This window comes from Novosphingobium sp. LASN5T, from assembly GCF_003856955.1.
Taxonomy (GTDB): domain Bacteria; phylum Pseudomonadota; class Alphaproteobacteria; order Sphingomonadales; family Sphingomonadaceae; genus Novosphingobium.
This window is the reverse complement of sequence record NZ_RQSI01000011.1, coordinates 57,450-114,404: the sequence shown is the minus strand read 5'-3', so window position 1 is coordinate 114,404 and position 56,955 is coordinate 57,450. Positions and strand designations below refer to the sequence as shown.

53 protein-coding genes and 1 tRNA gene (1 of these 54 cut by a window edge) are annotated in these 56,955 nt (G+C 67.7%); 17 read left to right on the top strand and 37 right to left on the bottom strand.

The genetic code is table 11. The features are described 5' to 3' along the window. Positions 1 to 225, top strand: partial view of a d(CMP) kinase gene (locus EH199_RS09675; RefSeq protein WP_124809045.1) — the 3' end only. It extends 417 nt beyond the left edge of the window; the window shows 225 of its 642 coding nt (coding positions 418-642); the start codon falls outside the window, past its left edge; it ends in the stop codon at positions 223 to 225. A gap of 54 nt (positions 226 to 279) precedes the next feature. Continuing rightward, positions 280 to 660: a PilZ domain-containing protein gene (locus tag EH199_RS09670; protein ID WP_124809044.1), complete on the top strand. Its 381-nt coding sequence runs from the start codon at positions 280 to 282 to the stop codon at positions 658 to 660. 19 nt (positions 661 to 679) lie between these two features. On the opposite strand, the gene EH199_RS09665 is transcribed toward EH199_RS09670, so the two are convergent. Beyond that, complete coding sequence (locus EH199_RS09665; RefSeq protein ID WP_124809043.1) at positions 680 to 1,639, bottom strand: DUF808 domain-containing protein; 960 nt, start codon at positions 1,637 to 1,639, stop codon at positions 680 to 682. 311 nt (positions 1,640 to 1,950) lie between these two features. Between EH199_RS09665 and EH199_RS09660 the strand changes: the two genes are divergently transcribed. From EH199_RS09660 to lpdA, 6 genes are all read left to right on the top strand, one after another. After that, on the top strand, positions 1,951 to 2,268 hold the full coding sequence (locus tag EH199_RS09660; protein ID WP_124809042.1) for a hypothetical protein: 318 nt from the start codon (positions 1,951 to 1,953) through the stop codon (positions 2,266 to 2,268). Between the two features lie 36 nt (positions 2,269 to 2,304). After that, positions 2,305 to 2,676 carry a hypothetical protein gene (locus tag EH199_RS09655; RefSeq protein ID WP_124809041.1) on the top strand — a complete coding sequence of 124 codons (372 nt, stop codon included), beginning with the start codon at positions 2,305 to 2,307 and terminating at the stop codon, positions 2,674 to 2,676. A gap of 383 nt (positions 2,677 to 3,059) precedes the next feature. Further along, entirely contained in the window at positions 3,060 to 4,022 is a 963-nt protein-coding gene (gene mdh, locus EH199_RS09650; RefSeq protein WP_124809040.1) for a malate dehydrogenase, read from the top strand. A gap of 310 nt (positions 4,023 to 4,332) precedes the next feature. Beyond that, positions 4,333 to 7,173, top strand: a complete 2,841-nt coding sequence (locus EH199_RS09645) for a 2-oxoglutarate dehydrogenase E1 component (protein ID WP_124809039.1) — start codon at positions 4,333 to 4,335, stop codon at positions 7,171 to 7,173. Positions 7,174 to 7,223: 50 nt separating this feature from the next. Next, positions 7,224 to 8,456: a 2-oxoglutarate dehydrogenase complex dihydrolipoyllysine-residue succinyltransferase gene (gene odhB, locus EH199_RS09640; protein ID WP_124809038.1), complete on the top strand. Its 1,233-nt coding sequence runs from the start codon at positions 7,224 to 7,226 to the stop codon at positions 8,454 to 8,456. Between the two features lie 100 nt (positions 8,457 to 8,556). Further along, on the top strand, positions 8,557 to 9,954 hold the full coding sequence (lpdA, locus tag EH199_RS09635) for a dihydrolipoyl dehydrogenase (RefSeq protein ID WP_124809037.1): 1,398 nt from the start codon (positions 8,557 to 8,559) through the stop codon (positions 9,952 to 9,954). Between the two features lie 207 nt (positions 9,955 to 10,161). Here the strand turns inward: lpdA and EH199_RS09630 are convergent, their stop codons facing one another. From EH199_RS09630 to proC, 7 genes are all read right to left on the bottom strand, one after another. After that, positions 10,162 to 11,082, bottom strand: a complete 921-nt coding sequence (locus EH199_RS09630) for an NAD(P)-dependent oxidoreductase (protein WP_124809036.1) — start codon at positions 11,080 to 11,082, stop codon at positions 10,162 to 10,164. 13 nt (positions 11,083 to 11,095) lie between these two features. Next, positions 11,096 to 12,229: a glutamate 5-kinase gene (gene proB / locus EH199_RS09625; RefSeq protein ID WP_124809035.1), complete on the bottom strand. Its 1,134-nt coding sequence runs from the start codon at positions 12,227 to 12,229 to the stop codon at positions 11,096 to 11,098. Between the two features lie 108 nt (positions 12,230 to 12,337). Further along, the gene (gene obgE / locus EH199_RS09620; protein ID WP_124809034.1) at positions 12,338 to 13,399 is read right to left on the bottom strand and encodes a GTPase ObgE; all 1,062 of its coding nucleotides are present in this window, start codon (positions 13,397 to 13,399) and stop codon (positions 12,338 to 12,340) included. Positions 13,400 to 13,508: 109 nt separating this feature from the next. Then, positions 13,509 to 13,584 (bottom strand) — tRNA-Ala (locus EH199_RS09615). A 92-nt stretch (positions 13,585 to 13,676) separates the two neighbouring features. Next, on the bottom strand, positions 13,677 to 14,423 hold the full coding sequence (locus EH199_RS09610; RefSeq protein WP_124809033.1) for a hypothetical protein: 747 nt from the start codon (positions 14,421 to 14,423) through the stop codon (positions 13,677 to 13,679). A 199-nt stretch (positions 14,424 to 14,622) separates the two neighbouring features. Next, the gene (locus EH199_RS09605; protein WP_124809032.1) at positions 14,623 to 15,366 is read right to left on the bottom strand and encodes a Bax inhibitor-1/YccA family protein; all 744 of its coding nucleotides are present in this window, start codon (positions 15,364 to 15,366) and stop codon (positions 14,623 to 14,625) included. Between the two features lie 296 nt (positions 15,367 to 15,662). Beyond that, positions 15,663 to 16,472 (bottom strand): pyrroline-5-carboxylate reductase, encoded by an 810-nt coding sequence (gene proC / locus EH199_RS09600; RefSeq protein WP_190287202.1) that lies wholly within the window; start codon positions 16,470 to 16,472, stop codon positions 15,663 to 15,665. A gap of 88 nt (positions 16,473 to 16,560) precedes the next feature. Here proC and EH199_RS09595 point away from each other — a divergent pair, with 88 nt between their 5' ends. Further along, positions 16,561 to 16,896 (top strand): hypothetical protein, encoded by a 336-nt coding sequence (locus EH199_RS09595; protein WP_124809031.1) that lies wholly within the window; start codon positions 16,561 to 16,563, stop codon positions 16,894 to 16,896. Positions 16,897 to 16,902: 6 nt separating this feature from the next. Here EH199_RS09595 and EH199_RS09590 read toward each other — a convergent pair whose 3' ends face one another. From EH199_RS09590 to ccmA, 23 genes are all read right to left on the bottom strand, one after another. Beyond that, the gene (locus tag EH199_RS09590) at positions 16,903 to 17,406 is read right to left on the bottom strand and encodes a YbjN domain-containing protein (protein ID WP_124809030.1); all 504 of its coding nucleotides are present in this window, start codon (positions 17,404 to 17,406) and stop codon (positions 16,903 to 16,905) included. 181 nt (positions 17,407 to 17,587) lie between these two features. Next, entirely contained in the window at positions 17,588 to 19,882 is a 2,295-nt protein-coding gene (locus tag EH199_RS25015) for an SPOR domain-containing protein (RefSeq protein WP_124809029.1), read from the bottom strand. Between the two features lie 103 nt (positions 19,883 to 19,985). After that, entirely contained in the window at positions 19,986 to 21,437 is a 1,452-nt protein-coding gene (gene ftsZ / locus EH199_RS09580) for a cell division protein FtsZ (RefSeq protein WP_124809028.1), read from the bottom strand. Between the two features lie 179 nt (positions 21,438 to 21,616). Then, positions 21,617 to 22,900: a cell division protein FtsA gene (ftsA, locus tag EH199_RS09575; RefSeq protein WP_124809027.1), complete on the bottom strand. Its 1,284-nt coding sequence runs from the start codon at positions 22,898 to 22,900 to the stop codon at positions 21,617 to 21,619. Positions 22,901 to 22,903: 3 nt separating this feature from the next. Further along, a complete protein-coding gene (locus EH199_RS09570) occupies positions 22,904 to 23,881 on the bottom strand; it encodes a cell division protein FtsQ/DivIB (protein ID WP_124809026.1) in 978 nt (325 codons plus the stop codon). A gap of 3 nt (positions 23,882 to 23,884) precedes the next feature. Beyond that, entirely contained in the window at positions 23,885 to 24,868 is a 984-nt protein-coding gene (locus tag EH199_RS09565) for a D-alanine--D-alanine ligase (RefSeq protein WP_124809025.1), read from the bottom strand. 36 nt (positions 24,869 to 24,904) lie between these two features. Further along, positions 24,905 to 25,867: a UDP-N-acetylmuramate dehydrogenase gene (murB, locus tag EH199_RS09560; RefSeq protein WP_124809024.1), complete on the bottom strand. Its 963-nt coding sequence runs from the start codon at positions 25,865 to 25,867 to the stop codon at positions 24,905 to 24,907. Continuing rightward, positions 25,864 to 27,288, bottom strand: coding sequence for a UDP-N-acetylmuramate--L-alanine ligase (murC, locus tag EH199_RS09555; RefSeq protein WP_124809023.1), 1,425 nt, complete (start codon positions 27,286 to 27,288; stop codon positions 25,864 to 25,866). Before murC ends, murB begins: the two co-directional genes overlap by 4 nt. Beyond that, positions 27,285 to 28,484 (bottom strand): undecaprenyldiphospho-muramoylpentapeptide beta-N-acetylglucosaminyltransferase, encoded by a 1,200-nt coding sequence (murG, locus tag EH199_RS09550; protein ID WP_124809022.1) that lies wholly within the window; start codon positions 28,482 to 28,484, stop codon positions 27,285 to 27,287. The genes murC and murG overlap by 4 nt, the downstream gene beginning before the upstream one ends. Next, positions 28,481 to 29,710: an FtsW/RodA/SpoVE family cell cycle protein gene (locus tag EH199_RS09545; RefSeq protein ID WP_124809021.1), complete on the bottom strand. Its 1,230-nt coding sequence runs from the start codon at positions 29,708 to 29,710 to the stop codon at positions 28,481 to 28,483. Before EH199_RS09545 ends, murG begins: the two co-directional genes overlap by 4 nt. 10 nt (positions 29,711 to 29,720) lie before the next feature. Beyond that, positions 29,721 to 31,031, bottom strand: a complete 1,311-nt coding sequence (murD, locus tag EH199_RS09540; RefSeq protein ID WP_124809020.1) for a UDP-N-acetylmuramoyl-L-alanine--D-glutamate ligase — start codon at positions 31,029 to 31,031, stop codon at positions 29,721 to 29,723. Positions 31,032 to 31,038: 7 nt separating this feature from the next. Then, positions 31,039 to 32,103 carry a phospho-N-acetylmuramoyl-pentapeptide-transferase gene (gene mraY / locus EH199_RS09535; protein ID WP_124809019.1) on the bottom strand — a complete coding sequence of 355 codons (1,065 nt, stop codon included), beginning with the start codon at positions 32,101 to 32,103 and terminating at the stop codon, positions 31,039 to 31,041. After that, positions 32,104 to 33,573, bottom strand: a complete 1,470-nt coding sequence (murF, locus tag EH199_RS09530) for a UDP-N-acetylmuramoyl-tripeptide--D-alanyl-D-alanine ligase (protein ID WP_124809018.1) — start codon at positions 33,571 to 33,573, stop codon at positions 32,104 to 32,106. A 3-nt stretch (positions 33,574 to 33,576) separates the two neighbouring features. After that, positions 33,577 to 35,070: a UDP-N-acetylmuramoyl-L-alanyl-D-glutamate--2,6-diaminopimelate ligase gene (locus EH199_RS09525; RefSeq protein WP_124809017.1), complete on the bottom strand. Its 1,494-nt coding sequence runs from the start codon at positions 35,068 to 35,070 to the stop codon at positions 33,577 to 33,579. Then, positions 35,067 to 36,809 (bottom strand): penicillin-binding protein 2, encoded by a 1,743-nt coding sequence (locus tag EH199_RS09520; protein ID WP_124809016.1) that lies wholly within the window; start codon positions 36,807 to 36,809, stop codon positions 35,067 to 35,069. Before EH199_RS09520 ends, EH199_RS09525 begins: the two co-directional genes overlap by 4 nt. After that, complete coding sequence (locus tag EH199_RS09515) at positions 36,806 to 37,486, bottom strand: hypothetical protein (protein WP_124809015.1); 681 nt, start codon at positions 37,484 to 37,486, stop codon at positions 36,806 to 36,808. Before EH199_RS09515 ends, EH199_RS09520 begins: the two co-directional genes overlap by 4 nt. Continuing rightward, positions 37,483 to 38,481, bottom strand: a complete 999-nt coding sequence (rsmH, locus tag EH199_RS09510) for a 16S rRNA (cytosine(1402)-N(4))-methyltransferase RsmH (protein WP_223806586.1) — start codon at positions 38,479 to 38,481, stop codon at positions 37,483 to 37,485. The genes EH199_RS09515 and rsmH overlap by 4 nt, the downstream gene beginning before the upstream one ends. Beyond that, the gene (locus EH199_RS09505) at positions 38,478 to 38,951 is read right to left on the bottom strand and encodes a division/cell wall cluster transcriptional repressor MraZ (RefSeq protein WP_223806585.1); all 474 of its coding nucleotides are present in this window, start codon (positions 38,949 to 38,951) and stop codon (positions 38,478 to 38,480) included. The genes rsmH and EH199_RS09505 overlap by 4 nt, the downstream gene beginning before the upstream one ends. A gap of 344 nt (positions 38,952 to 39,295) precedes the next feature. After that, positions 39,296 to 40,057 (bottom strand): ABC transporter, encoded by a 762-nt coding sequence (locus EH199_RS09500; protein ID WP_124809014.1) that lies wholly within the window; start codon positions 40,055 to 40,057, stop codon positions 39,296 to 39,298. 14 nt (positions 40,058 to 40,071) lie between these two features. After that, entirely contained in the window at positions 40,072 to 40,467 is a 396-nt protein-coding gene (locus tag EH199_RS09495) for a hypothetical protein (protein WP_124809013.1), read from the bottom strand. A 15-nt stretch (positions 40,468 to 40,482) separates the two neighbouring features. Then, a complete protein-coding gene (locus EH199_RS09490) occupies positions 40,483 to 41,493 on the bottom strand; it encodes a cysteine synthase A (RefSeq protein WP_124809012.1) in 1,011 nt (336 codons plus the stop codon). Positions 41,494 to 41,587: 94 nt separating this feature from the next. Then, positions 41,588 to 42,250: a heme exporter protein CcmB gene (gene ccmB / locus EH199_RS09485; RefSeq protein WP_124809011.1), complete on the bottom strand. Its 663-nt coding sequence runs from the start codon at positions 42,248 to 42,250 to the stop codon at positions 41,588 to 41,590. Continuing rightward, positions 42,247 to 42,822, bottom strand: a complete 576-nt coding sequence (ccmA, locus tag EH199_RS09480) for a heme ABC exporter ATP-binding protein CcmA (RefSeq protein ID WP_124809010.1) — start codon at positions 42,820 to 42,822, stop codon at positions 42,247 to 42,249. Before ccmA ends, ccmB begins: the two co-directional genes overlap by 4 nt. Before the next feature lie 11 nt (positions 42,823 to 42,833). Here ccmA and EH199_RS09475 point away from each other — a divergent pair, with 11 nt between their 5' ends. Continuing rightward, on the top strand, positions 42,834 to 43,160 hold the full coding sequence (locus tag EH199_RS09475; protein WP_223806590.1) for a 4a-hydroxytetrahydrobiopterin dehydratase: 327 nt from the start codon (positions 42,834 to 42,836) through the stop codon (positions 43,158 to 43,160). 115 nt (positions 43,161 to 43,275) lie between these two features. Here the strand turns inward: EH199_RS09475 and EH199_RS09470 are convergent, their stop codons facing one another. Further along, complete coding sequence (locus tag EH199_RS09470) at positions 43,276 to 44,079, bottom strand: SDR family oxidoreductase (RefSeq protein WP_124809008.1); 804 nt, start codon at positions 44,077 to 44,079, stop codon at positions 43,276 to 43,278. Between the two features lie 93 nt (positions 44,080 to 44,172). Then, entirely contained in the window at positions 44,173 to 44,790 is a 618-nt protein-coding gene (locus EH199_RS09465; protein ID WP_124809007.1) for a DNA-3-methyladenine glycosylase, read from the bottom strand. A 114-nt stretch (positions 44,791 to 44,904) separates the two neighbouring features. Here EH199_RS09465 and EH199_RS09460 point away from each other — a divergent pair, with 114 nt between their 5' ends. Further along, positions 44,905 to 45,222, top strand: a complete 318-nt coding sequence (locus EH199_RS09460; RefSeq protein WP_124809006.1) for a 2Fe-2S iron-sulfur cluster-binding protein — start codon at positions 44,905 to 44,907, stop codon at positions 45,220 to 45,222. 151 nt (positions 45,223 to 45,373) lie between these two features. On the opposite strand, the gene argC is transcribed toward EH199_RS09460, so the two are convergent. From argC to EH199_RS09445, 3 genes are all read right to left on the bottom strand, one after another. After that, on the bottom strand, positions 45,374 to 46,303 hold the full coding sequence (gene argC, locus EH199_RS09455) for an N-acetyl-gamma-glutamyl-phosphate reductase (RefSeq protein WP_124809005.1): 930 nt from the start codon (positions 46,301 to 46,303) through the stop codon (positions 45,374 to 45,376). Then, on the bottom strand, positions 46,300 to 46,677 hold the full coding sequence (locus EH199_RS09450; protein WP_349676466.1) for an SH3 domain-containing protein: 378 nt from the start codon (positions 46,675 to 46,677) through the stop codon (positions 46,300 to 46,302). The genes argC and EH199_RS09450 overlap by 4 nt, the downstream gene beginning before the upstream one ends. A gap of 94 nt (positions 46,678 to 46,771) precedes the next feature. Further along, positions 46,772 to 48,178 carry a M17 family metallopeptidase gene (locus tag EH199_RS09445; protein ID WP_124809073.1) on the bottom strand — a complete coding sequence of 469 codons (1,407 nt, stop codon included), beginning with the start codon at positions 48,176 to 48,178 and terminating at the stop codon, positions 46,772 to 46,774. 51 nt (positions 48,179 to 48,229) lie between these two features. Here EH199_RS09445 and EH199_RS09440 point away from each other — a divergent pair, with 51 nt between their 5' ends. From EH199_RS09440 to EH199_RS09420, 5 genes are all read left to right on the top strand, one after another. Next, positions 48,230 to 49,084, top strand: a complete 855-nt coding sequence (locus EH199_RS09440; protein WP_223806584.1) for a DUF4163 domain-containing protein — start codon at positions 48,230 to 48,232, stop codon at positions 49,082 to 49,084. Positions 49,085 to 49,121: 37 nt separating this feature from the next. After that, entirely contained in the window at positions 49,122 to 49,952 is an 831-nt protein-coding gene (map, locus tag EH199_RS09435) for a type I methionyl aminopeptidase (RefSeq protein ID WP_124809004.1), read from the top strand. Between the two features lie 301 nt (positions 49,953 to 50,253). Further along, the gene (locus tag EH199_RS09430) at positions 50,254 to 50,592 is read left to right on the top strand and encodes a P-II family nitrogen regulator (protein WP_124809003.1); all 339 of its coding nucleotides are present in this window, start codon (positions 50,254 to 50,256) and stop codon (positions 50,590 to 50,592) included. A 153-nt stretch (positions 50,593 to 50,745) separates the two neighbouring features. Beyond that, the gene (gene glnA, locus EH199_RS09425) at positions 50,746 to 52,155 is read left to right on the top strand and encodes a type I glutamate--ammonia ligase (protein ID WP_124809002.1); all 1,410 of its coding nucleotides are present in this window, start codon (positions 50,746 to 50,748) and stop codon (positions 52,153 to 52,155) included. A 211-nt stretch (positions 52,156 to 52,366) separates the two neighbouring features. Beyond that, the gene (locus EH199_RS09420; RefSeq protein WP_223806583.1) at positions 52,367 to 52,795 is read left to right on the top strand and encodes a hypothetical protein; all 429 of its coding nucleotides are present in this window, start codon (positions 52,367 to 52,369) and stop codon (positions 52,793 to 52,795) included. 73 nt (positions 52,796 to 52,868) lie between these two features. Here EH199_RS09420 and EH199_RS09415 read toward each other — a convergent pair whose 3' ends face one another. After that, positions 52,869 to 55,088: a bifunctional diguanylate cyclase/phosphodiesterase gene (locus tag EH199_RS09415; protein WP_223806582.1), complete on the bottom strand. Its 2,220-nt coding sequence runs from the start codon at positions 55,086 to 55,088 to the stop codon at positions 52,869 to 52,871. Between the two features lie 240 nt (positions 55,089 to 55,328). Between EH199_RS09415 and EH199_RS09410 the strand changes: the two genes are divergently transcribed. Then, on the top strand, positions 55,329 to 56,756 hold the full coding sequence (locus tag EH199_RS09410) for an aldehyde dehydrogenase family protein (protein ID WP_124809000.1): 1,428 nt from the start codon (positions 55,329 to 55,331) through the stop codon (positions 56,754 to 56,756). The last annotated feature ends 199 nt before the right edge of the window (positions 56,757 to 56,955 follow it).

Sequence of the window (56,955 nt, the reverse complement as noted above, 5' to 3'; positions counted from 1 at the left end):
TGGAAGGAAATGCGCGAACGCGGGCAGGACGTTAGCCGCGAGGCGATCGAGGCGGACCTCGCCCGGCGCGACGAGCGCGACAGCACCCGTGCCGAAGCCCCGCTGCGCCAGGCCGAGGGCGCGGCGCTGCTCGATACCTCCGCGATGCCGCCCGAAGTGGCGATTGCCGCCGCGATCGCGCTGGTCGACCGGCAGGTGGCTGGAAATATTTCGTCCCGCTCCTGAAATCCGCGCCGCTTCCGCCGTCCTGCGATTGTGGTTAACGGCGCGGAGGCGAAAATGTGGATCGATCGGGAAGACATTACCCATCTGCACAAGCGCCGCGCGCGGCGCATCGGTTTCGAGCTGCCCGTCCGGGTGAAGCACGGGCTGGTTCGGTCAACGGCCATGCTTAAGGACCTGACAACCCATGGCGCCCGTATCGCGGGCATCGCCGAACTGCACATCGGCGAAGGGCTGACGCTGTTCCTGCCCGATCAGCCCGCGACCACGGCTTTCGTCGTCTGGTCCGAACCGATGTCGTCCGGACTCGAATTCGCGTCGCCACTGGGCGAGAATACTTTCGCCGAACTGGTTGCCGGCTACGCGCTGGGACAGGCCCGCCCCCACATCGCCAGCGGCCTGGAAGCGCTGCGCACGCTGCGGCCCGCCTATTGCTGAGGCGTTCCGCGCGGGCCGATCAATCCCCCGCGCCACGGCGCATGGCGCCGAAGAGATGGACCACCATCGCGAGTACCGTGCCCACGACCAGCCCGACCACCGCCGAGACCCCGGCATAGGCCAGCCAGCCGGCAACGCCGCCCGGCACCCCTTGCCCCACGCCCGCCTGCACCGCGTGCTGGATGCCGTGCGCCAGGGCCGCCGGATGGTGGAACCCCAATTCGTCCGCGCCGTGGAGCAGGATGCCCCCGCCGACCCACAGCATCGCCGCCGTGCCCACCGTGGCCAGCAACCACATCACGCGCGGCATCGCCGCCACCAGCATTCGCCCGAACCGTCGCGTCATCGCCCCCGCGCCCGGCCGCCGGGCGAGATGAAGGCCGATATCGTCCATCTTCACGATCACGCCCACCGCGCCATAGACCGCGATGGTGATGAGAATGCCTACGATCGCGAGGATGATCGCGCGCGCGATCAAGCCCTGCCCGCTGACTTCGGCCAACGCGATCGCCATGATCTCCGCCGAAAGGATGAAATCGGTGCGCACCGCGCCTGCCACCCGCTGATGTTCGAACGCGGCAACATCACCGACAGGACCGTCGAGCGTTTCGCCGTGCTTGTCGCCGCCGAGCTTCTCCATCACCTTTTCCGCGCCTTCGAACGACAGGTACAGCCCACCCAGCATGAGCAGCGGCACCACCGCGGCCGGCAGGAACTCGCTGAGGATCAGGGCGATCGGCAGCAGGAACAGCAGCTTGTTGCGCAGGCTGCCGCGCGCGATGCGGAAGATCACCGGCAGTTCGCGATCCGGTGTGAAGCCGGTGACGTAGGACGGCGTGACCGCCGCGTCATCGATCACCACGCCCGCCGCCTTGGCCCCGGCCTTGCCCGCCGCCGCGCTCACATCGTCCAGCGAGGCGGCCGCCGCGCGGGCGATCACCGAAACATCGTCAAGCAGCGCGACCAGGCCCGATGGCATGTAAAATTATGTCCCTGAAAGCAGTTGGCCCGCCCGGTGTGGACAGGCCAATGGATTATCGCAAGGCGCAACAACGGGCAATCGCGGCGAAACCGGCGAGGACGGGCGTGGGAGAATGAGTATTTCATCCGATGCGGTTGTTTTGGAACGGCGTGCCCCCGCTTTGGCGGCAAGGCGGCGTGCCAAGCGCAACAGCCTTAACGCGCCCTACACCTTGTCGCCCAACGCTCCGTTAGCGGCATAGGGGTAGAACCGCAGGATCGATACGGATGGTCGCCACAACGGCGACATCAAGGAGAGATTGGTCGCCCATGCTACGTTTTGCCCCCCGCTATGGAATCATCTCGCCCTGCCTCGTGCGGCCGGCGCGACGAGGAGCGATCCGGGCGGCGAACGATAACGGCGCGCCGCGCACCGGGCAGGACCTTCAGGCGGATTCGCTGGTCGACGCGGCGCTGCGCCTGTTCGGCACGCACGGCCTTTCGGCGGCGGCGCGGGCCTGCGACGCCGCCCACGAGGCGGAACGCCTGGGCGATCACGAGCGCGCCGAATGGTGGATCGCGGTATGCGACACGCTGGACCACCGCATGGCCCGCGCCTTCCGCCGCCAGCAGGCGCGGGCACGGTAGGAAGGGCCGGGAGCGCGGCGCGGGGGCGGGTTGGGTATGTCCAGGAACGCGAAGATCGCCGCTATCATCAGCGTCATTCCGCTGACGTTCTTTCTGATCTATCTGAGTTTAGCCGTCCAGTGCGCGATCAATGGCGACCCGGCATTTGACGTTGTGGTCAAACCGGCTGTGGTAATGATGGCTTTCCCGCTTATGTATCTTCTCCAGGACGGAAAGAGCCGGCAGGAAATAATAGACCATCTTTTGGTGGTTTTCAGCATGGCCGGTGGAACTGCGCTGGTGCTCAGTTTCGGACTGGCATGGCTGGCGGATTGGCGTGTCAGGAAGGCGATCGCCTTCAGCGCCGACGATAAACCGCAGCCGACGGCGGAAGGCACGCGGACCAAGGTTGGCGATATCTTTGATTGACGTGGCCGCGGGCACCGCCGCGCTAACCGTCCCAGCACCCGACCCGTATAACGCATCCTTCGACAAGCTCGGGACGAACGGGTTTGGGGATTGGAGACACACCCGCACCCTCCGTTCCCCGGCCATTTCCGCCCGTGGATTCATCCACCGTTCAGGCTGATCGCGAGACTCGGAAACAGCGCCGCAATGCTTCGCTTGCTATTGCGAACTGTTATCACAAAAACCTTGCAGATCATACCTTTTTCGCGGTTGCTTTCGCCAAAAAGCGGGCCTACGGGCCGTTTTACCCGTCAGGCACCCTTCCCGGCACGCGGGACGCGGGAGGGCTGAGAGGCGGTTGCTTGAGCGTTTGTCCCGCGTCTACGGGGAAAGGACCGTAAAGCATGGCACGCAAGAAGATCGCACTCATCGGCGCAGGCAATATCGGTGGCACTCTGGCCCACCTCGCCGCCCAGAAGGAACTGGGTGATATCGTCCTGTTCGACGTCGTCGAGGGCGTTCCGCAGGGCAAGGCGCTCGACCTTTCGCAGTGCGGCCCGGTCGAGGGCTTCGACGCCAGCATCATCGGCACCAACGATTACAAGGACATCGCGGGCGCGGACGTCATCATCGTCACCGCCGGCGTCGCCCGCAAGCCGGGCATGAGCCGTGACGACCTGCTGGGCATCAACCTGAAGGTCATGAAGGCCGTGGGCGAAGGCATCCGCGACAACGCGCCCGACGCCTTCGTCATCTGCATCACCAACCCGCTCGACGCGATGGTCTGGGCGCTGCGCGAATTCTCCGGCCTGCCGCACAACAAGGTGGTGGGCATGGCGGGCGTGCTCGATTCGGCGCGCTTCAGCACGTTCCTGGCCTGGGAATTCGGCGTTTCGGTGCGCGACGTGAACTCGTTCGTGCTCGGCGGCCACGGCGACACCATGGTTCCGGTGGTCGAATATTCGACCGTCGCCGGCATCCCCGTCACCGACCTCATCAAGATGGGCGCCTCCACCCAGGAAAAGATCGACGCGATCGTGGCGCGCACCCGTTCGGGCGGCGGCGAAATCGTCGGCCTGCTCAAGACCGGTTCGGCGTTCTATGCCCCCGCCGCCTCGGGCATCGCCATGGCCGAAGCCTATCTGGGCGACCAGAAGCGCGTGCTGCCCTGCGCCGCCTATGTCGACGGCGCCTATGGCGTTGACGGCCTCTACGTGGGCGTGCCGGTGGTGATCGGCGCGGGCGGCGTGGAAAAGGTCATCGAGATCAGCCTCGACGACGCGGCCAAGGCCAACCTCCAGGTCTCGGTCGACGCGGTCAAGGAACTGCTGGTGGCCTGCAAGGGCATCGACGGCTCGCTGGCCTGATCGCTTCCCTGGCGACCCCGCGCTCCCATCCGGTGCGCGGGGTCGATCGGGCAACTGCCACGCCCGGCGATACGACTGTTTAGGATTATCGCGGCATAAGCCGCTTTCGCGGACCTTCCGCACCACGGACGAACCCATCCCGAAGAATGGGGACCATCTTTCATCCGGCGATCTCGCGGAACACGGGCCGACTGCCTATATTCCACCGGTCGCCACCCGGCCGCAAACCGGGACGCCGCATCCCTGATGCCCCCGCCGTTCGGGGGCTGACTGATCCCCTCCTCCCCGGGGAAAGGACTGGACCGAGACCATGGGCCAAGAACTGCACGAATTCGACGTTGATCCCAGCCAGGAAGGCCCGCAGCAAGGCCCTTCGTGGCAGAGCAAGCGCTGGCCGATCACCGATGCCGCGCAGGGCGATGACCTGACCCAGGCGCTCGACCCGATGGCGCTGCGGCTGGTGGTGGAAAAGGCCGCCAAGAAGCCCGGCGCGCCCGCGCTGGACGAAGCCGCGCTGGAACAGGCGGCATCGGATTCGATCCGCGCCATGACATTGATCCGCACGTTCCGCGTGCGAGGCCATCTGGCGGCCAACCTCGATCCGCTGGGCCTGGCCAGGCAGGAACTGCCGGCCGACCTTTCGCCCGAATACCACGGCATCAGCGGCGCGGCGCTGGACCGCAAGGTCTATCTCGGCGGCGCGCTGGGGCTGGAATGGGCCACCTTCCGCCAGCTCGTCGACATCCTGCGCCAGAACTACTGCGGCAAGATCGGCTTCGAGTACATGCACATCGCCGACGTGGAGGAGCGCCGCTTCATCCAGGACCGCATCGAGGGCGGCGACAAGGCGATCGACTTCACGCCCAACGGCAAGAAGGCGATCCTGGCTGCCGTGATCCGCGGCGAACAGTACGAGAAGTTCCTGGGCAAGAAGTACGTCGGCACCAAGCGCTTCGGCCTGGACGGCGGTGAATCGATGATCCCGGCCCTGGAAGCCGTCATCAAGTACGGCGGCCAGCTTGGCGTGCGCGAGATCATCTATGGCATGGCCCATCGCGGCCGCCTGAACATCCTGGCCAACGTGATGGCCAAGCCATACCGCGTGATCTTCCACGAATTCTCAGGGGGCACCGCCAACCCCGAGGACGTGGGCGGATCGGGCGACGTGAAGTACCACCTGGGCACCAGCACCGACCGCGAGTTCGACGGGATCAAGGTGCACATGAGCCTGCAGCCCAACCCGTCGCACCTGGAAACGGTGGACCCGGTGGTGCTGGGCAAGACGCGCGCGCAGCAGGCGTTCCGCGATGATATCGGCAAGGGCAAGCACAAGCAGGTGCTGCCCGTGCTGATCCACGGCGACGCCGCTTTCGCCGGCCAGGGCATTGTATGGGAATGCTTCGGCTTTTCGGGCGTACGCGGCTACAACACCGGCGGGTGCCTGCACTTCGTCATCAACAACCAGATCGGCTTTACCACCAGCCCGCAGTTCTCGCGCGGATCGCCCTACCCGTCGGACGTGGCCAAGGGCGTGCAGGCGCCGATCATCCACGTCAACGGCGATGATCCCGAGGCGGTGACCTTCGCCTGCAAGCTGGCGATCGACTATCGCCAGCAGTTCGGCCGCGACATCGTGATCGACATGTGGTGCTATCGCCGCTTCGGCCACAACGAAGGCGACGAACCCGGCTTCACCCAGCCGCTGATGTACGCCAAGATCCGCCAGCATCCGCCGGTCTCCGCGCTCTATGCCGACCGTCTGGTCGAACAGGGCGTGATCGACAAGGACTGGAAGGGCGAAAACGAGGACCGTTTTACCGCGACGCTGGAATCCGAATTCCAGGCGGCCAACACCTACAAGGCCAATGAGGCCGACTGGTTCGGCGGACGCTGGTCGGGCCTCAACAAGCCGGCCGATCCGGTCACCGCGCGCCGCAACGTGGCCACGGGGATCGAGCGCAAGCTGTTCGAAAGCCTGGGCCGGGTGCTGACCACGGTGCCCGACGACCTGACCATCCACAAGACGCTGGGCCGCGTGATCGACGCCAAGCGCCAGATGTTCGCGACCGGCGAAGGCTTTGACTGGGCCACCGGCGAGGCGCTGGCCTATGGCAGTCTTGTCACCGAAGGCTTCAACGTGCGCCTTTCCGGGCAGGATTCCGGGCGCGGCACGTTCAGCCAGCGCCACGCGGTGTGGGTCGACCAGACCGACGAGCACAAGTTCGTGCCGCTGGCCACGCTGCCGCACGGCCGTTTCGAGGTGCACGACAGCCCACTGTCCGAATACGGCGTGCTGGGCTTCGAATACGGCTATGCCAGCGCCGACCCGAAGACGCTGGTGCTGTGGGAAGCGCAGTTCGGCGATTTCGCCAACGGCGCGCAGATCGTGATGGACCAGTACATCGCCGCGTCCGAGGCCAAGTGGCTGCGCGCCAACGGCCTGGTGATGCTGCTGCCGCACGGCTACGAAGGCCAGGGTCCGGAGCATTCGTCCGCCCGCCTCGAACGCTATCTTCAGCTGTGCGCGGAAGACAATATCCAGGTCTGCAACATCACGACGCCGGCCAACTACTTCCACGTCCTGCGCCGCCAGATGCACCGGCCGTTCCGCAAGCCGCTGATCATCATGACGCCCAAGTCGCTGCTGCGGCACCCACTGGCGAAGTCCTCCGCCACCGACTTCATCGGCGATGGGCACTTCATGCGCATCCTGTCGGACACCAACGGTTCCGCCGACGACAAGACGCGCCGCGTGGTGCTGTGCAGCGGCAAGGTCGCCTATGACCTGATCGAGGCACGCGACGCGGCAGAGCTGGACGACGTGCAGATCATCCGGCTCGAACAGCTCTACCCCTTCCCCGGCGAACCGCTGGCAGCGCGTCTGGCGCGAATGCCGAACCTGGAGGACGTGGTGTGGTGCCAGGAAGAACCGCGCAACAACGGTTCGTGGTTCTTCGTCGATCCGCTGATCGAGGAATCGCTGAAGGCCGCCAAGAGCAAGGTGGGGCGTCCGCGCTATGCCGGCCGCCACGCGGCGGCTTCGCCCGCCACCGGCCTTGCCAAGCGGCACGCGGCCGAACAGGCGGCGCTGGTAGCCGACGCGCTGGGCCTTTCCGTTCGCGATGAAATCCGGCGCAAGAAGAAGGCCTGAAGCCCGCCCTCGCAGCCTAGCCCCCCATTCTTCCCAAGGAATACCAAGCAATGTCCATCGAAGTGAAGGTTCCGACGCTCGGTGAAAGCGTCAGCGAAGCGACCGTCGGCCAGTGGCTGAAGAAGCCGGGCGACACCGTGGCCGTGGACGAGCCCATCGCCAGCCTTGAGACCGACAAGGTCGCGGTGGAGGTCCCCGCCCCGGCCGCCGGCGTGATCGGCCAGCTGATGGTGGCCGAAGGCGATACCGTTTCGGTCGGCGCGCTGCTGGCGGTGATCGAGGAAGGCGGCGCCGCTGCCGCCCCCACTACCGCTACCACCCCGGCCCCTGCTCCGGCCCCCGCCGCTGCTTCGGCTCCCGCCGCCGCCACCGCCGATGCCGACGCCGCCGTGCTTTCGCCGGCCGTGCGCCGCGCGGTCCTGGAACACGGGATCGATCCTTCGACCGTCAAGGGCACCGGCAAGGATGGCCGCCTGACCAAGGAAGACGTCCTTTCCGCAGCGCAGGCCAAGCAGGCCGCGCCCGCCGCCGCTGTTTCGGCCCCTGCCCCCGCTGCAGCGCCCGCTGCCGCGTCGACCGCCGGCCGCAACGAGGAACGCGTCAAGATGACGCGCCTGCGCCAGACGATCGCCAAGCGGCTGAAGAGCGCGCAGGAGAACGCCGCCCTGCTCACCACGTTCAACGACGTGGACATGGGCGCGGTGATGGAAGCGCGCGCCAAGTACAAGGACGTGTTCGAGAAGAAGCACGGCGTGAAGCTGGGCCTGATGAGCTTCTTCGCCAAGGCATCGGTGCTGGCGCTGAAGGACATCCCTTCGGTCAACGCGCAAATCCAGGGCGAAGAGATCGTCTATTTCGACTACGTCGACATCTCGGTCGCGGTCTCGGCCCCGAACGGTCTGGTCGTGCCGGTGGTGCGCGATGTCGACAAGATGAGCTTCGCCGACATCGAGAAGGCCATCGCCGACTACGGCAAGAAAGCGCGTGACGGCGCGCTGACCATGGCCGACATGGCCGGCGGCACCTTCACCATTTCCAACGGCGGCGTGTTCGGCGGGCTGATGTCCACCCCGATCATCAATCCGCCGCAGTCCGCCGTGCTGGGCCTGCACCGCATCGAGGACCGTCCGGTGGTGCGCAATGGCCAGATCGTGATCCGGCCGATGATGTACATCGCGCTGTCCTATGACCACCGCATCATCGATGGCCGCGAAGCCGTGACCGCGCTGAAGACGATCAAGGAAGCGATCGAGGACCCGACGCGCCTGCTGATCGACCTTTGAGGAATGCGTCGCCCCGGCGAAAGCCGGGGCCTCGTTCGGCTGGGTCGCATCTGGCGGCCCGAGATCCCGGCTTTCGCCGGGATGACGAAAGAGAAGACCAATGGCTGAATACGACTATGACGTGCTTGTCATCGGTGCCGGCCCCGGCGGCTATGTCGCGGCGATCCGCGCGGCGCAGCTGGGCCTGAAGACCGCCTGCGCCGAAGGGCGCGAGACGCTGGGCGGGACGTGCCTCAACGTCGGCTGCATCCCGTCCAAGGCGCTGCTGCACGCATCGGAATACTTCGATGCGGCCAGGAACGGCGCGATGGCCAAGATGGGCATCAAGGTGACGCCGGAGCTGGACCTCGACACCATGCAGGGCCAGCGCAAGGAAGCCGTGAAGGGCCTGACCGGCGGCATCGAGTTCCTGTTCAAGAAGAACAAGGTCGATTGGCTGAAGGGCTATGCCACGTTCAAGGACGCGCACAACGTGGAGGTTGCCGGCAAGACGGTGACCGCGAAGAACGTGGTGATCGCCACGGGTTCGTCGGTCACCCCGCTGCCGGGCGTGACCATCGACAACGCCGGCGGCGTGGTGGTGGACAGCACCGGCGCGCTGGAACTGGCCTCCGTGCCGAAGAAGATGGTGGTGATCGGCGGCGGCGTGATCGGGCTGGAGCTTGGCTCGGTCTGGCGGCGGCTCGGCGCCGAGGTGACCGTGGTCGAATTCCTCGACCAGTTGCTGCCCGGCATGGACGGCGACGTGCGCAAGGAAGCCGGCAAGATCTTCAAGAAGCAGGGCCTGAACCTGAAGCTGGGCACCAAGGTGACCGGCGTGGCGGTGAAGGGCAAGGCCGCCAAGGTCACCGTCGAACCGGCCAAAGGCGGCGAGGCCGAAGTGCTCGACGCCGATGTCGTGCTCGTCTCGATCGGCCGGCGTCCGAACGTGGACGGGCTGGGCCTGGACGCGATCGGCCTCTCGCTGAACGCGCGCGGCCAGATCGAGACCGACCACGATTTCCGCACCGCCGTGGACGGCGTGTGGGCGATCGGCGACGTGATCCCCGGCCCGATGCTGGCGCACAAGGCCGAGGACGAAGGCATCGCCGTGGCCGAGAACATCGCCGGACTGACCGGCATCGTGAACCACGACGTGATTCCGGGCGTGGTCTATACCCAGCCCGAATTCGCCGGCGTGGGCCTGACCGAGGAAGCGGCCAGGGAGCGCGGTGACGTGAAGGTCGGCAAGTTCCCGATGCTCGCCAACAGCCGCGCCAAGACCAACCATGAGCCGGACGGCTTCGTGAAGGTGATCGCCGACGCCAAGACCGACCGCGTGCTGGGCGTGTGGTGCATCGCCAGCGTGGCGGGCACGATGATCGCGCAGGCGGCGCAGGCCATGGAATTCGGCGCGACGAGCGAGGACATCGCCTATACCTGCCACGCCCATCCCACGCATTCCGAAGCGATCAAGGAAGCCGCGATGGCGGTGACGGGCAAGCCGATCCACATCTGACGCCCCACATCTGACGCCCCGCGTCAGGTTGTGGTAGCGCGAAAGGCCGTCCGGGAAACCGGGCGGCTTTTTCGTTTGGAGCCATCCTTCGTCATTGCGAGGGGCAAAGCCCCGAAGCAATCCAGGGCGGCGCGCGGGACTCTGGATTGCTTCGCTGCGCTCGCAATGACGATGTTGGGGGCGGGTCACGGATTGCACCCCCGCCCGTCACTTCATCCAGCCGGCCTCGCGATACCAGGCAGCGGTGGCGTGGAGGCCCATGCGGGTTTCGACCTGGGGCTTCCACACGTGTTCGGGCGGGCGGGCGCCGTCGGTAACCTGCCAGTCCGGGTGGCACATATAGCCGACGCGGTCCTCCGTCAGCTTGGCGCCCTTGCCCCGGAACAGGCGGTCCGCCCGCGCGCCCAGCCGCAATACGCCCGGCGGAAGCGGCACAGCGGCGACACGGCGGCCCACGGCGACGCCGATCGCCTTGGCCAGCCCGACATGGGTCCAGCCACCGGGCTGGCCGTCGTCCGGCTCGAACACCTTGTGCGTCACGTCCTCGCCGCCGGGGATCAGCGCCAGCAGCAGGCGGGCGAGATCGCTGACATGAATGATCGAGAGCCGGCCTTCGGGCGGCAGCGGCACCACGCCGCGCCGGGCCAGCTTGAACAGCTCGAACATCTCGGTATCGCGCGGGCCGTAGACCGCGGGCGGGCGCACGACCGTCCAGTCGAGGCAGCTGGCCTTGACCATGCGCTCCCCCCCCAGCTTCGATGCGCCGTAGAGCGACAGCCCAGGCTCGCGCGCGGACAGAGAAGAGACGTGGACCAGGCGCGGCACGCCCGCGTTGAGCGCGGCTTCGACCACGTTGAGCGTGCCGGTAACGTTGCCTTCGCGAAAGCCCGCCTCGTCCGGCGCGCTGACCACGCCGGCGATGTGGAGGACCACGCTCGCCCGGCCGACGAGACGGCGCAGCGCGGCCTTGTCTGCCAGATCGCCCTGCACCCATTCGACCCCGGCGCGCGGTTCCTGCGGACGGCGGGCAAGCGCGCGCACTTCCAGCCCGGCACGCGCGGCGTGGTCCAGCACGGCCTGTCCGACGAAGCCCGTGGCCCCGGTGATCGCCAGCAATTCTCCCGCCATCAGCCGCGCGCCTTCACAACAGGACAAGCTGATCGCGGTGGATCAGGGCGCTGCGCGGGGCATAGCCCAAGATCGCTTCGTGCTCGCGCGTATGGCGGCCGAGCAAGCGGGCGCATTCGGCGGCATCGTATTCGGACAGGCCGCGCGCCAGGATCGCGCCATCGGGGCCGGTGACGGCGATGGCATCGCCGCGCTGGAACTGGCCCTCGACCGTGGTGACGCCGGCGGCGAGCAGGCTGGAGCCGCCTCGCAGCGCGCGCACCGCGCCCTCGTCGACGGTGACCGAACCGCGCACGCGCAGCTTGCCCCCCAGCCATGCCTTGCGCGCCTGCCGCCGCCCGCGCGGCAGGAACAGCGTGCCACGATCGGCGGACAGCGCCGTGCCGATCGGCGAAACGGGCTGGCCATCGATGATGGCGAGCGCCATGCCGGCGAGTTCCGCGATCTCCGCCGCCTGCAGCTTGGAGGTCATGCCGCCGGAGCCGAGGCCGGACGAGGAACCGCCCGTGGCCATGGCGTGGATTTCCGGGGTTACGCCCTTCACGACGGGAATGCGCACCGCGCCGGGCTGGCGTGGATCGCGATCGTAGAGGCCATCGATGTCGGACAGCAGCAGCACGCCCTGCGCGCCCGCCGCCTGCCCCACGCGCGCGGCCAGCCGATCGTTGTCACCGAAGCGGATTTCCTGCGTGGCGACCGAATCGTTCTCGTTGATCACCGGCACCGCCCCGGCCGCGAGCAGCGTGCCGAGCGTGGCCGTGACGTTGAGATAGCGGCGGCGGTCTTCGAGGTCTTCCAGCGTCAGCAGGATCTGCGCGGCGGTAAGGCCGTGCTGCCCCAGCAGCTCCGCCCACAGCCCCGCCAGCGCGATCTGGCCGACCGAAGCGGCGGCCTGCGCATCGGACAGGCTGCCGCGTCCGCCCTTGGCCAGCCCCAGCCGGCGGGCGCCGAGCGCGATCGCGCCCGAGGACACCACGATCACTTCCTGCCCGCGCCCGCGCGCGGCGGCGATTTCCGCGACCAGCGCGGTCAGCCATTCGCGGCGGGGCTGCCCGTCCTTGCCGACAAGCAGCGCGGACCCGACCTTGACCACCAGACGCGGGCAGGTGGCGGGATCGGACAGATGGGCAAGCTGGGCAATCTTCATGGTCCGCGCCGCTTACGGGAAATGGGGCGGGACGTGAAGGGCGATCGGGGCGAAATGCGGCACGGGTGAACGTGCCACCGCCGCCGCGCCGCCATCACGGTCGGGCGGTCATCCCAGCGGGGACCACGGCTGGCGGTCTTCCTCGTCCTCCACCTCGCCCATCGGGCGTTCGGTAACGGTGGCGGCAGGCAGATAGTCCAGCACGGCATCGAGCAGGCGGTCCATGCCCTTGCCGGTCGCGCCGGAAATGGGGAACACGCGGTCCGCCCCGGCTTCGAGCAGTTCCTGCGAGAACGCCTCGACCAGTTCGGCATCGACCAGGTCGATCTTGTTGAGCGCGACGATGCGGGGCTTTTCATCGAGCCCGGCGCCATAGGCTTCCAGTTCCTCCTCGACGATGTGCATCGCTTCCACCGGATCGGTATCGCCGTGGACATCGATCAGGTGGATCAGCACGCGGCAGCGTTCGATGTGCCCCAGGAAGCGATCGCCGATCCCCGCGCCGTCCGCCGCGCCGGCGATCAGGCCGGGAATGTCGGCCAGCACGAATTCGCGGTTGCGATGGCGCACCACGCCCAGCTGCGGCCGCGTGGTGGTGAAGGCATAGGCGCCGACCTTCGCCTTGGTATTGGTGATCTGGTTGATGAAGGTGGACTTGCCGGCGTTGGGCAGGCCCAGAAGACCCGCGTCGGCCAGCAGTTTCAGCCGCAGCCAGACCCACATTTCCTGCCCCGGCCAGCCCGGCCCGGACTGGCGCGGCGCGCGGTTGGTGCTGGTCTTGTAGCTGGCGTTGCCGCGCCCGCCATCGCCGCCGCGCAGCAGGGTGATGCGCTGGCCGGCCTCGATCAGGTCTGCCAGCACGGTTTCGCGATCGTCGTCGAGCACCTGCGTGCCGACCGGCACCTTGATGACAAGATCATTGCCGCCCGCTCCGGTGCGGTTCTTGCCCGCGCCGCCCATGCCGCGCTGCGCCTTGAAATGCTGGGTGTAACGGAAATCGATCAGGGTATTGAGGCCGGCCACCGCCTCGAACACGATATCGCCGCCCTTGCCGCCTTCACCGCCATCGGGGCCGCCATATTCGACGTACTTTTCCCGCCGGAAGCTGACCGCGCCGGGGCCGCCGGCGCCCGAACGGATGAAAATCTTGGCCTGGTCGAGAAAATGCATGGGTCCTGGTGTCCGGCGGCAGGGCGCTGTTTCGATTGAGGTCGGCGCGGCTCTGCGGCCGCCGCCCTCACCTCTTGATAGCACCCGACAAGAGGCCGGTTAAGAATACTGGTGGAGCCGAGGGGGATCGAACCCCTGACCTCGTCATTGCGAACGACGCGCTCTCCCAGCTGAGCTACGGCCCCGTTCCCAGTATCTTCCGCTTGCCCATGACACGCCATGGACCGGCGGGAGCGCGCCCCTTAGCGCAGCCCTCCCGCCGATGAAAGACCAAAAATCACTTTTTTGGCGAGGTGCCCGTTCCGCCGCCCGCAGTGGCCGGAAGCACCACGGCCGAGGCCGGCTGAGCCACGGGCTGGCCGTATTGCGCCTGCCATGCGGCCAGATCGATGCGGTACTGTTCGTAGCGGCGGTAGAAATCGTCGAACACCACTTCGATGTTAGGCAGGCTGCGCACCGCGAAGGCTTCCAGATCGACCGACTTCACGGCTTCGCCATCCTCGCTGACCGCCAGCACGGCATCGCAGAAATGAGGCAGCGTGGGCGGCAGCGCGAAGTGGTTGTAAACCGCCGTCATGTACTGTTCGCGCGGAGCGGTGAAGCGCGCGCCATATTTCTTGCGAAATTCCTCATCGACCTTCTTGTTCGCGGCCGTGAGCGTGCGCGCATGGTTCTTCAGGAACGCGCGATAGCGCACCAGAATGTTGGCGTGCTTGGGTTCGTTGCAGTTGAGCGCGGCGACGTTGTACGCCGAACGCAGGTTCCACAGCATCTGCGACGGCGAGATGTTGCGGTTGACGGATTCGCGCAGCCCGTTGGCATCGGCTGCCGGGAAGGCAAGGTTGTTGCTGGCGCCGTTGGGCGGCATCGGCTTGGGCGGGATGATGACCACCTTCGGCGGCGGGGGCGGCGGAGGCGGCGGCGGGACGACCTTGGGCGCGCAGGACGCGAGTGCGACGGTCAGAACGGCAACCGTGCCGCCGGTAACGATAGCTGGCCCCGAAAGGCGCGAAAAACGGAACATCTGTACTCCCCCGAAGAGCCCGAAGCGCGCGACCATGCCTGCCGCTGCCTGTCTCCAAGATGAAGCAGCGCTGTAACCCCGCGAGACGGCAAAGAAAATGCCCGGCGACCCTTTCCGGCCGCCGGGCATCCCGTTTTGTCCACACTGTGGCGCGTCAGGCCCGCGCTTCAGGGCAACAAATGCCCGCGCGTTCCGCAGATCAGCGGCGATCGCCCATGAACTGCAGCAGGAACTGGAACATGTTGATGAAGTCCAGGTAAAGCGTCAGCGCACCCAGCACGACCGCCTTGCCGACGAAATCGGTGCCGGCGACCTGCGCGTAGGTTTCCTTGAGGCGCTGCGTGTCATAGGCGGTCAGACCCGCGAAGATCAGCACGCCCAGGAAGCTGATGCCCCAGGCAAGGCCCGGCGAGCGCAGGAAGATGTTGATCAGCGACGCGATCAGGATGCCGAACAGGCCCATGATCAGGAAGCTGCCCATGCCCGAAAGGCTCTTCTTCGTGGTATAGCCGAACAGGCTGAGACCGGCGAAAGCGCCTGCGGTGGCGAAGAACGTCACCGCGATCGAAGGGCCGGTATAGACGAAGAAGATCGCCGACAGCGACATGCCCATCACCACGCTGAAGGCCCAGAACAGGCCCTGCATGGCAGCGGTGGACAGGCGGTTGACGCCGAAGCTCATCACCATGACGAAGCCCAGCGGCGCGAGCGCCACGAGCCAGCGCAGCGGCGTGCCGAACACCGCCGCGGCCATGCCGGTGGTGGCGAACAGCAGCGCGACAATGCCCGAAAGCAGCACGCCCGAAGCCATGTAGTTGTAGATCGAAAGCATGTACCGCCGCAGGCCGGCGTCGAAGACTTCGCCGCGACCATAGGCGCCGGAAAGGCTCGGAGACGCGCCGAAGCCCGTCCGAGTGGGCTGAGGATCGTTCCAGTTTGCCATTGTTTCCAAAACTCCGTTGCCGGGCACAATGCCCGATACACGGCAATATCGTAGCATCGCGGGCGGGTTTCAAGCGAAACCGGAACCGGGAACCGGTCGCGAATTGTAAGAATTTGTTGCGGGAGCGACGATGGGGGCGCCTGCGATGGCCATCGCGGGCTTGCGGTACCGGCCTCTGTCCCGGTTCGGCCCCACCCCCAACCCCTCCCGCTTGCGGGAGGGGAGTGAGACTTGCGGTGCCGGAGGCGGCGCTAGTCGCAGCAGGGTGGGCTTTCCGCGCGCCCTGTTCTCAAGACCTACTTCGCCGCCGCGCGCGCCTGTTCGGTCATTTCCGCGCTGCGATCGCGCGCGCCGCGCAGGGTGTCTTCGAGCAGGCGCACCAGCCGGCGATCGGCATCGAGCACGTCGATGCCCACTTGCGTCACGCCGCCTGGGCTCGCCACGCGGCGGGCGAGTTCGCCGGGCGAATGGTCGGACGAGGCCGCCAGCGCCGCCGCGCCTTCGACCATGGCCAGCGCCAGGCGATCCGCCTGTTCGCGCGCGAGGCCGAGCGACGCCGCCGCCTCTGCCAGCGCATCGATGAAGCGGTAGACGAACGCCGGCCCGGACCCGGCCAGCGCGGTGACGAGGTCCATCTGGCCTTCCCCGGCCAGCCATTCGGCCTGCCCCAGCGGCGCCATCAGGCTATCGGTGAGCGCGCGCGCATCCCCTTGCGCATCGCCGAACAGCGCGATCGGCGACTTGCCGAGCGCGGCGGCGAGATTTGGCATGACGCGCACCACCGCCCCGGCATCGGGAAAGGCACCACGCAGCGTGGCGAGATCGACCCCGGCGAGAATGGAGAGAAGCAGCGTTCCCTGGGTCACGAACGGCCGCACCGTGGCCATGGCATCGGCGAACTGCTGCGGCTTGAACCCCAGCAGGACCACATCATAAGCGCCCGTGGCCTCGGCGATCGAGCGCACCAGCCGCACGCCCGCCGGCGCGGCTTCCAGCCGGGGATCGACGATGGTGAACGCCGCCGGATCGGAGCCCGCCGCCAGCCAGCCCGCGAGCATGGCGCCGCCCATGTTGCCACACCCGAACTGAAGGATCTGCACCGTCATGATCTGTCTCCTGCGCCGCGATTTCGGAACCGCGACTGGTCCAGGATCGCGCCAAAGGCAAGAGCGCGCTCGATCAGGATGTTTTCAAATGGCCAATGACGATCGAAGCGATGGCATCTGGCGCCGGTGCCGCAATCCTGTCCGGATTTTCATTCGGCCCTCAGTCTTCGGTCATGCCGGGCGCGGTATGGTGATCGCCATGGACAACACCGACACGCAAACGAGGGCAAAGCTGGTGCGCGGACTCATGTGGAGCGCGCCGCTGGCAATCGCCCTGTGGGGTATGCTGGCACTGGCGGCCCTCGCCGTGGTTCCGCACACCGTCCGCCATGAAATCCACGCTGATGCCCGCTATACGGTGCACGTGCTGAAACGCGATCTCGGGTGGCGCCCGCCCGCTTCCGGACTCACGCGCGCGGGCTGAAACCCGTCAGGCTTCCCCGGCGGCGTCCACCAGCGCGCTGGCCAGGGCATCGGCCGGGGTCTTGTCGCCCCACAGGATAAACTGGAACGCGGGATAGAAACGGTCGCATTCGTCGACCGCCGCCTCGATCGCGGTCTGCGCCTGGGTCAGGCTGAGCAGCCCGTCATCACCCAGCATCAGGCCGTGGCGATAGAGCAGCACGCCGCCGTTCGACCAGATATCGAAATGGCCCAGCCAGACTTGTTCGTTGATGAGCGCCATGACCTCGAAGACCGCGCCCTTCTTGTCATCAGGCACGCGAATATCGGGCAGGCAGAGAATCTGCAGAACGTGGTCCTCGGCGCGCCAGATCGAACGAATCTGGTAATTGGCCCAGCTGCCCTGGATCTCGCCCAGTATCTCGTCGTCCGAAACGAATTCGAACGGCCAGCCGCGCGCCTCGAACAGCGAGGCGAGCATGTCGACGGGCGCCGCGTCATCGCGTTCGCTTTCGTCGTGACCGGTCCGCATCAGACACTCCATCCATCGCAAACGAGCAATCTGCCGTTCGCCTGTCCTGACCCATCGCGGAGCGCGGGGCCGGGGACAATCAACGGTTAACCCGTCGTTGGGCAAAACTCGACAAGGCTGTTTATAACATGTGGACAAGGGGTGAACATCCGGTTCGGATGCGAAAGCCCGCGCGGGCGCCCTAGCGCGCGGGAAGCGGATCGACTGCCTGCCCCGCCGGGCTGGTCCACTGGAAGCCGCTGACGCCGGCGCGGCGCAGCTGGTTGAGGAAGGCCTGCGCGTCGTCGTCGCTGTCGAACGGACCGGTCAGCAGCCGGAAATTGCTGCGCCACGGCGTGATATAGGGCTTGCGCGCTCGCAGCACGGACGCCTCGCGCACCATCCGCTGCCATTCGCGCCCCATCACATCGCGATTGGCGCCGGTCAGCACCTGCACCCAGACGCGGCTGGGACTGGCGGGCGGACGGGCCTTCGCGCCCTTGCCCTTAGCTCCCTTGGTTTCCTTGGCGTCCTTCGCATCCTTGGAGCCCCTGCCCCGGATGTCCGACGCGGTTTCGCGCCCGCGCGGGCCGGGCGCGGAGGTGGCCTCCTCCTCGGTGGCTGCAGCGCGCCCGCGACGCCGCGTCGCGCGATCGGCAGGTTCGGGTTCGGCGGGCTTGGATTCGGCGGCCTTGACCGGGGCCGGCTTCTCCTCGGGAGGCTTGGGCCGCGCGGGCTGGATGCGCGAGATGTCGACTGCGGCCACGGCCTGATGCCGCTCCTCTTCGGGCGGACGGAACCCTTCGAACAGGCTGCGGAAATCGGCGGCATCGGCAGGCAGCGCGGATGCCGCGGGCGAAGACCGGGCCGGTTCGACAATCGCGGTGGGCGGTGGCGCCGCGGATGGCGCGACCGCCGCGACCTGAACCGGTTCGGCCACGGGAGCCGGAGTCGGCGCGGGGGGCGGTGTGGCGGCCGGAGCTGGTGTCGGAACAGCCTGGGCGGTGGCGGTGCTGCCCTGCACCCGCGACAGATCGAAACCCGGGGAGGGTGCGGGAGTGGGCGCTGGTGCTGGCGCTGTTGCTGGCGCGGGCGCGGGCGCGGGCGTCGGAGTCGGCGTAACGACGGGCGTAGCGGCGGCCGTGGCGACCTGGACCGCCGCCGGGGCAGGTGCCGGCGCGGCCATCGCGGCGGGCGGGATACTGCTGGCAGGCGGCGGCCCGTCGAGCCGCGAGGCCGGATAGGGGCGCGGAATCACCAGCGGCCGCTCGCCCGTCGGCTGCAACGCGGCGGTCGAGCCGACAGATGGAGACGCCGCCGTCGCTACCTGCACGGGCGCGGAAGCGGCCGCCGAAACAGGCTGCTGCGTGACCGTGCGCGACGGCATGGGTACGGGGGGCGGCACCGGTGCCGGCGCTGGCGACGGCGTCGGCAACAACGACACGCCGACGCCCGTTGCCGGGCGGGTCGGGGAGGAGGCCGTCGGCGCGGGCGTCGCCGATGCAACGCGCACCGGTTCCGCCCGGCCCGGACGGCGGCGCTTTTCGCGGCTGGGCCGGTCCGCCGCCTGCGTCCCCAACGCCTCGCCCGTCGGAATCAGCGCGGCATCGGCACGCGGCGCGCGCGGATGGAGCGCGGCATATTGCACGACGCGCGGCTCATCACGGCCGATATCCGCCGCGCGCGGGAATCGCCCGAGGTTGGCGGCGGCGGCCTGCTGCGCCGGGGTCAGCCGCGGCATGTAGCGCAGATAGGGCGTGATGCCGGCAGCAAGCTGCTGCGGCATCGAGGCATAGGCGACCGACACCGCCTCATCCTGCTGGCCGGAGATCGCCATGATAAACGTGCGCGTGCGCCACGCCGCGCGGTCCTGCGTCTGCAACAGCGGGTTCAGCACGTTCTCCGATCCGCGCCGATCCCCGGCGATCGCGAGGCTGAGCGCGTAGCGGCGCGCGACTTCCGCATTAGGCCCACGGCTGAGCGCGACCTGGTAGAAGCGCTGCGCCGTGGCATTGTCGCCGATCAGATCGTAGGCCAGCCCGCGATCCGCCGCCATCGGAAACAGATCAGCCCCTGCCCGTTCGGCATCGTCGAAATAGCGGATCGCGGAGAACGGATCGTCGCGGACCAGTGCCGCGCCGATCTGCGCCTTGACCGTGCCGTTGCCCGGCGCAACCTCGTCCGCGCGCTTGAAGAAGCCCAGCGCGGCATCGCTGTCGCCAACACGCTGCGCGGCGTTACCCGCCGCGATCAGGGCATCGATATTGCGCGGATCGCGCGCCAGCCGGTTGAGCGCGGCGTTGAGCGCCTGCGTGCCGCCGACCTGCCCGGTGATGGGTTGCACCACAGGGCGCGACACGGATTCCGGCTGGTCCACATCCTCGTCGACCGGACCCGATGTGGCACGTTGCGCGAAAAGCGCCGAAGCGCTGCAGGCGGCGAGGAGCCCGACCGCAACGCGCGGCCAGACGGTTCGTTTCGACAAATGGCGACTCATGTTGCCGCTCCCTTATCGACATCCCGCAGAACCGGCGACAACAGATCGGCGAAACGGGCGCTCCCGCCGTCCGAATTGCGGCGGCGGGAGGTCCGGACGCGCGTTACTGGTTGTTCTGACGCCCGAGGAAGCGCGGAATATTCAGTGCGCCGCCATCATCCTCGTCATCGGCCGCCTTGCCGCTGCCACGCGAAAGATTGGCCATGCGTTCGAACAGCGTGCTGCCACCGCCACCCGGCGCCACGCGCGGGGTGGCGCGTTCGGCCGGGACGTCGGATGCCTCGCCACCGAAACGCGGGGGAGCACCGATTTCCTCGGACCCGCCGACCACGAGTTCGTCGTTGCCTGCCGCCGAAGTCGGCGGCACGGGCGCGGCATGTTCCTCGCTGAGATCGAGCGTGAGGTCGAGGGCTTCCGGTTCCGGAGCGGCCTCCGCCACGGGCGGCGTCCAGGCAGGAACGGGCTCGGGAGCCTGCTGCACGGGCGGCGCGGGTTCGGGCGCGGCGACGGGGGCCGTCGTCGGGAACGCCGGACCGCGCGAGGCGCCGGGAAGGTTGAGCGGGCGCGCGGCCTGTTCGGCCATTTCGGCGCTCTGCTCGATACCCGTGGCCACGACCGAGACGCGGATCTTGCCATCGAGATCCGGATTGAACGCCGAACCCCAGATGATGTTGGCGTTGGGATCGACCAGTTCGCGGATATGGTTGGCCGCTTCGTCGACTTCGAGCAGCTTCATGTCGTCGCCGCCGATGATCGAGATGATTACGCCGCGGGCACCCTGCATCGACACGCCATCGAGCAGCGGATTGGCGATGGCGCGTTCGGCCGCTTCGAGCGCGCGGTTCGGGCCATCGCCCTCGCCCGTGCCCATCATCGCCTTGCCCATTTCGCCCATTACCGAGCGCACGTCGGCAAAGTCGAGGTTGATGAGGCCGGGCATGACCATCAGGTCGGTGATCGAGCGCACGCCCTGCTGCAGCACTTCGTCGGCCAGCTGGAACGCTTCCTTGAAGGTCGTTTCCGCCTTGGCGACCAGGAACAGGTTCTGGTTGGGGATGACGATCAGGGTATCGACGTGCTTCTGCAGTTCCTCGATGCCCGATTCCGCCGAACGCATCCGGCGCGTGCCTTCGAACAGGAACGGCTTGGTGACCACGCCCACGGTCAGCACGCCCTTCTTGCGCGCGACTTCGGCGATGACCGGTGCGGCACCGGTGCCGGTGCCGCCGCCCATCCCGGCGGCGATGAAGCACATGTGGACGCCGTCGAGCGCGCGCTCGATCTCTTCCATCGTCTCTTCGGCGGCGGCGCGGCCGACTTCGGGCCGCGCGCCCGCGCCCAGGCCCTGCGTGATCGCCGGCCCAAGCTGGATGCGGTTTTCGGCGATCGAGTTGTTCAGCGCCTGCGCATCGGTGTTCACGACGACGAAATCGACGCCTTCGATCCCGGCGCTGATCATGTTGGCGATGGCGTTTCCGCCCGCGCCGCCAACACCGATCACCGTGATGCGGGGCCGAAGCTCATCGATGGCCGGCGGTCCGATGTTGATGCTCATAGCGGTCTCCCGTTCGGGTTGGGTGCGTTTCGGTTGAACTTAGCCGACCTGTGGCACAGTTGGATTCGTCGAATAAAGGTTAAATAGACCTTTTCCACAGGATGAGCGGCCGAATGGTTCGCAAAATCCGCTATTCAGGCGCGCAGCGGTGGATAACTTGCCGTGATCGGGCGCGCACATCAGAAGTATTCCCGCAACGCCCGATAGACCCGCGTGACGAGTCCCAGGCCGGAATAGCGCGCGCTGGGCTGGTAGGCTGGACCAACCGCGCGGATGTCCACCGGATCGGCGGCGGCATAGAGCACCAGCCCGACGAGCGTGGAGGAACTGGGCGTGGCAAGACCTGGCGGCAGGCCGATCATCGTCGGCGGGGCGCCGATCCGCACCGGGCGGCCGAGCGCGGACTGCGCGTAATCGGCCAGCCCCGGCAGTTGCGCGCCCCCGCCCGTGAGCACGACCTGCTGGCCGCGCTGGCCGGAAAAGCCCATCGCTTTCAGCGCCTTGCCCACTTCTTCTGTGAAGTGTCCGAGCTGCTGAGTGATGACCGAGATCAGTTCGGCACGGGGAATGCGGTTCTTGTCGTCGGCGTGGCGCGCCAGCGGCCCCGCGCCTTCGGGATCGCCCGGCGCGTTGACCGGGATCATCTCGCGGTGATCGGCCGGGCTGGCGATGGCCGAGCCGGACATGCACTTGAGCCGCTCGGCCTGGTAGCGGCGGATACCGAAGGCCGAGGCAACGGCGTCCGTGATGTCGCCCGAACCGAACGGGATGACCTGCATGCCCAGCAACATGCCGGCGGCATAGACCGAAACGGTCGTCACTTCCGCGCCGAATTCCACCAGCGCGACGCCGAGTTCGCGCTCTTCCGGCGTCAGGCAGGCATGACCCGCTGCAACCGGCGAACCGACCACGGCCTCGACCTCCAGATGCGCGTTCTGCACGGTCTCGGTCAGGTTCCGGATGGGCGCGCCATCGGCCAGCATGACGTGGATGTCCACCGCCAGCCGTTCGGCATGGAGCCCCTTGGGGTTGGGCACGCCATGCGCGCCATCGAGCGTGTAGTGCGCAGGCTGCGCGTGCAGCACCATGCGGCCATCAGGCTGGATCACCTCGCGCCCGGCAACGAGTAGATGCTCGATATCGTCCTGTTCGATGCGGCGGCCGCCGATGTCCACCTCGACCCGGGCGGTAGTGCTCACCAGCCCCGCGCCGGAGCAGCCGATCCACACCTTCTGCACGCCGGTGTTGGCCATCTTCTCGGCCCGTTCGATCGCGTCGCGCACCGAATGGGTGGCGGCCTGCATGTCGGTCACATAGCCGCGCTTGATCCCCTGCGCGGCGCGGTGGCCCGATCCGAGCACGATCATCTCGCCCGTTTCCGAAAGCCCGGCGATCATCGCCGAAACGCGGAACGAGCCGATGTTGACCGCAGCGAAAAGCCTGGTGATGCGCGGAGCCGCCACGGCCTACTGATCCTTCTCCGCCGCCTTCGCCCGGGCGAGTTGCGCCGCCTTCTTCGCGGCGGCCTTGGCCTCGGCGGCGGCGCGCTGATCGGCCGCCACTTCGTCGGCGTGGCCGGGCACGCGCAGGTACATGCGATCGGACGCACGCATGTCGAAGCTCGCCACCTTGCCGCCGAGCAGGCGGTTCACCCCGTCCATCCGCGCGAAGCCGAGCAGTGCGCTTGCGGACTGGTCATCGCCTTCGGGCAGCGCCAGCACCTGCCCGGTCTTGAACATGATGTTCCAGCGACGGTTGCCGATCCATTCGGCTTCGGCGACCTGCGGCTTCAGCGCCGGGGCGACATCGAGCAGGCGCCCGAGATCCTGCACCTTTTCACCCGCGCCTTCGCCTTCCAGCACCAGCATGCCCTTGGCGCGCGCGGCCGAAACGGGTTCGAGCTCGTGCCCGGTATCGTCGATCAGCACCAGCTTGCCGCCCTTGCGCAGCACCGCGTGGGGCGATCGTTCGACGATGTCCACCACCAGCGTATCGGGCAACTGGCGCGAAACGCGCGCGTCCTTGACCCACGAAAGCTGCATCAGATCACCGCGCAACCCGTCGATATCGAGCCGGGGCATCGACTGATCGCGCTGGCCCAGCACCTTTTCGTAGATCTTCAGCTCGTTCATGCGGTTGACGCCGCGCACTTCGACGCGCTTGACCTCGAACCCGGCGCCCGAAGCGACCTGCGCCAGCTTTTCCTGCGCCAGCATCGGCACGCCGGCCATGCTGGCGACCACCCACACGAGCATCGCCGCCACGCCGAGGATCACCGCCAGCACGATCCGGTGCAGCGTCTCCTCGCTGAACGGCAGCCACTGCATCACGCCATCGATGACGTTGCCGGTCTGCTTCTTGGCGGTGGCCACCTTGCGCTGCGCGCCCTTGGCCGCCGCCGCGCGCCGCACGCCCTTGCCGCTCCGCCGGATCGTCTGCGCCATGGTTCAGCCCTTCCCCTGCGCGGCAACAAGGCCCTGCGTGGCGGTCAGGCCCAGCGCGTCGGCCACGATCGCCTCGACCAGATCGGCATAGCTCATGCCCACGTGCCGCGCCTGTTCGGGCACGAGGCTGAGCGGGGTCATCCCCGGCTGGGTGTTCACTTCCAGCAAGAACAGACCCGACAGGCGAGGCTGTTCATCGTCCCAGCGGAAATCGGACCGGCTGGTGCCCTTGCAGCCGAGCAGCACGTGCGCGCGCAGCGCCATGTTCTTGCAAGCCTCGGTGATCTCGGCCGGAATCTCGGCCGGACAGATGTGGTCCGTCATCCCTTCGGTGTATTTGGCGTCGAAATCGTAGAAGCCCGACTTGGGCCGCAGCTCGGTGACGCCCAGCGCCCACGGGCCATCGGCGCCGGCGATGACCGCCGTGGTCAGCTCCCGGCCGCGGATATAGGGTTCGGCCAGGAGTTCGTCGAACTCCTGCCACGGCCCCTTGGCCTCCGCGCTGATCGGGTTGCCATAGTTCCCCTCGGCGGTGACGATGGCGACGCCGACCGACGATCCTTCGTTGACGGGCTTGAGGACATAGGGGCGCGGTAGCGGATCGGCGCGGTGGAGATCGGGAGTGCGGACCATCGTGCCCTGCGGCATGGCGATGCCGTGCGGCACCAGCGCCTGCTTGGTCAGTTCCTTGTCGATCGCGATGACCGAAGTGACCATGCCCGAATGGGTATAGGGAAGGCCCATCAGATCGAGCATCCCCTGTACCGCGCCGTCTTCCCCCGGCACGCCATGCAGCGCGTTGAACACCACATCCGGCTTCGCTTCGGCCAGACGCAGCGCCACCGCGCGGTCCATGTCGATCCGCGTGACCGTGTGGCCGCGCTCTTCCAGCGCCCTGGCGACGCCTTCGCCGGACATCAGCGAAACCGGCCGCTCGTTCGACCAGCCGCCCATCAGGACCGCGACGTGGAGTTTGGGCAATGACACTTCAACAGTCTCCGTTCGTGTCGAGATACAAACCGGTCACGGCTTGCCCACCCGCTGGATTTCCCATTGCAACTCCACGCCCGACTGTTCCTTCACCCGGCGTCGCACTTCTTCACCCAGCGCCTCGATGTCGGCGCTGGAGGCGGTGCCGGTGTTGATGAGGAAGTTGGTGTGCTTTTCGCTGACCTGCGCCCCGCCCACGGTGAGACCCCGGCAGCCGGCACGGTCAACCAGTTCCCACGCCTTTGCCCCATCGGGGTTTTTGAACGTGCTGCCGCCGGTCTTGCTGCGCAGCGGCTGGCTGGCTTCGCGCGCGGCGGAAATGCGGTCCATCTCGGCCTGGATCGCTTGCGCGTCGCCCGGCCGGCCCCGGAACCGCGCGCCGATCACGATCGCGCCTTCGGGCAGTTCGGAATGGCGATAGGTATAGCCCAGGTCCGCGACCGGCAGCGTGACCCGTTCGCCCGAGCGCAGGACCACGTCGCAATCGACCATCACGTCCTTGACCTCGGAGCCGTAAGCACCGCCGTTCATCCGGCAGAAGCCGCCGACGGTGCCGGGGATCGAGCGCAGGAATTCCAGCCCCGCGATGCCGGCATCGCGCGCGGTGGAGGACACGAGAATGCCCGATGCGCCGCCGCCGCAATCGAGCGTGACGCCATCCACCCGCGCCACTTTCGCGAACGCCTTGCCCAGCCGCACCACCACGCCCGGAACGCCACCATCGCGCACGATCAGGTTGGACCCCAGCCCCAGCGCCATGACCGGCACGGCGGGATCGAGATCGCGCAGGAACGCGCAGAGGTCATCCGCGTCCTTCGGTTCGAACAGCCACTGCGCCGCGCCGCCGGACTTGAACCAGACCAGCGGGGCGAGCGGGGCGTTTTGAGTGAGCTTTCCCCGAACCCCGTTCGTGTCGAGCGAAGTCGAGACACCTTGCGCCGCGCTGCCCGTGTCTCGACTTCGCTCGACACGAACGGATGGTGTGGAACTGGTCACGCCGCCACCCCCTGCGCCCTGACGGCATCGGCAAGGCCGGCGGCCCACTTGGTGATGTCGCCCGCGCCCAGGCAGACGATCATGTCACCCGGCTGGACGAGCGGCGCGAGTTCCTGCGCCAGCGCATCCGCCCCGGCGATCAGGTGCGCCGAACGGTGCCCCCGCGCCTTGACGCCTTCGACCAGCGCGGCTGCGTCCACGTCCTCGATCGGCGCTTCGCCGGCGGGATAGACCGGCGCGACATAGACCACGTCGGCATCGTTGAATGCGCCCTGGAAGTCTTCCATGTGATCGCGCAGGCGGGTGAAGCGGTGCGGCTGGACCACGGCGATGACGCGGTTCTGCACGCCTTCGCGCGCGGCGGCGAGCACAGCGCGGATTTCGACCGGGTGATGGCCGTAATCGTCGATGACCACGGCCGAACCACCGTCCACCGCGATCTCGCCCACCTTGGTAAAGCGGCGCTTGACCCCGCCGAACTTGCCGAAGCCGGCGCGGATGAGGTCATCCGACACGCCCATTTCCACGGCGACGGCGACGGCGGCGAGCGCGTTCTGCACGTTGTGGCGGCCGGGCATGGGCAATTCGATGCCCTCGATCCGGCGGAACGAGCCGTCGCGCTGGCGCAGTACGGCGGTGAAACGGTTGCCGCCGGGGATCGGCGTTACGCCCTCGCCGCGCACGTCGGCCTGCGCGGAAAAGCCATAGGTGATGACGCGGCGGTCGCGCACCTTGGGGATGATCGCCTGCACTTCCGGATGATCGATGCACAGCATCGCCGCGCCGTAGAACGGCACGTTCTCGATGAACTCGACGAAGGCCGATTTCACCCGGTCGAAGCTGCCGTAGTGATCGAGGTGTTCGGGATCGATGTTGGTGACGATCGCCAGCGTGCCATCGAGCCGCAGGAACGAACCATCGCTTTCGTCGGCTTCCACCACCATCCAGTCCGACGCGCCAAGGCGGGCGTTCGAGCCGTAGGAATTGATGATGCCGCCGTTGATGACCGTGGGATCGACCCCGCCCGCATCGAGCAGCGCCGCGACCATCGAGGTAGTGGTGGTCTTGCCGTGGGTGCCGGCCACGGCCACGGTGTTCTTGAGCCGCATCAGCTCAGCCAGCATTTCCGCACGGCGCACCACCGGCACGCGCGCTTCGAGGGCGGCGACGACTTCGGGATTTTCGCGCCGGACGGCGGTGGAAGTAACGACCACGGCCGCGCCTTCGACGTTCTCCGCCTTGTGGCCGATCATCACCGCGATGCCGCGCTTGCGCAGGCCTTCGACGACATAGCTTTCGGCGATGTCCGAACCCTGCACCGAATAGCCCATGTTGTGCATGACTTCGGCAATGCCGGACATGCCGATGCCGCCGATGCCGACGAAATGGATCGTGCCGATATCTGTGCCGACACCCTTCATGCGCGGACTCCGGTGTTGCGCGGCACGCTTGCGCCCAGCGCGACCTTTTCCGAAGTAGCTGTCTTGCCGCCTTCCATCCGGATCACGTCCTGAAGCGGCGCCGCACCGAAGCTTTCGACCAGATCCGCCAGATCGGTGACGGCGTTGGGCAGGCCGCAGTTCCAGGCGGCATGCGCGGCGTTGGCGAGGGATTGGGGATGAAGCGCCATGGTCTGAATCTGCTTGGCCAGTTCCTTGGGCGTGAAGCCGGTCTGCCGGATCGCGCGCGCGCCGCCAGCGGCAACGATCTCGCGCGTGTTGGCGGCCTGGTGATCGTCGGTGGCGATCGGCAGCGGCACCAGAATGGCGGGACGGCCCACGGCGGTGAGTTCGGCGATGGTCGAGGCGCCGGCGCGGCCAATGAACAGGTGCGCTTCGGCCAGGCGGCCGGCCATGTCCTCGAAATAGGTGCCGAGTTCGGCCGGGATCTGGTGCGCCGCATAGCGGGCGCGGACGGCCTCCAGGTCTTCCGCGCGGCACTGTTGCGTGACCTGCAGGCGATGGCGCAGGGCGGGCGGCAGCATGGCGAGGCCATCGGGCACGACTTCGGACAGCACCGAAGCGCCCTGGCTGCCGCCGGTGACAAGCACGCGGAACAGGCCTTCCTCGGTAAATTCGGGGAACGGCTCGCTACGCAGCGCCAGCACTTCGGGCCGGACCGGATTGCCGACGAGATGGACCTTGCCCCACAGCTTGGGATCGAGCCGGTCGACCTCGTGATAGGACGTGGCGATGGCGTTGACGCGCTTCGCCAGCAGCCGGTTGACGCGTCCCAGCACCGCGTTCTGTTCGTGGATCACCGTGGGAATACCGGCGGACTGCGCGGCGATCAGCGCCGGGAACGCGGGATAGCCGCCGAAACCGATCACGCAGGACGGTTCGAAGCTTTCGAACAGGCGGAGCGCCATGGCGCGGCCGGCCCAGATCGCGCGCAAGCCCTTCAGCAGCGTAAGCGGGTTCTTGCCCAGCCGGCCCGCCGGCAGGACATGCGCGGGCATGAACGCGGGCTTGCCCGGTATCTTCGCACCGCGATCGTCCGTGACGAGCGCGACGTGATGGCCGCGCCGTTCCAGCTCCACAGCAAGCGCAAAGGCGGGCAGCAAGTGCCCGCCCGTACCGCCAGCGGCGAGGACATAATGCCGTGATACCGCGCTCATTTTCGCGGGAACTCCCCGATCGTGAATGACTCGCGCGTCAGATAGGGATTCCGGCGGGTAATGGCGAGCAGGAAGCCGACCCCGAGCAACAGGGCGATGGTGGACGAACCGCCATAGCTGATGAGCGGCAGCGTCATGCCCTTGGACGGGAACAGTTGCAGGTTGACGAGGATGTTGATGAACGCCTGCCCGACAAGCTGCGCGGTCAGCCCGGCGGCGGCCAGCACGGTGAACAGGTCTTCCTCTTCCACCAGCCGCATCAGCACGCGCACGGCAACCGCGCAGTAGAGCATCACGATCACCGCGCAGGCGATCAGGCCGAATTCCTCGCCTATCACCGAAAAGATATAGTCGGTATGCGCCTCGGGCAGCGCGTTCTTGCGCGCGCCCAGCCACAGCCCGGCCCCGCTCCACCCGCCGGCAACGAGCGTGCGCATGGCAAGGTCAACCTGGTCGAACTCGCTGCCGCCGTTGAGGAAATTGTCGATGCGGTGGGTGGCGTTGGGGTAGAACAGGTAGGCGGCGATCACCAGCATGACGGCCCCGCCAGCAACCCACAGCAACCGCGCGATCGGCAGGCCCGAGAGCAGCACCAGCACGAACCACACCCCGCAGAACAGCACGGTCGAGCCGAAATCGGGCTGGAGCATGAGCAGCCCGCCAATGGTGCAGAGCAGGGCCAGCGAGATGGTGATGACCGGCAGGTTGGGATCGCGCACGCGCCACGAGAGAATCCATGCGACAGTGATCGCGAAAGCCGGTTTCAGGAATTCCGAAGGCTGGAGGCTGAAGCCGATCCAAAGCCAGCGCCTGGCGCCCTTCACCTCGCCGCCGACCAGTGGAACCAGCACGAGCGCCAGCACCATCGCCCCGCACAGCATGATCGCCAACCGCCGCGCCGATTCGCGGGGCAGCAGCGAGGCGATGAACATCACGGTCAGCCCCACCGCCAGCCAACGCAGGTGGATCCAGAAGAAATAGAGGTCGCCCAGCGACTTCTGCGCGGTGGACAGGCGGTGCGCGCTGGCCGGCGACGCGGCGGCCACGGCCACCGCGCCGACGGTGAGCAGGGTGAGGATCAGGCCGAGCAGCACCCGGTCGATCTCGCGCCACCAGATCAGCAGTTCGCTGCGCCGGGTACGGCGGAAACGATGCGCCGCACCGACGAGGCGGACCCCGCCTTCGCGCGTGGTGGTGGTGACGAGGCGTGTGGGAGTGGTGTTCATCGCCGGCCGTTCACCCTTCCCCCGGCCCGCCGGTCAACGCTTCCACGATCTGGCGGAAGGCATCGCCACGCGCTTCGAAATCGCGGAACTGGTCGAAGCTGGCGCAGGCCGGCGAGAGCATGACGACATCGCCCGGCCGCGCGGCGGCGATCGCCTGGCTGACCGCATCGCACAGCATCTCGCTGCGGCTGACGTGCATCACCGGTTCGAGGATCTCGGCGAAGCGCGGCCCCGCCTCGCCGATGGTATAGGCCGCGACGACGTGATCGAAGAACGGCGCGCATTCGTCGAGATCGTCGCCCTTGGGCAGCCCGCCGACGATCCAGTGGATGCGCGGGAACGCGGCCAGCGCGGGCGCGGTAGAGGCAGGGTTGGTCGCCTTGCTGTCGTTAATGAACAGCACGCCGCGCGCCTCGGCCACGCGTTCCATGCGGTGCGGCAAGCCCTTGAACGATTGCAGCGCCGGGCGCCACTGGCTTTCGTTCAGGCCAAGCAGGCGCGCGATTTCCACGGCGATGGCCGCGTTTTGCAGGTTGTGCGGGCCTTGCAGCGAGGGCCAGTCCGCCTGCCCCGCCAGCGCCGCCGGATCGACGACGTGAACGAAGCCCGCGCTTCGGCCAGCCGCTACGTCTTCGGCGATGCGCAGGGTGTGCGGATCGCCGCAGCCGAACACCGCGTGCTGGTCGGCGCGCTGCATGGCGAACAGCCGCGCCTTGGACGCGGCGTAGCCGGCGAAGCCATCGTAGCGGTCCAGGTGATCGGGGCTGAGATTGATCAGCGCGGCGACGTCCGCCGCCAGGCCATAGGTCAGGTCGATCTGGTAGCTCGACAGTTCGAGCACATAGACGCCCCCGGCCGGCAGCGGCTCCTGCCCCAGCACGGGCAGGCCGATGTTGCCGCCCATGCGCACCGGCAGCGCCGCGCTCTTGCACAAGTGATGCACCAGCGCGGTGGTGGTGGACTTGCCGTTGGTGCCGGTGATGGCGACGACACGGTGCGCGGGCAGATCGCCGCGTGCCTGCGCGAACAGTTCGATATCGCCGATCACGGGCACCCCGGCGGCGCGGGCATAGTCCGCGATGGGGTGGCGGTTGAGCGGCACGCCGGGCGAGACGACCACGCCATCGAACCCGGCAAGGTCGATCGTCAGCGGATCGGCGATCGTGGCCCGGCCTTCCAGCGTGGCGCGGGCTTCCTCGCGGTTGTCCCACGCCGTCACCTGCGCACCGCTGGCCAGCAGCGTTTCCACGCTGGTCAGCCCCGACCGGGCGAGGCCGAGGACCGCATAGCGCTTGCCGGCAAAGGCGGAGGAGACGATCATGCCCGGATCATCGCACCTTCAGCGTGGCGAGGCCGAGCAGCGCCAGCACGATCGAGACGATCCAGAAGCGGATCACGACGGTCGATTCCTTCCAGCCGAGCTGCTCGAAATGGTGGTGGATCGGCGCCATGCGGAACACGCGCTTGCCGGTGCGCTTATAGACCGAGACCTGGATGATGACCGAAACGGCCTCCATCACGAACAGGCCACCGACGATCGCCAGCACGATCTCGTGATGGGCAGATACCGCGATCACGCCCAGCGTGCCGCCCAGCGCAAGGCTGCCGGTATCGCCCATGAACACCGCGGCAGGCGGGGCGTTGAACCACAGGAAGGCAAGGCACGCGCCCATCACCGCCGCGCAGTAGATCGCCAGTTCGCCCGCGCCGGGAACGTGCGGAATGCCCAGGTAATGCGCATAGTCCACGCGGCCGGCGAGGTAGGCGATGATCGCGAACGTGCCCGCCGCAATCACCACCGGCATCGTCGCCAACCCGTCCAGCCCGTCGGTCAGGTTCACGGCATTGCCCGCTCCGACGATGACGAAGGCAGCAAAGACGTAGTAGAACGGCCCCAGCGGGATATAGAGGTTGCTGAACACCGGCACGTAGAGGTTGGTTTCCCCCACCACCAGCCAGGCGGCAACGCCCGCGACGACGAATTCGCCAAGCAGCCGAACCTTGGCCGGCACGCCCTTGTGCGCGTACTTGGTGACCTTGTCGTAATCGTCGAGGAAGCCGATCAGGCCGAAGCCGAGCGTGACGACCAGGCAGGCCCAGACATAGCGGCTGGTCACGTCCATCCACAGCAGCAGGCCCAGCGTGAGCGCGATGACGATCATCAGCCCGCCCATGGTGGGCGTGCCGCGCTTGGCGAGGTGGCTTTGCGGCCCGTCCTCGCGGATAGGCTGGCCCTTGCCCTGCCTCACGCGCAGCATGTTGATGAAGCGCGGGCCGATCAGCAGGCCCACGAACAGCGCGGTCAGCAGCGAGGCGCCGGCGCGGAAGCTCTGGTAGCGGAAAAGATTGGTCAGGCCTTCATAGTGAAGCCAGTGCGCCAGCAGATAGAGCATTCAGTTTTCCCTGGCCGTGAGCGCGCGGACAAGCACTCCCAATCCGACCGAATTCGAACCCTTCACGAGCATGGCGTCGCCACCCTCGACCCCTTCGGAAGCAAGGCGTTCAGCCGCTTCCGCCGTCGTTTCCACATGAGCCATCTCGATTCGCCGGGCAAGCGGCGCGGCGGCGCTTTTCCCCAGCGCCTCGGCCAATGGCGCCATTTCGGCACCGACCAGAATCACCCGATCGACACCCGCCTCGATCAGCGGCACGGCCAGTTCGCGGTGATAGCGCGCCTCGTCGGCGCCCAGTTCCTTCATCGCCCCCAGCACGGCGATCCGCCGGCGCGCGGGCGTGGCCCCCAGTTGCAGGATCGTGGCGCGCATCGAGGCGGGGTTGGCGTTGTAGCTTTCGTCGATCAGCAGCGCCTCGCCCGATCCATCGCCGCGCGGCGCGGGAATGCGATGGCGCGCGCCGCGCCCGGCCAGCCCTTCCATCTCCGCGAGCGCCAGCCCGGCCGCGCCAAGATCGCCGCCGACCGCCTCGACAGCCGCCATCACCGCCAGCGAATTGGCGACCCAGTGCGCGCCCGGCATGGCGATGGTGTAGCACAGCTTGCGCATGCCGAGATCGACGGTGACGAGCGTGCCGCCACCCGGGGCAGGAACTGCATCGATCAGCCGGACCTGCGCCTCGCGCGAAACACCGAAGCCGAGCACACGCGCGGCGTGGCGCTCCGCCTTGGCGCGCAACCGGGCGTAGTGCGGGCTATCGGCCGGGACGATCGCGGTGCCGCCCGGCTCCAGCCCTTCGAAAATCTCGCCCTTGGCGTCGGCGATCGCCTCCTCGCCGGAGAAATGGCCGATGTGCGCCGGGGCGATGGTGGTGACGATGGCGACATGGGGGCGGACCAGCCGGGTCAGCGCGGACAGCTCGCCCGCATGGTTCATGCCCATCTCGAACACGCCGAAGCGCGTGCGCGCCGGCATCCGCGCCAGGCTGAGCGGCACACCGACATGGTTGTTGTAGCTCTTGACCGAACGGTGCGCCCGGCCCCGGCTGCCGCGATCGAGCGCGGCGTAAAGCGCTTCCTTGACCCCGGTCTTGCCCGCAGAGCCGGTCACGCCAATGATCCCGGCATCGACTCTCGCACGCGCGGCGCGGCCCAGGTCCTCGAGCGCGTGGAAGGTATCGGCGACGCGGACGTGCGGCCACGGCACATCGCGATCGACCACGGCGGCCTGCGCGCCGCGCCCGAACGCGCCTTCCAGAAAGCGGTGCCCGTCGGCGGCTTCGCCCTTCAGAGCGAAGAACAGATCGCCTTCGGCCACGGCACGGCTGTCGATCTCGATGCCGGAGACGCTGAAATCGCCCGATGCGGTGCCCCCGGTGACGGCGGCGATGTCGCGCGCGGTCCACAGGGCGAGGCCAAGATCGTCACCGGCTTCGACCGGCCAGCTCAGCATGGCGGGGTGGGCGTTCATGGTTCAGGTCCCTCCGGCCGGTCCGGCGCATTCGCGCGCCACCTGCACATCGTCGAACGGCAGGATGCGGGTGGCGTCGCCCCGGCCCACGATCTGCCCCTGTTCGTGGCCCTTGCCGGCGACCAGCACGATGTCATCCCCCGTCGCCTCGGCAATGGCGGCGGCGATGGCCGCACGGCGATCACCGATCTCGCGCGCACCGGCGGTGCAGCCGGCGAGCACGGCCTTGCGGATGTCCGCCGGGTCTTCGCCGCGCGGATTGTCATCGGTGACGATGACGAGATCGGAGCCGGCGCAGGCGGCACGGCCCATTTCCGGGCGCTTGCCACCATCGCGATCCCCGCCCGCACCGAACACGGTGATGAGGCGGCCCTTCACGTGCGGACGAAGCGCGGCGATGGCGGCCTCGATCGCATCGGGGGTGTGCGCGTAATCGACATAGACCGGCGCGCCGGCGCGGCTGATCGCGGCGCGTTCCAGCCGCCCGCGCACCGGCTGGAGCCGGCCGAGCGCCTCGAACGTGCGGTCCGCATCGCCACCAGTGGCCAGCACCAGCCCGGCCGCGACCAGCGCGTTGGCGGCCTGATAGGCGCCGATCAGCGGCAGGTTGACCTTGCGCGTCTTGCGCTGGCCTTCGGCGCCGTATTCGATCTCCAGCGTCTGCCCGAGTTGGGTGGGCGTGCGCGACAGCAGGCGGATGCCATCGCCCTTCGCGCCGACCGTCAGCAGGTTGAGCCCGCGCGCCGCCGCATGGGCCACGGCCTTGCCGGACCAGGCATCGTCGTCCGCCCAGATCACCGCCGTCCCGTCATCGGCCACGACATCATCGAACAGACGCATCTTGGCAGCGAAGTAATCATCCATCGTCGCGTGGTAATCGAGATGGTCGCGGCTAAGGTTGGTGAACGCCCCGGCCACGACGCGCAGGCCCTCGTTGCGGTACTGCGACAGGCCGTGGCTCGACGCTTCGTAGGCGACATGCGTCACGCCCTCACGCGCCAGGCCGGTCATGTTCGAAAGGAACGTGACGATATCGGGCGTGGTGAGGCCGGTGGAAACGGATTCGTCCGCCGTGGTCACGCCCAGCGTGCCGATCGAGGCGGCGGAATAGCCGGCCATGCGCCAGAGCTGCCGCGTCATCTCGACCGTGGAGGTCTTGCCGTTGGTGCCGGTGACGGCGACCACGGTTTCGGGAACGGGCGTGAAGAAGCGCGCAGCGAGCCGGGCAAAGGCGCGGCGCGGCTGCGCGTCGGCGATATGGACCGCGCCCCGCACGACCGCTTCGGGCCGGGCGACGACGGCGACGGCGCCCGCCGCCACGGCATCGGCGATGAAATCCTCGCCATTGAAACGCGCGCCCACAAACGCGCCGAACACGGTGCCGGGCGCGACCTTGCGGTGATCGATGGCGAAGCCGGTCACATCGCCGTCCGCGCCGCCGTCCACGCCATCAGGCAGCGCGAAACCCGCTTCGTGCGCGATGATGCCCAGCTTCATTCCCCGTCTCCGTTGGCGACCAGCGGCGACAGGTCGGTAATATCGACATCGCGGCTGGCATCGGGCACGACGCCCAGCAGCGGCCCGATGCGCGGCACGACCCGGCCGACGATCGGCGCGGCATTCCACGCCGCCGTGCGCTGCCCGGACGTGGCCACAGTGCCCTGCGGTTCATCGAGCATGGCGATCACGACATAGCGCGGCTTGTCCATCGGGAACGCCGCCGCGAAGGTGGCGACCAGCGAGGTCCGTCGATAGCCGCCCGCGCCCGGCTTTTCGGCCGACCCGGTCTTGCCGCCGACGCGGAAGCCCGAAGCGTCGGCCTTGCGGCCCGTGCCATCCACCACGATCATGCGCAGCAGTTGCCGGATGCGCGCGCTGGTGGACGCCTTGAACACGCGGCGGCCCGGCGGCACGCGCGCCGGATCGACCTTGTAGAGCGTGGCCGGGCGCCAGATGCCGCCGTTGACGAGCGCGGCATAGGCGCTGGCGAGATGGAGCGGGGTCACCGCGATGCCGTGGCCGTAGCTGACGGTCATCGTAGTGATCCGCGCCCAGTCCCCCTTGGCATCGGTTCCCCGGGGCCAGAGAGGGAAGCCCCGCGCAGGCAGTTCTATCGTAGGCCGCTCGTTCATGCCGAGCTGCATCATTGTGCGACGAAGGGCTGGTCCGCCGAGCTTGTCGGCGATCTGCGCGGTGACGATATTGGACGAATGAACCAGTGCTTCGGGCACGTTCAGCGACGGGCCGAAGTTGTGGCTATCGTGAATGGTAAAGCCGCCGATATTGAGCGGCCCGGTGGGATAGCGCACCGACAGATCGGTGATGACCCCGGCGTCGATCGCGGCGGCAACCGTAATCGGCTTGAACGTGGAGCCGAGTTCATAGACCTGGTTCGACACGCGGTTGAACACCAGGCCGTTGAACACGCGATCGCTGCGGTTGGGATTGAACGAGGGCAGCGATGCGAGCGCGATCACTTCGCCGGTATCGACATCGAGGATGATGCCGGCCGCGCCCTTGGCGTTGCTTTCCAGCATACCCCGGCCGAGTTCGTCTTCCAGCGCCCCCTGCGCGCGCGCATCGATCGACAGCGCCACGGGATTCGCGCGCTGCGCCGGATCGAGCAGGCGCGGTTCCAGCACCTGCTCCATGCCGACATGGCCCTTGCCCGCCAGATCGACGAAGCCCAGTACGTTCGCCGCGAGCGAGCCCTGCGGATAGTACCGCTGGTTCTCGCGCGGGAATTCCAGCGCGGGTTCGCCCAGCGCGAAGACGTGGTTGGCCTCTTCGGGCAGGACACGCTTGCGCAGGTAGCTGGGCTTGTCGGACTTCAGGCGGCGGACGAGATCGTCATAGTCCGCATCGGGAAAGATCTGGACCAGCGCGCGCGCCACTTCTTCGGGCGTCTTGACCAGCGGGCTGCCGCCCTTTTCGCCGAACGCCTTGGGGTTGTACCACAGCGAATAGGACGGGAACGCCCGCGCCAGCGCAACGCCGTTGCGGTCGGTGATCTCGCCGCGTTCGGGCACCAGCGCATCGGCCATCGAGCGCCGGTCGGGGCTGCCTTCGAACAACCCGATCTGGACGACGCGCATGAGCGCCGTGGCCGTCAGGAACACGAAAGCGAGCAGGATAAAGAGCGCGCGTTTTTTGGCCGTCAGCAGCGCGCTCTGACGGACATTGGCCAGCTGGACCCGGCCCGATGCGATCGCGGCGGATGCGGTTAGCGCGTTCACCGGCTGATCCTGCCCTCCTTGTGCGGCGTTCCCGTCCGGGGCTTGCCAGCGGCGCTGGCCGAGCGCGAGGCGGAGGACTTGGCGGAGCCTCCCTTGTCCACAGATTTGCCGTTAGCGGTCTTGGCCGCCTTCTTCTTCGCGGCGGGCGCTGCGCCTTCGGCAGCGCGCGGACGGCCGACCGTGCCAAGCCGTTCGCCCAGCGCGGCGGTGGCCGTGGCGTGATCGACATGCGCCGCCGGCGCGTCGGTCTGCGCGATCGCTTCTTCCGCCTGCGCCGACTTGCCGGTGAGCGGCGAGACCATCGCGGGGAACGCGGCCGAGGCGATCACGCTGTCATCGGCCGAGGCGACGCGGATCGGCGCGGGCGCATCGGGATCGGCCGGCTTGCTGAGCGAGGCGAGCTGCCGTTCGTTCTCGAGATACTGCCCGGCGGTGGGTGCCACATAGCCGAATTCGATGTCGTTCCACGACTTGAGCTGCTGCTGGTTGGCGCGCGTTTCGAATTCGGTTTCGAGGTACATCTTCTCCTGCTTGAGCGCGACGATGCGCTGCTCCGCGCGATGCACCTGGCTGCGCAGCGCGTTGACGCGGAACGACAGCGCCAGCACCACCGCCCCGCACAGCGCGAGCAGGACGACCCAGCCGATCGAACGCAGGCGGTTGGCGGTCACGATCATGCGGCGAGGCTCCCGGATGTGGCGCGCGCGGGCGCAGCGGTGCGAACCGCCCAGCGCAAGGTGGCGGAGCGGGCACGCGGGTTGCGCGCCTCTTCGGCGGAGGTGGGACGGATGGCGGACGAAGGCTTTTCGAAAACCGGCTTCGCGGTGCTGGCAAGCTGCGGCAGATGGCGCGATCCAGCGGGCATGGCGCCAGCCGCTTCGCGCAGGAACTGCTTGACGATGCGGTCTTCCAGGCTGTGGAAGCTGACCACGGCGAGCCGCCCGCCCTGCGCGAGCATCCGTTCCGCTCCGGCCAGCCCGGCGATGAGTTCGTCGAGTTCGCCGTTCACATGGATGCGGATCGCCTGAAAGCTGCGCGTGGCCGGGTCCTTGGGCGCGCCGGGGCGATGGCCCAGCGCCTTGCGCACAACGGCGGCAAGCTGGCCGGTGGTTTCCAGCGGACGCGCCGCCACGATCGCGCGCGCCACGCGGCGCGACTGGCGCTCCTCGCCATAGCGGTAGAGCACGTCGGCGATCGCCTGCTCGTCCGCCTCGTTGAGGAAATCGGCCGCGCTCGGCCCGTCCTGCGACATGCGCATGTCAAGCGGGCCGTCCGAAGAGAACGCGAAGCCGCGCGCGGCCTGATCGAGCTGCATCGAGCTGACGCCGATGTCGAAGACCACGCCCTGCACGGCGGTGACGCCGGCTTCGGCCAGCCCTTCGGCCAATTCCGAGAACCGGCGCGGATGCAGCACCAGGCGCGGCGCATCGCCCTGCGCCTCGGGCCAGCGCCGCCCGGCGGCGATCGCGTCGGGATCGCGATCGAAGGCGTGGACGGTGGCACCGGCGGCAAGCAGGCGGCGGGTATAGCCGCCCGCGCCGAACGTGGCATCGACGATCACGTCGCCCGGCGACGGCGCGAGCGCTTCCACCACTTCATCGAGCAGGACGGGAACGTGCGGGCCGAATCCGGTTGCGGGACCGGTTTCGGACGAAGACACCGGCGCGGTCACTTGCGCTTCCCCTTCGCCAGATCCGCCATCTTGGCGCGGCAACCGGCCTGCGCCGCTTCCCAGCCTGGCCCCATTTCGAGCAGGATGCGGGGATTCCAGATGGTGATCTGGGTGCCGCCACCCTGGAAGAACAGTCCGTCCTCCACCTGGCCGAGTTCGGCGAGATGGTCGGGCAGGACGAAGCGGCCGGAATCGTCGAAGCTGGCGCGGTGGAAGCCGTAGAGCTGCGCGGCACGCATGTCGCGATCGAAGTCAAGGCCGAGGCGAAGCGCCTTGTCCTCTTCGCGGTCGATGTCGGCGGCGAACTGTTCGCTGCGGGAAAGGCCGAAGCCGACCAGGCAGGGCAGGCGGTGATGCTTGTCGATGCAGAGGATGCGCTGACCGTCAGACGCGTCGCGGACATCGGCGCGGAAATCGGAGGGCAGGACGAAGCGACCCTTTTCGCCGCGCGGCGAAAAGCCCTGTCCCACGTAATTTGACGGCCCTCCCGCCACGCCGAATACCCCGCTCGAAGACGAAAGGCTCCACCCCCGGCCCACGCTCGCGCGCAAGCCGGCCGATCCCCCGCGGATACGGCCTGGAGTTCATCCCGATGGACCATCATTAACCGGGGACATCACGGGCGGAAAGGGGAAAATGCGGGAAATTACGTCCAGAACCTGAATCCCAAGCACTTTTTCCACACGCTTCATCGCAATGTTGCACGTTGTACTTGATTTGTTTCTATCTGGAAACGCCCGAAAAATGCGGGACTCGTGCGACTCCGCACCTAAGCCCCTCCGCCTTTCCCGTATTTTCCCGTGGAGTCGCCGGCTCAGCCCGCGAACGCGGCTTCCAGCAACGAATCCAGCGCCGCCGCGCGCTTTCCGTCGGCGTCGGAGGGTTCGAACAGCGCGGCATCGGCCACGATGAGCGCGCGGCCCCGCCCGATCCGGCAGCGCGCGATCAGCCCTTCGCGCACGATCGCGCATCGCGCGTCATGACCGCCCGGGCGCGGCGCGAACTGCCCGGGCAGATTGACGGGAAGCGCAGCGCCCGCGTTTTCCCGCGCCGCGTCATGCTCGCCCGCCGGCTGATCCTCGTCGAAGCGCAATTCCAGGCCCCAGCGCGCGAGGATGGGCGAAAGCAGCACGATGTCCTGCGGGCGGCGGCGGTCGCCCAGCGCATAGGTGCTGTCCGCCGTGAGCATCGGATCGGCGAACAGCAGCAGACGCCCCCCCGCCCGCACCCAGTCATCCAGCGCGACATTCTCCTGCGGCGCGAGCGGACGGGGTTGCGCCAGCAGCAGGAAGCGCGCGTCCAGCGGCGGGGCCAGCAGCGTATCGCGCGCGACGAGCGTGTAGCGCGCCTCCAGCGCGCGGCGCGCCCAGTGCGGCGGCGCATCGGCGCGCAGCATGGCAGCCAGGTCCGGCGTTTCGTTCCACAGGATCGGCAGGCTGGTGAACAGCATCAGGCGTGGACGCTCCTGCGCGGAGACCGCGCGCGAGCTGCTGGATTTCCACGCCACAGCCGCGCCCACCACCAGCGCGCAGACCAGCAGCGCCGCGCCGAAGCGCCACCGGCGCGATACAGCCATGCGCGCGACGGAAATCAGTGCTGGGGCGCGGCGGCGGGCGCCGTCTTGTCGGACGGACGGTTGGCCGCGGGCAGTTCCGGCGTCACACCCATGTCGACCAGCGGATCGTTCGCCGGCGTGGTGCTGGCCGATGCGGACGCGTCGGGATCGGCCACGGCCGAAGCATCGGCCATGTAGGCGCGATCGAGAATGACGTTGGCCAGGCCTACGAGCAGCAGCATCGCCGCCAGCCCGAACAGCCCGATCTGGAGCCGGTGGACCACTTGCGCGCGCAGCTCGCGCGGAGTGGGCGGAACGTGGTGAATGGGCGCCTTCGCCATGCCGCCCGCCTGCGCCGCGCCATGGCCCGCGCCCGGCACGGATTGCGCGGCGCGGCCGGATCGACGCGAAGGGAAGCCGAACAGAGCCATCCCGGGCAGATTATCCTATTGTTGCAGCCATGGAAATACCGGCAGATTCTTCGCCTTCAGCCATTCCGGGTTGTAGAGCGAGGACAGGTAGCGGAAGCCGGTATCGCACAGGATCGTGGCCACGCGCGGGTGCGGCCGCCCTTCCGCCACCAGCTTGCGCCCCAGCGCCACTGCGCCGGCCACGTTGATCCCGCTCGACAGGCCGAGGCACAGCCCTTCCTCGGCCAGCAAGCGGCTGACCCACAGCAGGCCTTCCTCGTCCGAGATGCGGAACTGGGTATCGATCGGCGCGCCTTCGAGGTTGGCGGTGATGCGCCCCTGCCCGATCCCTTCGGCCACCGACGCCCCTTCGGCCTTCAACTCGCCGCAGGCGTAGTAGTTGTAAAGCGCCGCGCCGTGCGGATCGGTGAGCGCGATCGTGATGTCCTCATCGAACGCCTTGAGGCCCAGACTGGTGCCGGCGATGGTGCCGCCGGTGCCCGCCGCGCAGGTAAAGCCGTCGATGCGGTGCTCCATCTGCTCCCAGATTTCGGGCGCGGTGCTTTCGATGTGCGCGCGGCGGTTGGCGATGTTGTCGAACTGGTTTGCCCAGATCGCGCCTTCGGTCTCCTCGGCGATGCGGCGCGAGGTGTGGACGAAGTGGCCGGGATTGGAAAACGGCGCGGCGGGAACGAGCACGAGTTCGGCGCGCAGCGCGCGCAGCGTGTCCATCTTCTCGCGCGATTGCGTTTCGGGCATGACGATCACGGTCTTGTAGCCGAGCGCGTTGGCGACGAGCGCGAGGCCGATGCCGGTGTTGCCCGCCGTGCCTTCAACGATCGTGCCGCCGGGCTGGAGCAGGCCCTTCTCCTCGGCATCGCGCACGATCCACAGCGCGGCCCGGTCCTTCACCGACGCGCCGGGGTTGGCGAATTCGCACTTGCCGAAGATGTCGCACCCCGCTTCCTCGCTTGGCCCCTTGAGCCGGACGAGCGGAGTGTTGCCGATGAGCGAAAGCGTGTCGGGAAGAAGGACGGGTACGGTCATGGTCAAGGAGTTAGGCGGCCCGTGTGCGTTCCGCAATCCGTTTGCGGCTTGGTCCGCGACAAATCCCGCTTTCCTCCGATCGTTCCGGACCGCTTTATTCCCGGCCGGCGCGGATGGCCGCGCCCCCGGCGAAGGGCGCGATGGCCAGCGCGGCCAGGCTTGTCGCGGCGAGCAGCAGCAGGCCACCCTCGCCGCCGGGCTGGAGCGAGCCCGCGCCGAAGATCAGCAGCGGCACCGCCAGCGGGATCGCCAGCAGCCCCCCCAGCGCCGCACCCGCGCGCAGGCCGGCGGTAAGCGCGGCGATGGTCACGCCGATCGCGGCCAACCCCGGCGTGCCCAGCAGCAGCCCCAGTTCGACCACGCGCAACTGCCCGGCATCGAGCGAAAGCAGCCCGGCGGAAAGCGGCGCGGCGAGCAGCAGCGGCACCCCGAAGCTGATCCAGTGGGCGATGATCCGCACCAGCAGCAGCGCCTCTTCAGCAATGCCGCGCAAGGCCCATTGATCAAAGAAACCCGCCTCGAGGTCCGGTTCCACCAGCCGGTCGAGCGGGAGGATCGCGGCGAGCAACGCCGCCACCCAGATCACGCCCGCGCCGGTGCGGCCGAGCAGCCGCGCGTCCGGCCCCACCGCGAAGGGAAACAGCATGGCGACCGCGAGGAAGAACAGCAGCGGCAGCACCGCCCCGCCCCGCCCCTGCGCGCCGCGCAGCAGCAGCGCCAGATCGCGCGTGAAGATCGGCCAGAGACGCGCGATCATGCGACGTAATCCCGCAGCGCCAGCTGTCGCACCCCGGCGAGCGCGAGCGGCTGGTGCGAAGCGATCACCACCGCGCCGCCGCCCGCAAGATGCGCGGCGATGCGCTCCTGCGCCACGGCGGCCCATTGCGTGTCCAGCCCGTTGAGCGGTTCGTCGAGCAGCCAGATCGCGGCATGGCTGGCGGCCACGCGGGCCAGCGCGGCGCGCTTGCGCTGACCGGTGGACAAGTAGCGCACCGGCACGTCGAGCAGGTCTTCGAGGCCGAAATCCGCGCCCTCGTCCCCGCTGCCGTCGACCCGTCGCCAGAACGCCAGCGCCGCGCCCAACGGCTGGTGCCCGTCCAGCGCGAGCCGTTCGTCCGACAGCGCCAGCGCACCCTCGCGCTCCACCGTGCCGGCAAAGGGCCGGAGCAGGCCGGCGAGAATGCGGATCAGGCTGGACTTGCCGATACCGTTCGGCCCGGCAAGGTGCAGCGCCTCGCCCCCCTGCAACGCGAACGACAGCCCCTTGAACAGCAACCGGTCGCCGCGCCGGCAGGCGATGTCACGGGCAGCGAGATGGCAGGCTTGCATGGACCGGCTCGATAGGGGAAAGCGCGGCAACTGCCAAGGAGAGCCAGATGTCGATTGCCCGCCTGACCGACGCCGAACGCGACGAAGCCCTGGCCCGCCTGCCCGGCTGGGCGCTGCGGGAGGACGGCCTCGCCATCGTCAAGACCTTCCGCTTCGCCGATTTCGCCGAGGCCTTCGGCTTCATGGCGCGCGTGGCGATCCATGCCGAAAAGGCGGATCACCACCCCGAATGGTTCAACGTGTACAACCGCGTGGACATCACGCTGACCACGCACGACGCCGGTGGCCTGAGCACGCGCGATGTGGCGCTGGCGACGGTGATCGAGGGGTTCGCCTAAATCGTCATTGCGAGGGGCGAAGCCCCGCGGCAATCCAGAGTCGCGCGCTGGACTCTGGATTGCTTCGCTACGCTCGCAATGACGAAGCGCGTCGGATCACCTCATCGCTCCGGGATCAGCCCCCCAGCGGGCGCAGGCTGGCCCTGCCCTGCTTGCGCACGCGGCCGGGCAGCCAGCGCGCCCCGAAGGCCAGCTTGCGCGCGGTAGCGCCGACCAGCGTGTGCAGCGTCTGGCCGTGGATGGCCGCCCATGCCGCGTCCGCCACTTGCGAAACCGGCGTGATTTCCAGCCCGGCTTCCTTGACACGGCCGCGAATATCCTCGTTCGAGGCCCGGTTCGGTGCGTGATCGAGCAATGGCGTATCGATGAAGCCGGGCATCAGATCGCGGACCTCGATGCCGTCGGGCGCCCATTCGGCATCGAGCGATTCGGTTAGCCCGCGCACCCCGAACTTGGTGGCGGTATAGACCGAGGCGCCGGGCGTGCCATAGATGCCGGCCGCGCTGGCAGTGTTGAGCAGGCAGCTTCCCGGCGCGCTCCGCTTGAGCCAGGGATAGGCGGCCTGCGCCCCGAAGATCACGCCCTTAAGGTTGATGTCGAGCGTGCGCTCGACCTCGTCCACGCCCAGGTCGGCGAGCTGCCCGCCGATGGGGATGCCGGCATTGTTGAACACCACGTCGATACCGCCCCCGGCGGCGCGCGCGAAATCGGCCAGCGCCGCATCCCATGCAGCGCGATCGCGCACGTCGAGCTTGTGGATCGAACTGGCACCCGCCGGCAGGAGCGCGGCGGTTTCCGCCATGCCCGCCTCGTTGATATCGGCGATACCCACGAACCAGCCTTCGCGCCCGAACCGCTGCGCCACGGCGCGGCCGATGCCCGATGCGCCGCCGGTGATGAAGATTGCCTTGCGTGCCATGAATGCCCAAGCCCCTCCGTAATTGGCCGTTCAAATTGCGTTGTTATGCGCAACTCATCCTACAGCGGCGGCGAACTTACAAGATGCGAGCGGTCAGAGCGCGGGGTTGTTGTAGCAGTGCCATGTGAAGATCGCCGCCGCGCCGCGATGGGGGCGCCAGTCCTCGGCCAGGGCGCGGGTGCTTTTTTCGTCGGGCCGCTCCTCCAGCCCCAGCAGCTTGCCGAGGCCGACCTGCACCGCCAGATCGCCTGCCGGCCAGATGTCGGGCCGCCCTTCCGCGAACAGCAGGTAGATTTCGGCGGACCAGCGGCCGATGCCCTTGATCCGCACGAGTTCGGCGATCGCCTCCTCGTCATCCGCCGGCAGGTTTTCGAGATCGAGCGCGCCGGACACAACCAGTTCGCACAGCGACCGGGCATAGCCCTGCTTCTGGCGCGACAGGCCGCAGGCGCGCAGCGCGTCGAAATCGGCGGCGAGCAGATCGTGCGGCGGCATGTCGTCGCCCAGCAGCGCCTCCAGCTTGGCCCAGACCGACGCCGCCGCCGAAACGCTGACCTGCTGGCCGACGATGGTGCGCAGCAAGGTGCGGTAGCCGGTGGCGCGGATGCGCGGTTCCGGATAGCCGACGCGGCCAAGCGCGGTCGCAATCCGGGGCGAACGCGCGGCGATGTGATCGAGCCCGGTGGCAATGGCATCGGCAGTCAAACCCACGGGCGTTCCATCCTTTCGCGCAGACCGGCTTGCCAAAGCCGGGGGCACTCATTAGCAGCCGCTTCCAAACGGGAACAGGGGGGCGGATTCCGTCCCTGAACGGAGACGCAAGCGATGCCCAAGATTGTCGTTGTCAATCGTGCTGGTGAAGAAAAGACCGTGGACGCCGACGCCGGCCTTTCGGTGATGGAAGCGATCCGCGACAACGGTTTCGACGAACTGCTGGCGCTGTGCGGCGGCTGCTGCTCGTGCGCGACCTGCCACGTCTATGTCGACCCTGCCTTCGCCGGCAAGATCGCGCCGATGAGCGAAGACGAGAACGACCTGCTCGACAGCTCGGACCACCGCAACGACCAGTCGCGCCTGTCCTGCCAGATCCAGATCACCGGCGAACTGGAAGGCCTGAAGATCACCATCGCGCCGGAAGACTGAGTACCAACCGTCATCCCGAGGTCCGTCATCCCGGCGCAGGCCGGGATCTCGGGCCGTTGATGGAAACCCCTGATAGGTTCGGCCCGGCCGCCTGAGATTCCAGCTTTCGCTGGGATGCCGGGGGAGTGGGATGACGGGCAGGCGGATGCCCCTACAGGCGCAGACCCGCCGTCTCTTCGAGGCCGGCGATCAGGTTGAGGCTTTGCACCGCCGCGCCGCTGGCGCCCTTGCCAAGATTGTCGAGTCGCGCCACCAGCCGCGCCTGCGCACCGTCGGCGCTGGCGATGACGTGCAGTTCCAGCCCGTCCCACGGCTCCATCGATCCGCGCAGCAGCAGTTCGCCGTCCGCCGGCGGCTCCTGCGCCACCGTGATGATGGGCGAGCCGGCGTAGAACTGCGTCAGCGCCGCGCGCAGCAGATCGGGCGCGGGGTTGCCGGGAATGATCGACAGCGGCAGCGGCACTTCCACGATCATGCCGCGATGCGCCGGTACCACCGCCGGGCTGAACAGCGGCGCGATGGCGAGGTGCGCGTATTGCTGCATTTCCGGAACGTGCTTGTGCCCGAACGCCAGGCCATAGCCACGCCAGGCGATGTCGCGGTCCTGTTCGAAGCGGGCGATCAGCGCCTTGCCGCCGCCCGAATAGCCGGACACAGCGTTGCAGCTATAAGGCCACGCCGTAGGCAGCAGGCCCGCGCGCACCAGCGGCGCGACCAGCGCGATGAAGCCGGTGGGGTAGCAGCCCGGATTGGAAATGCGCTTGGCATTGGCGACCGCTTCGCGCCCGACGATCTCGGGCAGCCCATAGGTCCACCCTTCCGCCACGCGGTGCGCGGTGGAGGCATCGATCACGCGGGTGCGGTCGTTGGCGATCATCGCCACGGCCGCCTTCGCCGCATCATCGGGCAAGCACAGGATCACGACATCGGCAGCGTTGATCGCCTCGGCCCGCGCGGCATCGTCCTTGCGACGCGCCTCATCCAGCGCGATCAGGGTGAATTCGGGCCGGTCGGCCAACCGATCGGCGATCTCGAGGCCGGTCGTGCCCGCGGCGCCATCGATGAAGACGGAGGTGGTCACGCGCCCGGCTCCGCCAGCGCGGCCAGCGGAACGTAGCCGACCAGCCCGTCCACGCCGACCTGCCCCCAGGCCCAGTTGCCCGCCATGTCGAGCACGTTGAACACGGTGCCCGCATCCAGCGGCGCCATCACATCGGCATCGTCACGCCCGGCGCGGCGCAGCTCGGTTCCGCCCGCCGCGATCACGCGCGGCAGCGGCACCGAATAGTGCGGCACGAAGACTTTACCCGCCAGACGGATGTGCGCCAGATCGCCTCGCACCGGGATATGGTCCGCTTCCAGGCGCGGCACCGGGCCTGACAGCGCGAGCTGTTCGGCGGGCACGGCATCGCCCGAAAGGGCGGACTGGTCGATCAAGGCGGACTCGATGGTCAATTCGGCATGTCCCCGGAAGCGGAAAAGCGCGCGCTTATACGGCCCGGCCCCCTCATTCAAGGGCTGGCCCTTCCGCTCCGGTCCGTCGGACGCGCTACGCCGGCTGGCCATAGCGGTCGAGCAGCAGCCCCCAGGCCGCACGCAGGCCCAGCGCCTCGCCCCCCTTGGGCCGCCCCGGCTTGGCCGCCGGACGCCACGCGAAAGTATCGAAATGCACCCAGTCGATCCCCTCGCCCACGAAGCGATCGAGGAACAGCGCGGCGACGCTCGATCCGGCGAAACCATTGGCGTGGCTGTTCATGATGTCGGCCACGTCGGACTTCAGGTATTCGCGATAGCCATCGTGCAGCGGCAGGCGCCAGCACGGATCGTCGCGCTCCAGCCCGGCGCGCAGCAGGGCCTCGGCCGTGCCGTCCTGCCGCGCGAACATCGCGGGCAAGTCCGGCCCCAGCGCGACGCGGGCCGCGCCGGTCAGCGTGGCGAAATCGATCACGAGTTCAGGCTTGTCCTCGCTGGCGCGCGCGAGCGCGTCGCCCAGCACCAGCCGCCCTTCCGCATCGGTGTTGGTGATCTCCACGCTCATCCCCTGCCGCGTGCGCAGAATGTCGCCGGGCCGGAAGGCGTTGCCGGAAATCGCGTTTTCCACCGCTGGAACAAGCAGATGCAGGTTTATCCTGAGACCGGCTTGCATGATCAGGCCGGCCAGCGCCAGCGCGTGCGCGGCACCGCCCATGTCCTTCTTCATCAGCGCCATGCCCGAGGACGGCTTGATGTCCAGCCCGCCCGAATCGAAGCACACGCCCTTGCCCACCACGGCAACGCGCGGGTGCTTCGGATCGCCCCAGACCAGCTCGATCAGGCGCGGGGCATGGCTGCGCGCGGCGGCGCGGCCGACGGCATGGACCATCGGGTAGTCGCGCTCCAGCACATCCCCGGCGAAGACGTGGATCTGCGCGTGATGCGCCTTGGCGAGCGCCCGCGCCTCGGCTTCGAGCTGCGCCGGCCCCATGTCTTCGGCGGGCGTGTTGACCAGATCGCGCACGATGGTGACCGCCGCCGCCTCGGCCAGCGCCGGATCGATCGCCTTGGCATCCTTGATCAGCAGCACGCGCGGTTCGCCGCCACTGGCATCCTTGCGGTAGCGGTCGAAACGGTACTGACCGGCCACCCAGCCGTGCAGCGCCTTGCCAGCCTCTCCGTTCGCCAGCCGGTACGTGCCGCCGGGCAGGGTTTCGGCGAGCTTCGCCAGGCACCAGCTGGTGAGCGCCGTGCCATCGGCAACGCCGCCGGCCGCGAACCAGCCATCGCCATCGGGCAGGATCGCGACTTCGCCGGCCGTGCCTTCGAACTTCTGCGCGGCCAGGATCGCGCGGTGGCCGGGGGAGCGCGCCTTCTGCCATGCGGCGAAGGACGCCTTGTCGACCAGGTGGAGCGCGGTGGCGGCCTGTCCCCGGTCAGGTTGGATCAATGTGGGCTGGTTCAAGGGCGTGCGGTCGTTCATGTTGCGGCGGACCTTGCCGCAGCCGTGCGGCAAGCGCGAGAGGAAATTGCGATGAAGCACCCGGTTGCCGTTTCGATCACGACCCTGTCCATCGCCCCCGTCCTGTTCGGCGCGATGCTGGCGACGGGCGCGTGCAGCAAACCGGCACCCGCCACGCAACCGGGTGCGGCGGCATCCTCGTCGCACACGCTGACCGCTCCCCCGACGCCGCCCGCCCCGCCCCAGCCCATGCCGGCCGTGGCGCGCAAGGTTTCCGAAAACAACGATCTCTACGAGTTCGACTATGCCTATCCGGCAGCGGCCGGCGCGATCCCGGCGCTGCGCGACCAGCTCGACAAGGACCTGATCGAGAAGAAGCAGGGCCTGGTCAACGAAGCCAGCGACGACCGCAAGCAAGCCAAGGCGAACGACTATCCCTTCCACGCCCATTCGCTTTCGCTCGACTGGAAGGTCGTAACCGACCTGCCCGGCTGGCTGAGCCTGTCGACGATCGTGGGCAGCTATTCGGGCGGCGCACACCCGAACTACGTCTATGACACGGTTTTGTGGGACAAGGCCGCCGGTCAGCGCCGTGGCGTGGCAGACCTGTTCACCTCGAAAGCCGCTCTGTCGCAGGCGATCCGTCAGCCGTTCTGCGCCGAACTCAACCGCCAGCGCGCGAAGAAGCGCGGCGAACCGGTGCCCGCGAACAGCGATTCCGAATTCGACGCCTGCATCGATCCGGTGGGCGAGACGGTGATCCTGGGGTCGGCCGGCAAGCAGGGCTTCGACCGCATCGGCGTGCTGGTGGCGCCATACGATGCCGGCCCCTATGCCGAAGGCTCGTATGAAGTGACCGTCCCGGTGACGAGCGCGGTGCTTGCCGCGGTGAAGCCGGAATACCGGGCCGCATTCAGAACGCGATGATCTCGCATTTTCGCGGGACACGCGCTATATAGCCGACATGACCCAGTATGTGATCGCAGACGATACCGAAGTCCTCCCGCGCGACGGGACCATCAAGCTTCATGGCCCGGCCGGGTTCGAGGGCATGCGCAAGGCCGGCCGCCTTGCCGCCGAAATCCTCGACGCGCTGGCCCCACTGGTGCAGCCGGGCGTGACCACGGCTGCGCTGGACGACGTGGTGCGGCAGATGACGCTGGACGCCGGCGCCGTGCCCGCCACGATGGGCTATCGCGGTTATGCGCATTCGTGCTGCATCTCGATCAACCATGTCGTGTGCCACGGCATCCCTTCGGACAAGACGCTGAAGGACGGCGATATCGTCAATATCGACGTGACCCCGCTGCTGGACGGCTGGCATGGCGATTCCAGCCGCATGTACCTGGTCGGCGACGTGCCGCTGAAGGCGCGGCGGCTGGTGGACGTGACTTACGAATGCCTGATGATCGGCATCGAACACGCCAGGCCCGGCGCGCGGCTGGGCGATATCGGCGCGGCGATCCAGGCCCATGCCGAACGGCAGCGCTATGGCGTGGTGCGCGACTTCTGCGGGCACGGGCTGGGCCGCCTGTTCCACGACGCGCCGGAAGTGGTCCATGTCGGCCGCCCCGGCACCGGCCCCGAACTGCGCCCGGGCATGTTCTTCACGATCGAGCCGATGATCAACCTGGGCAAGCCCGCCGTGAAGATTCTCGACGACGGCTGGACGGCGGTGACGCGCGACCGTTCGCTTTCGGCGCAGTTCGAACATTCCATCGGCATCACCGAGGATGGCTGCGAGATTTTCACGGCCAGCCCGAAGGGACTTCACCGACCGCCCTATTCGGCCTGAAGGTCGCTTCGGGCGGTCTGCCTGCCTGCTTTTTGAGCAGGGCTGCGCAAATTTTATGCATCTTTCGATCAACCGCGCGCAACTTGCAAAATGTTGCCCGCGGGCTGTCGATTCAATTCTTTCGCCACCCCCCGATTTTCCCGCTTTCCCGCCCTGCGGCGATGGCCTAGTGCAATCAAACAGCGCGTGGCACGATTCTTGTTAGTACCGTGTCACAGGGACAACCGCCGGACTCTGGCGCGAACAAGGTCGCAGATCGTGTCGCTTGGAGTTTGGCCCGTGTTGCAGGGGTCTGAACGACGTGAAAAAGGTCGAGGCGATCATCAAGCCCTTCAAGCTCGATGAAGTGAAGGAAGCGCTGCACGAAATCGGCGTTTCGGGTATTACAGTCACGGAAGCCAAGGGTTTCGGGCGCCAGAAGGGCCATACCGAACTTTATCGCGGCGCCGAATACGTCGTGGACTTTCTGCCGAAAGTGAAGCTCGAAGTCGTGGTGGCAGACGCCCTGGTCGACCGGGTGGTGGAGGCGATCGCCGCCGCCGCACAGACCGGCCGCATCGGCGATGGCAAGATTTTCGTGATCCCCGTGGAAGGCGTGCTGCGCATCCGCACCGGCGAACGCGATGACGCCGCCCTCTGACAGGGCGGTTTTCTGACAGGCTTGTCCGCCTGCCCGGCGCCACGGAGCCGGGCGGGCGGGCTCCCTCTTGGGAGGCTGGCTCAGGGACCGTCAGCCTTCAAGAGACTATCACCCCGAATGCCCCGATGAGGGGGGCAAGAAGAAGGACCAGCGATGGCAAGTGCAAAGGACATCCTCGCCCGTATCAAGGACGAGGAAATCGAGTGGGTCGATCTCCGCTTCACCGATCCCAAGGGCAAGTGGCAGCACCTGACCATGGTTGCTTCCATCCTGGGTGAAGACGAACTCGAAGACGGCCTGATGTTCGACGGTTCGTCGATCGAAGGCTGGAAGGCCATCAACGAGTCCGACATGATCCTCAAGCCGGATCTCGACGCGGTCTACATCGATCCGTTCAGCGCGACGCCGATGATGATCCTGGTCTGCGACATCGTCGAACCCTCGACCGGCGAACTCTATGCCCGCGACCCGCGTTCGACCGCTAAGCGCGCCGAAGCCTTCGTCAAGTCCTCGGGCATCGGCGATACCGTCTATGTCGGTCCGGAAGCCGAGTTCTTCGTGTTCGACGACGTGAAGTTCTACGACGGCTACAACGGCAACGGCTTCTCGATCGACGACATCGAACTGCCGACCAATTCGAACAAGGACTACGAAGGCGGCAACCTGGCGCACCGTCCGCGCGCCAAGGGCGGCTACTTCCCGGTCGCCCCGGTCGACAGCCTGGTCGATGTGCGTGGCGAAATGGTCTCGACCATGATCGAGATGGGTCTGCCCTGCGACAAGCACCACCACGAAGTGGCCTCGGCGCAGCACGAACTGGGCCTGACCTTCGGCACGCTCGTGACCACCGCCGACCGCATGCAGGTCTACAAGTACGTGGTGCAGCAGGTCGCGCACGCTTATGGCAAGACCGCCACGTTCATGCCGAAGCCGATCAAGACCGACAACGGTTCGGGCATGCACACCCACATCTCGATCTGGGACGCGGGCAAGCCCCTGTTCGCCGGCAACGGCTATGCCGGCCTGTCGGACATGTGCCTGTACTTCATCGGCGGCGTGATCAAGCACGCCAAGGCGCTGAACGCCTTCACCAACCCGACCACCAACAGCTACAAGCGCCTAGTGCCGGGCTATGAAGCCCCGGTGCTGCTCGCCTATTCGGCGCGCAACCGTTCGGCTTCGTGCCGCATCCCCTATGGCGCCGGCGACAAGGCCAAGCGCGTGGAATTCCGCTTCCCCGACGCGATGGCCAACCCCTACCTGTGCTACGCCGCGCTGCTCATGGCCGGTCTCGACGGGATCAAGAACAAGATCCACCCGGGCGAAGCGATGGACAAGAACCTTTACGATCTGCCGCCGGAAGAACTCGCCGCCGTGCCGACCGTCTGCGGTTCGCTGCGCGAAGCGCTGGACGCGCTGAGCGCCGACCACGACTTCCTGATCCAGGGTGGCGTGTTCACCAAGGACCAGATCGAAGCCTACATCGAACTGAAGTGGCCGGAAGTGATGCGCTGGGAAACCACGCCGTCGGCCGTCGAGTTCGACATGTACTACAGCGCCTGATCCGCGCCGCCCGCAAGGGACACGATCACCAGGGGGCGTCCGGACTTCGGTCCGGGCGCCCTTTGCTTTGGCGATTGTATCGCTTGCAAAGACGGAGCGCGGAAAGCCCACTCCGCTGCGCCTAACGCCGCCTGCGGCGGCGCAAGCCTCGTTCCCCTCCCGCTGGCGGGAGGGGTTTGGGGTGGGAAACTCCACGAGGCAGGCTGGAAGGGTGCACGCCGCCCACCCCGTGTCACTGGCCTGCGCCGGCCATAACGCCTATCGGTGGGCGATGGCCCGCCAGTACGATTTCCGCCCTGCCCGCGCCCTGCGCATCCACTGCCCCGTGGCGGAGCCGGTCCTGGCGCGCCTGCTCGCGGGCGATCGCCAAGCGCTGGAGGACGACCCGGCGCTGGCGGCCATGCTCGCGATCGTGCGGGGCGATAATCCACTGGGCGATTTCGGTCTCTATCGCGGCGTCATGGAGCTCGCGCCCGGCTGGGAGCTGTTCACGCCGACGGCCACTGCCCGTCCCACGGCCGGCGCCGCCGATGAAAACGCGGTGTCATCCACCGTGATCCTGACCGTCCACCTGCCGCACGATGCGCCGCAGGACCGGATCGATGCCGCGATCGGCGCGATCCTGCGCGCCCATCCCTAGGAAGTGCCGGTGATCGAGCTGACCGAAACGCGGCTGGTAATGCGCGCGCCGGAAGCGGGCTGAAAGCGGGTGCTTACCCGACGAGCCGCCGCGTAGCGCTCTCCTGGGCGTCGCGGGTCAATAGCGCGAACGCCTCCTGCGGCGCGAGCGCGGCCCAGAACAGGTGCCCCTGCACCAGCTCGCAGCCGGCCGCCTGGACGAGCTGGCGCTGGACATCGGTTTCGACGCCTTCGGCCACGACCTTCATCCGCAAGGTGTGGCCGAGCGAGACGATCGCGCAGAGGATCGAGTGGGCGTCGACATCGCCTTCGACATTCTGCACGAACGACCGGTCGATCTTGATCCGGTCGAACTGGAACGAACGCAGGTAGCTGAGGCTCGAATAGCCGATGCCGAAATCGTCAAGCGCGATGCGGAAGCCCATGCCGTTGAGTTCGCGCAGCACCGAGAAAACGTGCTCGCTGCGATCCAGCATCACGCCTTCGGTGACTTCCAGCACCACCCGGCGCGGGTCCATGCCGGTTTCGGCCAGGATGGTGCGCAGCGTGACGAGGAAATCGCTGGCCATGATCTGCAAGGGCGAGAGGTTGACCGAGATGTCGCACGGCCAGGCGTGGCATTCGTTGAACACCCGCCGCAGCACCCAGTTGCCCAGCGGGATCATCAGGCCCGCCTGTTCCGCCACGGGCACGAACAGGCCCGGCCGGATTTCCCCGCGATCGGGATGATACCAGCGCAGCAGCGCCTCGAAGCCGTGGATGCCGCCATCGGGCAGCCCGATGATAGGCTGGAACGCCACCGACAGTTCTTCTCGCGCGATGGCGCGGCGCAGTTCCATTTCCATTTCACGCCGCAGTTTCAGGCTGGCGTCCATATCGCGAGTGAAGCGGCGGTAGCGCGCGCGGCCGCGCTGCTTGGCGCGATAGAGCGCGATATCGGCGCGGCGCAGCAGTTCGCCCGGATCCTCGCTCTGCTCCGGCCCCCAGCTGATCCCGCACGAGCAGGTGACTTCCAGCGTGTTGCCGGAAATCAGGAAGGGTTCGCGCATCAGATCCATGATCTGGGTGCCCAGCTCGTCGGCCGTAGCGCGTCCGCCGGGCGATCGGCGCATCAGCACGAATTCGTCGCCGCCGAAGCGCGACAGGAAGTCGGTGGACGGCAAGGCCCGGCGCAGGCGCATGGCCACCTGCCGCACCAGTTCGTCGCCGACGTGATGCCCCAGCGTATCGTTGACGACCTTGAAGCTGTCGATATCGAGATAGGCGACGAACACGTCGCCCAGGCGCTGATCGTTGATGCAGGCCGAAAGCTCCTGCCGCAGTCGCTGCATGTAATGCACGCGGTTGGGCAGGCCCGACATCGCGTCGTGCATCGCGTTGTGCTGGGCTTGCGCTTCGCTCGCCACCAGTTCGCGCGTGGTGCGCATGTGACGGCGCACGATCATCACGCCACCGAGCAGCACCCCCACGAAGAACAGGATAAAGGCCGAAAGCAAGGGCGCGGTCCGCCGGATGATCGCTTCGCCGGGGCGGCGCGCCGCCCAATCGAGCCAGCCGATGGTCTGGCCGCTGGGATCGGCGATCGGCGTGCCGTTGCGCGCCTGGTCCGCGGACGGCGGACCATCGCTCACCCGCATATCGTCGAGCAGCACCGCGCGGCTGAGTTCCTGCAGCAGGGTTTCGTCCATGGTCCGGACGAGCAGCACGTAGTTGGGAGCGCGCTGCAACAGGTCAACGTGCGAATCGGGTATGATCGCGGCGACGGTCATGATCGCCAGCCGCCCCTGGTACCGGGAAAATTCGTAAAGCCCGCGCTCCATCGGGTAGCCGCGCCGGTCGACCGGCCACTTGCCGTCTTCGAGCGTGATCCACTGCGCGATATCTCCATCGTCCCGGCTTTCGCCGCGCGTGCGCGCGATCAGGCGGGCAACACGCGTTTGCAGGCCGGCGTAGCGGTCGGCGGGCGCATCCTCGCCCCGCTCCCACCCGCGCACCAGCGAACCATCGGCACGCACCAGAAAAACGTGATCGGCGCGCTGGCTGCCCCAGAAAAAGTAGCCGAGGTAGGTCCGCGTCCAGACCGGATCGTCGCCGAGCACCGCATGGCGCATGGCGTCATCCCAGGTCTGCTGCAGCTTCTGCGCCGCGAGTATCCGTTTGGCCGAGCTGTCGAGATAGTGCGCGACTCGGACGCGTTCGTCGCTCTGCGCCAGTTCGTCGGCGATGCGAGTCGAGTTGCTGAACGAGGCCACCAGGGCGACCGACAGCGCCACCAGCGCGAGGAAAGTGGCCACGACAATCCAACTGGAGCGCAACACGCCCGCCGTGCGCCGCAGCGCCGTTGCCCGTGACAGATACCCAATCGCCATGCATCGGGACGGTAGAGGCCCTATCCGAACAAATGGTTAGCGCGGCACTATCCATCGCCAACGATTTTGCACGTCCGGACGGTTGCAATCGGCTACTCAAACTTGCAAATCTGCGATGGCCTTCCTAATTGTTCGTAAGACTAACTTTTTCAGCGGGAGTAAGATATGCGCGAAAGGCTTCAGCACTATATCGACGGCAAATGGGTCGACAGCGAGGGCGGCCGTCGCCACGAGGTCATCAATCCCGCCACCGAGGAACCCTGCGCGGTCGTGATGCTGGGCAGCCAGGCCGATGTCGACAAGGCCGTTGCCGCCGCCAAGCGCGCCTTCACCACGTTCAGCAAAACGCCGGTGGCCGAGCGCAAGGCTCTGCTGGAACGCATCATCGCCGAATACAAGAAGCGGATCCCCGATTTCGCCGCCGCGATCAGCGAGGAAATGGGCGCACCCGTCAGCTTCGCCGGCACGGCGCAGGTTGGCGCGGGCATCGGCTACATGCTGGGCACGCTGGAAGCGCTGGACGGCTTCGAATGGGAAGAAGCGATTCCCGGCACGCCCAACGCGCGCATGGTCCACGAACCCGTCGGCGTGGTCGCGGCGATCACGCCGTGGAACTGGCCGCTCAACCAGATCTGCGCCAAGATCGCGCCGTGCATCGCGGCGGGCAACACCGTGGTGCTCAAGCCTTCGGAAGAATGCCCGACCAACGCGGCGATCTTCGCCGAAGTGCTGGACGCGGCCGGCGTTCCGGCAGGCGTGTTCAACCTCGTGCAGGGTGATGGCCCCGGCGTGGGCGTGGCGCTGACCGTGCATCCGGACGTCGACATGGTGAGCTTCACCGGTTCGACCCGCGCGGGCATCCAGATTGCCAAGAATGCGGCCGAAACCGTCAAACGCGTGCATCAGGAACTGGGCGGCAAGGCGCCGAACCTCGTGCTCGAAGACGCCGATTTTGCCACCCACCTGCCGCCGACGCTGCAGGGCGTGGTTGCCAACACCGGCCAGAGCTGCATCGCGCCGACCCGCCTGCTGGTCCCCGCGGCGCGCAAGGCCGAAGCCGAGGCGTTCGTGAAGAACTACTTCGCGGTCGTAAAGGTCGGCAGCCCGGCCGACGAAGGCGCGCATATCGGCCCCGTCGTCAACAAGGCGCAGTGGAGCAAGGTGCAGAGCCTGATCGACGCCTCGATCTCCGAAGGCGCGAACCTGCTGGAAGGCGGCCCCGGCCTGCCGGACAACGTCAACCGCGGCTACTTCATCCGCCCGACGGTGTTTTCCGACGTGACGCCGGACATGACCATCTTCAAGGAGGAAACCTTCGGCCCGGTGGCGACGATCACCACCTATACCGACCTCGATGAAGCGATCGATCTGGCCAACAAGACCAGCTACGGCCTGTCTGCCACCGTCAGCGGCACGCCGGAATCGGCCGCCGACGTGGTCGGCCAACTGCGCGCGGGCCTGGTCACGGTGAACGGCTGGGCCGGCGTGAAGGGCGGCGCGTTCGGTGGCTACAAGCAGTCGGGCAACGGCCGCGAGGGCGGCAAGTACGGCCTCAAGGACTTCATGGAAGTGAAGACCATCGCCCAGTTCTGATTCCAGATTCTGATTTCCGGTACGCCGGAACGAAAGGGCCGGTGCATCCGCAGGGAAGCGCCGGCCTTTGCCGTTCGGGTTTGGAGGAGCCCACCCCCAACCCCTCCCGCAAGCGGGAGGGGAGAATTCGGGATATCCCCTCCCGCTTGCGGGAGGGGCAGCGAGACTTGCGCCGCCGCAGGCGGTGTTAGTCGCAGCG

What these genes read in the sequence shown, in the direction of transcription:
- EH199_RS09630 (WP_124809036.1), bottom strand. Translation starts at nt 11,082, where the DNA reads ATGGCGGGAGAATTGCTGGCGATCACCGGGGCCACGGGCTTCGTCGGA.
- EH199_RS09470 (WP_124809008.1), bottom strand. Translation starts at nt 44,079, where the DNA reads ATGGCACGCAAGGCAATCTTCATCACCGGCGGCGCATCGGGCATCGGC.
- EH199_RS09445 (WP_124809073.1), bottom strand. Translation starts at nt 48,178, where the DNA reads ATGAACGACCGCACGCCCTTGAACCAGCCCACATTGATCCAACCTGAC.
- EH199_RS09595 (WP_124809031.1), top strand. Translation starts at nt 16,561, where the DNA reads ATGGCCAATGACGATCGAAGCGATGGCATCTGGCGCCGGTGCCGCAAT.
- ccmB (WP_124809011.1), bottom strand. Translation starts at nt 42,250, where the DNA reads ATGATCGCGCGTCTCTGGCCGATCTTCACGCGCGATCTGGCGCTGCTG.
- ccmA (WP_124809010.1), bottom strand. Translation starts at nt 42,822, where the DNA reads ATGCAAGCCTGCCATCTCGCTGCCCGTGACATCGCCTGCCGGCGCGGC.
- EH199_RS09590 (WP_124809030.1), bottom strand. Translation starts at nt 17,406, where the DNA reads ATGCGGACCGGTCACGACGAAAGCGAACGCGATGACGCGGCGCCCGTC.
- ftsZ (WP_124809028.1), bottom strand. Translation starts at nt 21,437, where the DNA reads ATGAGCATCAACATCGGACCGCCGGCCATCGATGAGCTTCGGCCCCGC.
- EH199_RS09440 (WP_223806584.1), top strand. Translation starts at nt 48,230, where the DNA reads ATGAAGCACCCGGTTGCCGTTTCGATCACGACCCTGTCCATCGCCCCC.
- map (WP_124809004.1), top strand. Translation starts at nt 49,122, where the DNA reads ATGACCCAGTATGTGATCGCAGACGATACCGAAGTCCTCCCGCGCGAC.
- murG (WP_124809022.1), bottom strand. Translation starts at nt 28,484, where the DNA reads ATGAGCGCGGTATCACGGCATTATGTCCTCGCCGCTGGCGGTACGGGC.
- EH199_RS09410 (WP_124809000.1), top strand. Translation starts at nt 55,329, where the DNA reads ATGCGCGAAAGGCTTCAGCACTATATCGACGGCAAATGGGTCGACAGC.
- glnA (WP_124809002.1), top strand. Translation starts at nt 50,746, where the DNA reads ATGGCAAGTGCAAAGGACATCCTCGCCCGTATCAAGGACGAGGAAATC.
- EH199_RS09645 (WP_124809039.1), top strand. Translation starts at nt 4,333, where the DNA reads ATGGGCCAAGAACTGCACGAATTCGACGTTGATCCCAGCCAGGAAGGC.
- obgE (WP_124809034.1), bottom strand. Translation starts at nt 13,399, where the DNA reads ATGCATTTTCTCGACCAGGCCAAGATTTTCATCCGTTCGGGCGCCGGC.
- EH199_RS09500 (WP_124809014.1), bottom strand. Translation starts at nt 40,057, where the DNA reads ATGGCTGTATCGCGCCGGTGGCGCTTCGGCGCGGCGCTGCTGGTCTGC.
- EH199_RS09605 (WP_124809032.1), bottom strand. Translation starts at nt 15,366, where the DNA reads ATGGCAAACTGGAACGATCCTCAGCCCACTCGGACGGGCTTCGGCGCG.
- murF (WP_124809018.1), bottom strand. Translation starts at nt 33,573, where the DNA reads ATGAACGCCCACCCCGCCATGCTGAGCTGGCCGGTCGAAGCCGGTGAC.
- odhB (WP_124809038.1), top strand. Translation starts at nt 7,224, where the DNA reads ATGTCCATCGAAGTGAAGGTTCCGACGCTCGGTGAAAGCGTCAGCGAA.
- EH199_RS09670 (WP_124809044.1), top strand. Translation starts at nt 280, where the DNA reads ATGTGGATCGATCGGGAAGACATTACCCATCTGCACAAGCGCCGCGCG.
- proC (WP_190287202.1), bottom strand. Translation starts at nt 16,472, where the DNA reads ATGACGGTGCAGATCCTTCAGTTCGGGTGTGGCAACATGGGCGGCGCC.
- EH199_RS09525 (WP_124809017.1), bottom strand. Translation starts at nt 35,070, where the DNA reads ATGAAGCTGGGCATCATCGCGCACGAAGCGGGTTTCGCGCTGCCTGAT.
- EH199_RS09495 (WP_124809013.1), bottom strand. Translation starts at nt 40,467, where the DNA reads ATGGCTCTGTTCGGCTTCCCTTCGCGTCGATCCGGCCGCGCCGCGCAA.
- EH199_RS09490 (WP_124809012.1), bottom strand. Translation starts at nt 41,493, where the DNA reads ATGACCGTACCCGTCCTTCTTCCCGACACGCTTTCGCTCATCGGCAAC.
- EH199_RS09660 (WP_124809042.1), top strand. Translation starts at nt 1,951, where the DNA reads ATGCTACGTTTTGCCCCCCGCTATGGAATCATCTCGCCCTGCCTCGTG.
- EH199_RS09610 (WP_124809033.1), bottom strand. Translation starts at nt 14,423, where the DNA reads ATGTTCCGTTTTTCGCGCCTTTCGGGGCCAGCTATCGTTACCGGCGGC.
- EH199_RS09570 (WP_124809026.1), bottom strand. Translation starts at nt 23,881, where the DNA reads ATGGCGCAGACGATCCGGCGGAGCGGCAAGGGCGTGCGGCGCGCGGCG.
- EH199_RS09655 (WP_124809041.1), top strand. Translation starts at nt 2,305, where the DNA reads ATGTCCAGGAACGCGAAGATCGCCGCTATCATCAGCGTCATTCCGCTG.
- murD (WP_124809020.1), bottom strand. Translation starts at nt 31,031, where the DNA reads ATGATCGTCTCCTCCGCCTTTGCCGGCAAGCGCTATGCGGTCCTCGGC.
- EH199_RS09460 (WP_124809006.1), top strand. Translation starts at nt 44,905, where the DNA reads ATGCCCAAGATTGTCGTTGTCAATCGTGCTGGTGAAGAAAAGACCGTG.
- mraY (WP_124809019.1), bottom strand. Translation starts at nt 32,103, where the DNA reads ATGCTCTATCTGCTGGCGCACTGGCTTCACTATGAAGGCCTGACCAAT.
- proB (WP_124809035.1), bottom strand. Translation starts at nt 12,229, where the DNA reads ATGAAGATTGCCCAGCTTGCCCATCTGTCCGATCCCGCCACCTGCCCG.
- EH199_RS09515 (WP_124809015.1), bottom strand. Translation starts at nt 37,486, where the DNA reads ATGATCGTGACCGCCAACCGCCTGCGTTCGATCGGCTGGGTCGTCCTG.
- EH199_RS09545 (WP_124809021.1), bottom strand. Translation starts at nt 29,710, where the DNA reads ATGAACACCACTCCCACACGCCTCGTCACCACCACCACGCGCGAAGGC.
- mdh (WP_124809040.1), top strand. Translation starts at nt 3,060, where the DNA reads ATGGCACGCAAGAAGATCGCACTCATCGGCGCAGGCAATATCGGTGGC.
- murC (WP_124809023.1), bottom strand. Translation starts at nt 27,288, where the DNA reads ATGAAGGGTGTCGGCACAGATATCGGCACGATCCATTTCGTCGGCATC.
- EH199_RS09665 (WP_124809043.1), bottom strand. Translation starts at nt 1,639, where the DNA reads ATGCCATCGGGCCTGGTCGCGCTGCTTGACGATGTTTCGGTGATCGCC.
- EH199_RS25015 (WP_124809029.1), bottom strand. Translation starts at nt 19,882, where the DNA reads ATGAGTCGCCATTTGTCGAAACGAACCGTCTGGCCGCGCGTTGCGGTC.
- lpdA (WP_124809037.1), top strand. Translation starts at nt 8,557, where the DNA reads ATGGCTGAATACGACTATGACGTGCTTGTCATCGGTGCCGGCCCCGGC.